We start from the raw sequence: 57,671 nt of genomic DNA, 5'->3' as shown, positions 1-57,671 counted from the left end.
CCGTCATATTCTCTTCCCATAAACTTTTTTGGTCCCCAAACGCCAAATGCTTCAATAACGGTTTTGTCTTCATCGGCTAAAAGCGGAAAAGGAAAATCAAATTTTTCTTTAAATTTCAATTGTGCTTTAGCAGCATCTGCACTTACACCTAAAATCGCATAATTATTGGCAGTAAAACGAGAATAATTGTTACTTAAATCACAAGCTTCAGCTGTACAACCTGGCGTATTTGCTTTTGGATAAAAAAACACTACTAATTTTTTTCCTGAATAATCCGATAATTTATGTGAATTCCCATCTTGATCTAATGCTGAAAAATTTGGTGCTTTATCTCCTTTTTTTAATGTTGTCATAACTGTATATTTGTTTTCAATAAAAGTAACAAAATGAACAAAGAACAAAAAATAACATTTGTTATAAATACGTTAAAAGAATTATATCCTACGATTCCTATTCCGCTCGACCACAAAGACCCGTATACTTTGCTAATTGCGGTTTTGCTTTCTGCACAATGTACTGATGTTCGTGTGAACCAAATTACACCAATACTTTTTGCAAAAGCCGATAATCCGTACGATATGGTAAAACTTTCGATCGAAGAAATTAAAGAAATCATACGTCCATGTGGACTTTCACCAATGAAATCGAAAGGAATTTTTGGTTTGTCACAAATGATTATCGAACTACATGATGGGAAAGTTCCTCAAAGTTTTGAAGCTTTAGAAGCCATGCCGGCCGTGGGGCATAAAACTGCCAGTGTGGTAATGAGTCAAGCTTTTGGCGTTCCTGCTTTTCCTGTAGATACTCATATTCACCGATTAATGTATCGTTGGAATTTGACTAATGGCAAAAATGTAACCCAAACCGAAAAAGATGCCAAACGCATTTTTCCTGAAGAAATCTGGAATGATTTACACTTACAAATTATTTGGTACGGACGAGAATATTCGCCAGCTCGTGGTTGGGATTTAGATAAAGATATTATTACAAAAACTATTGGAAGACAATCCGTTCTGAAAGATTATCACAAAAAAAACGCTCAATAATTTGAGCGTTTTATAGTTAATTCAAGATTGTTTCGAAAATTCCCTCACCAATTTTGTCTATTCTTAATACTTTAGAATAGTTCAATATAAAATTGACTGTTTCTTTTTTTGGTAACATTTTAGGGGTTGCATTTTTCTTTTTAGAGTAAATTTTTGCCATACTATTTTTAATTTTATAGTATAACGCAAACTAGAAAAAAATATTGCTTAATTGGTCAAAATAATTTGATTTTTATCTATTATTCTTCTCAAATTTATTAAAGCATAACGCATTCTTCCCAATGCTGTATTGATGCTCACTCCTGTTGATTCAGAAATTTCTTTGAAACTTAAATCTTGATAAATTCTCATTTCGACCACTTCTCTTTGGTCATCTGGCAATTCTTTCAAGAGCTTAATTAAGTCTTTTTCAACTTGATCAGTAATGATTCTGTTTTCAATATTCGGAGAATTATCACTCATAATCGAAAAAATAGAAAACTCTTCTGTTTCTCGATACATGGGCATTTTTTTTGTTTTTCTAAAATGATCTATAATCAAATTGTGAGCAATTCGCATCACCCAAGGCAAAAATTTCCCTTCTTCGTTATACGAATTACTCTTAAGTGTTTTAATAACTTTTATAAATGTGTCTTGAAATATATCGTCCGAGATATCTCTGTCTAAAACTTTTGAATATATAAAACCAAAGATTTTAGACTCATGTCTTTTTACTAATGTAGATAATGCTGTTTCATCACCATCGATGTAACGCCTTACCAATAAAGCATCTGGGAGTTGAGTAATAGCCATAACAATACTTTTAGATTTTGGGTTTATCTTAAGAGTTTATCTCTTTTTTAAAAGTATTTCTTTGTTATAAGCTTTTGTTTTATATTAATAGACTTCAAATTTAGCACAATTTATTTTATATTAACAACATTTACACAAAAAAATTAACATAATCTTTAAAATAATACTTCAAAATTCAAGTTGCAACCAATCAAAACCAAAAGAGAGTACACACAAATTATAATAAAAAAGCAGAATTGATTATCTTTGTAAAAATTGACTTTTCAAATGATTCATCAAGATATTTCCAAGCTAGAACCTAAAAAAAATATTATTATAAAAGGTGCTCAAATTCACAATTTGAAAAACCTTGACGTTGCTATTCCTCGTAACAAATTAGTAGTAATTACTGGTCTTTCCGGCTCTGGAAAATCTTCTTTGGCTTTCGATACTTTGTATGCCGAAGGACAGCGCCGTTATGTAGAAAGTTTGTCTAGTTATGCCCGTCAATTTTTAGGAAGATTAGACAAACCAAAAGTCGAATACATAAAAGGAATTGCTCCCGCGATTGCTATCGAACAAAAAGTAAACACGACAAATGCACGTTCTACAGTTGGAACTTCGACCGAAATTTATGATTATCTAAAATTATTATATGCAAGAATTGGTAAAACTATTTCGCCTGTTTCTGGTCTTGAAGTCAAAAAAAATACGGTTACCGATGTTATAAATGACGTAAAAACTTTCGAAATTGACTCTAAATGGTTGCTCCTCGCCCCCATTCACCTAGAAGAAGGACGAAAATTAGAAGACAAACTAAAAGTGCTTTTGCAACAAGGTTTTGCGCGTATTTTGGTTAAAAATGAAATGATTCGTTTAGATGAAATAGCCGAACATACATTAGATAATAAAGACATTTTACTTATTATTGATAGAATTGTTCTTAAAGATGATGAGGATTTCTTCAATAGATTGGCAGATTCTGTGCAAACAGCTTTCTATGAAGGCAAAGGAATTTGTTATTTACAAGAAGTGAATTCTGATAAAAAATACAGTTATAGTGCTAATTTCGAGTTAGATGGATTGTCATTTTTAGAACCAAATGTACATTTATTTAGTTTTAACAATCCATACGGTGCTTGTCCAGTTTGTGATGGTTATGGTAATATTATTGGTATCGATGAAGAATTAGTTATCCCAAACACCGCTTTGTCTGTATACGAAAATGCTATTTTTCCTTGGCGTGGCGAAAGCATGAGTTGGTTTCGTGACGAATTAGTAAACCACAGTCATAAGTTCGATTTTCCTGTTCACAAGCCTTATTTCGAGTTATCAGATGATCAAAAAGATGTGATCTGGAAAGGAAATAAATACTTTCAAGGTTTGAATGATTTCTTCAAAGAATTGGAAGAAAAAAATTATAAAATTCAAAATCGAGTGATGCTTTCTCGTTATCGAGGGAAAACAAAATGTCATTCTTGCAAAGGAAAGCGACTTCGTCAAGAAGTTTATAATATAAAAGTAGGTGCGAAAACATTACCTGATCTGGTCGATTTATCTATAAAAAATACCGTTTTATTTTTCAAAGATTTAAAACTATCAGATTATGATGCCAAAGTTGCCAAACGATTACTAATAGAAATCAACAATAGATTGTCTTTTCTACAAGAAGTTGGATTAGATTATTTGACTTTAAATAGAAATTCGGCAACGCTATCTGGTGGCGAATCGCAAAGAATAAATCTAGCTACTTCGCTAGGAAGTTCGCTTGTTGGTTCTATGTATATTCTCGACGAACCGAGTATTGGTTTACACCCAAAAGATACCGAAAAACTAATTCAAGTGCTTATTTCTCTTCGTGATTTAGGAAATACTGTAATTGTGGTCGAACACGATGAGGATATTATGAAAGCCGCTGATATGATTATAGATATTGGTCCAGAAGCAGGAACCTTTGGTGGCGAATTAGTGGCTCAAGGAACTTTTGATGAGATTTTGAAATCATCATCATTAACAGCAAAGTATTTAAACGGAGATTTAGAAATTTCGGTACCAAAAACCAGACGAAAATCTTCAACATACATAGAAATATTAGGTGCTCGAGAGAATAATTTACAAAATGTAGATGTTAAGTTTCCGTTAGAAATGCTTACCATAATTACAGGAGTTTCGGGTTCTGGGAAAAGTACTTTGGTTAAGAAAATTCTTTTTCCAGCGATGCAAAAAAAGATTGATGGCGTAGGCGAAAAAGCTGGACAATTTACAGAAATGCGTGGTTTTTATCACAAAATTCACCATATCGAATATGTAGATCAAAACCCAATTGGAAGAAGTTCCCGTTCTAATCCAGTAACTTATATCAAGGCTTACGATGATATTCGAGAATTGTATGCTAAAGAAAAACTTTCTAAAAATCGTGGTTATCAAGCCAAACATTTTTCATTTAATGTAGATGGTGGTCGTTGCGAAACCTGTAAAGGTGAAGGTTCTATAAATGTTGAAATGGTTTTTATGGCCGATGTTTCCTTGCCTTGCGAAACTTGCAACGGGAAACGTTTCAAAAAAGAAGTGCTCGAAGTTACTTTTGAAGGAAAAAATATCGATGATATTTTAACGATGACCATCGATGAGGCACTAACTTTTTTTATTGATACAAAACAAACTAAAATTTCTCAAAAACTACAGCCTTTGCAAGATGTTGGTTTGGGTTATGTACAATTGGGACAATCATCATCGACTCTTTCTGGTGGAGAAGCGCAAAGAATAAAACTCGCTACATTTTTAGTAAAAGGTGCAACTAAAGAAAAAGCTTTGTTTGTTTTTGATGAACCAACAACGGGATTACATTTTCACGATATCCAAAAATTACTCAAATCGTTTAATGCTTTAATCGAAAAAGGACATTCAATTATTGTTATCGAACACAATTTAGACATGATAAAATGTGCCGATTGGGTTATCGATCTTGGTCCTGAAGGTGGCGAAAACGGCGGACAAATCCTTGCTGAAGGAACTCCGGAAGAAATTGCAAAAAACAAAAAATCTATTACAGGAAAATATTTGAAGGAGAAGTTGTAAATAAAAATCGCAAATTGATAAACCAGATTAGACTAGTCTATCAATTTGCGATAAAAATTAATCGAGTTTTGTAATTATTCAATCACTATTTTCTTGCTTATTTTCTTTTTTCCAACATTTAGAGTCGCTAAATAAATTCCTTTAGTAAGACTGCTAATATTTATTCTTTCAATTTGATTGGGATTTGTAATCATTTTTTCTAAAACTACTTTCCCATTTATATCTATTAATGAAAACTGATATTCTTTTTCTGTTAATGTTCCTATGTTAATATTAATAGAATCTTTCGTAGGATTTGGAAAAAAGCTCACTTGAAAATCAGAATTAAATTCTTTGTTAGACAAGGTCGTACTTGCCACTGCATAATGCAACATTGTGCCAGTAGCTGCTTTAGCAACTTTGTAGTTATAAACGGGATCCATATTTACCAACAAATCGGTAGCTGTATGTTTGTGGGTTGTCTCATTGGTTTCAAACATTCCTGTAATTATATTATTATTACTCTGGAAAGACATATAATCTGATGCATAGGCATAAGAAAGTGTAGTACTTAATGGAGAATATAAACCTACGCAAGTAATCATTTCGTTTGTAAATGCTGTAGAAGCAGCATTATTTGTGGTTGGAGAAGCAGTATCTCTTTCGCAAGTTATGTTGTTGTTTGTCATTCCTGCAACGCCTCCTACTTCATCTAAATTAAAAACCAACTTAATATTTAATGGCGTTGATGCATTAACAACATTACTTACATAAGCTTGACTACCTTTTAGTCCGTCTTCTTCTCCCGAGAAATTGACGAATTTTATAGAATATTCAGTTGGCACATTTTGCAACAATCTAGCTATTTCTAAAATAGTAACAACACCACTGCCGTTATCATTTGTCCCTGTCCCCGATATAGAATCGTAGTGACCGCAAACAATCACAAAAATATTTGGATAAACTGTTCCAATTTTATTTACAGTCAAATTTTTGCAAGTGAAGCCTGAATAAGAATAAGTATCTTCAACTATTTGACTAGCTGTGTAACCATAACTCGAATATTTGAGTTTTAACCAATCTAATGTATTTTGTAACTCTGGAGTTCCTCTTCTTTTTACACCTAAATTTTCGTACTCTATTAAGTTATTAGTAACATTAGTTTGAGAAACTTGGTTGGCAATATCTGCATAAGCTTGTACAAAAGTTTGTGCAAAAAGACCATTTATGGTAAATAAAAAAATAATTATAAATTTCTGCGCAGTTGTCTTCATAATAGATAAGTAGGTTTTGGGTTTAGCAAATATATAAAAAATGTAAATAAAATAGGTAATAAATATTTAGATTTAACAATTTAACTGTCAATAGTTTAAAAAATAGTTTAAGAATAATCACCATCCCTTTCTAATTTTTGGCACGCAAATTGAATATATCATTACAACAAGAATATTTCTTTGTTCGAGGAAGCTAAAAATCGTAAGAGTAAGCAAATTATTAAAACACAGTATCATGAAAAAAATTACTCTTTTAGTAGCCAGCATCTTCCTGGTAGGAAGTATGGCAAATGCGTCAGAAAACCCTATTTTTTCTGATAACACAACAATTGCAAGATTCAATTTTGATGAGCCAATAGCCTTTACAGAACGTGGCATCGGGTTTTATGTATTCCCAAATGGTGAATTCGATTTTAACACCAGACCACAAGATTCTCAAGGAGATTATTACTACAAAACTGCGGGAAAAAGAGCGGGAAGCGACATAAACAGAAGACCCGAAAATTACGGAGTTCGTATTGAACATGACGCTTTTGGTAGAGTACGAAGAATTGGAAATACTTTTATCAATTACGATTATAATGATCGTGTGAGTAGAATTGGAACAGTCTATATGAAATATAACCGTTTTGCACTTTCTCAAGTTGGTGGATTAAAAATTATTTACAACCGAAGAGGTCAAATCATAGATATTTTTGGTTCTGTAAAAGGACGTTCTTCTTATTACAACACAAATAATTATGGAAATAGTCAAGGTCATAATGGATATCAAAACAATGATAATGACTATAATGATAATTCAAATAATCCTGATGATTACTACTATTACAAAGCTGATGGCACTAAAGCAAAAATAGAAAATTCAGTTAATGATAGAAAAGAAGAAAAGGATGAAAAATAATTTATATGCTGGTTACATATAAATTTGGTTAGGTTGGTTTGTTTATTAGAAACTCCGCTCATTAGTAATAATGGCGGAGTTTTTTTTATATTTTTTAATATAATTGAAAGTCTAGCCAAAAACCTCAAAATTCACTCCATCATAGCTCGCAAAAACCATACTTGGGTGCGAATCTTGGTGAAATATATTTCCTTTGTTATCTATCGCAATTGCACCAGCAAAACCATCATAAGGCAATAATTCTGCAAAAGTTTTTTCGAATGCTTTGTCTAAAGAAAAACCATCGGTTACACGAGTTACAATCTTGGCAGCAGTCGCGTTACTCACAATATCCTCACCTACTCCTGTTAAACTCACACCACAAAATTCGTTGGCGTAATTTCCTGCTACAGTAGCCGAATCTGATATTCTTCCTACTAGCTCAAAACCTTTTCCGCCAGTAGAAGTAGCAACGGCAAGTTTATTATTATCATCTAAAGCAACGCAACCTACAGTTCCTGTTCCTAAAGATTTTAGTTTAGCTTCATATTCCGTTCTTCGTTGTGGAATTTCGGTCGAAAATTTTTCAAAACCATGTTGTCTAGCGTAATTTGTAGCGCCACTTCCGCCCAAAACTCTATCGTCTTCACTCATTAATACTTGAGCTACTTGAATCGGGTTTTTTACGTCTTCGATATTTATCACGCCGCTCATTTTCTGAGTTTCACCATCCATAATGGCCGCACTCATTCTTATTTTTCCGTCACTTTGTATTTGCGAACCAATTCCAGCATTAAACAATTCGTCGTCTTCCAAAAGAGATACTGCAAAAACAACTGTTTCAACAGCCGAATGTGTTTTCAGAAATTCGTACGAAGACTTCACAATTCGCTCTAAAGCATTTTGTTTTGCTACTTTTGTTTCAGCATTTGTAGAAGATTCCGAGAAAAAACCGCCGTGAATTATTATTTTAGACATCTTATACGTATTGCGAACTCTGAATAGTCATTTTAAAAGTATCCAGACTAAAAGTGTCGTGTTTACTCATTACATGTGTCACTAAATGCGAGATTGAAATAGGCTGACCCAACTCAATTTGCGTCAAATTCGTGTCTTTTATCTCACGCCCATCAACAAGGATTACAAGTCCAGAACCAATCGCTTCCATTTGTTTTCCATCAGTAATAAGCAAACCAGTATCTTCTCCAAGACCAATTCCGAGAACTTTAGGATTTCCTACAACCGATTGAAAAAGTCTTCCAATTCTACCACGTTGCACAAAATGAGTATCAATAATAACACCGTCTATAAGACCTAAACCAGAAGTGATTTTCACTTCACCTTTCAGTAAAGCTTCCGAACTACTTCCTTGATAAATCATATTATTAGAAGCCGCAGCAGCACCTGCCGAAGTTCCTGCATAAATAAAATCTTCATTGTGATATTTCTCCAACAACAAATCGTGAAAAGGAGTTCCACCAAGAATCGATGTCAATCGCAACTGATCACCACCAGTAAACATCACCACATCGGCAGCTTTTAGGCGAGCTACAATTTCAGGATCCATTGCTTCTTCACGACGTTCAATATTTAGAACATCAACGTTATTTGCGCCTAAATAGCTCAACGCTTTCACATATTCAGGGCCTATTTCTTTAGGAATTTTCGAAGCCGTAGTAATAACCTCAATTCTAGATTCTAATTTATGTTTCGATTCGTCAAGAATTCTTTTCAAAATTCCAGTTTCAAAAAAATTCAAATTCTTCGCTGCATTCCTATCAAGATCTGTTTCAGTAAAACTTCCCTTATCAACCGCACCACCTATAATGATTAATTTTCCTTGTATCTTCATTCGGTAAAAATAACCAAAAATTGAAATAATGCAAATCTATTTTCTTTTTTTTGAAGCAAAACTTTACAGTATTTATCAACATATTTCCTGCTGTTCGCTACAATCCATCACGTCCCAAAAGACGAGATGGGATTTCCACTTCCATCAGGGCTAAAATTCATAAAACCAATTCCTATCAACATTTCTAAAAAACTGAAAACCAACAAAAAATAACTATTTTTAATATTTCTATCAAAAACATAACATCTATCAAACAAATATTTCCTATTTTTAACAAATACATTACAAAAAATAATAGATCAAAAATGAAAATCGATAAAATTCAAGCGCTTCGTGGACCAAATATTTGGAGTGTTCAACGCAAAAAATTAATCCAAATGCGTTTGGATTTAGAGGAAATGGAACAATTTCCTACCAATAAAATAGACGGTTTTCGCGAACGAATAGAAGCCATGTTTCCAACCATGATAGAACATCGCTGTTCCGAAGGTTGTCGTGGCGGTTTTTTCTCACGTATAGAACGTGGCACTTGGATGGGACATGTTATTGAGCATATTGCCCTCGAAATACAAACACTCGCCGGAATGGAAACTGGTTTTGGTCGTACTCGCGAAACAAAAACACCAGGAATATATAATGTAGTTTTTAGTTATACCGAAGAAAATGTAGGGATATTTGCTGCCGAAAGTGCCGTTCATATTGCCGAAGCATTAATCGCAGGAACTGAATATGATTTAGAAGCCGATATTCAACAAATGCGTGTCATTCGTGACAAAGTTCGCCTCGGACCAAGTACAGGAAGCATTGTCGAAGAAGCTGTAAACCGAGATATCCCTTGGATTCGCTTAGGAACAAATTCCTTAGTACAATTGGGTTACGGAATAAATCAAATGCGTTTTCAAGCAACAATTACTTGCAAAACAAGTAGTATTGCGGTAGACATTGCTTGTAATAAAGAACAAACCAAAAAAATGCTCGATGCTGCTTCTATTCCAGTTGCTGGCGGAGGAATTTGTGTTGATGAAGAAGATTTGGCTGATGTTATTAAAAAAATTGGCTATCCAATTGTATTAAAACCATTAGACGGAAACCACGGAAAAGGAGCTTCAATAAATGTGACCAATTGGGAAGATGCCGTAGAAGGTTTGGCTTATGCCAAAAAATATAGCCATCGAATTATTGTCGAAAAATTTATTACAGGCTATGATTTTCGTGTCCTTATAATAGATAATAAATTAGTCGCTGCTGCAAAACGTGTTCCAGCTCATGTAGTAGGAAACGGAAAAGATTCTATCGCAATACTAATCGAAGAAACCAATAAAGATCCTCGTCGTGGTTATGGTCATGAAAATGTATTGACAGAAATTGAAGTAGATCGTGATACCGAAGATTTATTAGAAAAACTAAAATATACTGTCGATACTGTTCCTAGAAAAGATGAAGTTGTTTACTTAAAATCGACAGCAAACCTCAGCACTGGAGGAACTTCTGTAGATGTTACTGACATGATGCATCCAGAAAACATTTTCCTTTGCGAGAGAATTTCTAGAGTAATTGGTCTTGATATTTGTGGTGTCGATATTATGGCAGAAAATCTAACACAACCACTTAAAGAAAATGGCGGTTGTATATTAGAAGTGAATGCTGCTCCAGGATTTCGTATGCACTTGGCGCCATCAGAAGGGTTACCAAGAAATGTGGCTTCACCTGTAATAGATATGTTGTATCCTCCAGGAAAACCAAGTCGAATTCCAATTATTGCAGTTACTGGAACCAACGGAAAGACAACTACGACAAGGCTTTTAGCTCATATTGTAAAAAACAATGGTTATAAAGTAGGTTTCACAACATCGGACGGAATTTATGTGCAAAACCATATGATGGAAAAAGGAGATACGACAGGACCCGTTTCTGCCGAATATATTCTTAAAGATCCAACTGTCGAATTTGCAGTTCTAGAAACAGCTCGTGGCGGAATACTTCGCTCAGGACTTGGCTTCAGCCGTTGTGATATTGCTATTGTAACCAATATTCAAGAAGATCATTTAGGATTAAGCGACATTCATACCTTAGACGATTTAGCTCGTGTAAAAGCGACTGTTGTAAAAAGTGTCAAGAAAGATGGTTGGGCAATTTTAAATGCTGAAGATGAATATTGCGTAAAAATCGCTAACGAATTAAGCTGTAATGTAGCTTATTTCAGTTTGAGCGAAGACAATGAACTTATTAAAAAACTGTGTAAAGAAGGAAAAACAGTTGCGGTTTATGAAAATGGATACATTACCATCAAAAAAGGAGAATGGAAAATCCGTGTCGAAAGAGCGACTCACGTTCCGCTTACTCTTGGTGGAAAAGCCAAATTTATGATTGCAAATGTTCTGGCAGCCACTTTAGCTAGTTATTTATATGGTTTCAAAACCGAAGATATTAGTTTATCGTTACAAACATTTATACCAAGTGTAGCGCAAACTCCAGGAAGAATGAACATTTTTGAATTCAAAAAATTTAAAGTTCTTATAGATTTTGCTCATAATCCTGCTGGTTATCGTGGTATTGAAGGTTATTTAGAAAACATTGATGCAACCAAAAAAATTGGAATTATTGCAGGAGTTGGTGACCGTCGCGACGAAGATATTAAAGAATGTGGATTAATTGCTGGTCGAATGTTTGACCATATTATTATTCGTCAAGAAAAATATTTACGTGGACGAACAGAAGAAGAAATCATCGATTTAATCTTAGAAGGTATTGCCGAATCCGGCAGAGAAGTAACCCACGAAATTATTCCTAAAGAAATAGAAGCCATTCAACACGCCATAGACAACGCTCAAGACGGAAGTTTTATCACCGCTTTAAGCGATGTTGTAACCAATGCAATTGAAATTGTTCAGGAATATTTAGATAAGGAAAACGAGGAAGGAAATATTTAATTTTCTCTTTCAATAAATAATAAGGATAGTGTTAAGAGATTCATAAAATCTAAAAACACTATCCTTTTTTTATACATTTACACAATCAAAAAAAATCATTATGAACAAAAGAATACTACTTCTATTAAGTCTATTTATCACTGTTTTGGCAACAGCACAAAGCAAAAAAATTACTCTCGAGGAATCAGTTTTACAACAAAACAGACTTTTTAGAGCAGACAAATTAGCTGGTTTTCAGTGGATTCCTAATACTAATAAATATGTGTACTACACCGAGAATTGGACTAAAATAATTTCAGCTAATGCGGTTGATAATAAAACTTCCGAATTAGTAAATTTAACAGACATCAATTCAGCTTTAAATACAAAACTTAAAAATCTTGCTGGTTTAACTTGGATAGATTTCAATACAATTTTAGTGACCGAAAATGGGAAATATTTCGCTTATTCATTAGCTTCAAAATCAGGAAAAAGTGTTCAAGAAACTCCTGCTACTGCCGAGAATATTACCTTCGACAAATCAAATCAGAATGTAGCTTTCACCGAAAAAAACAATTTATATTTATTAGGTAAAACCAAAGAAAAAATTGCCATAACCAATAACTCTAATGAAGGAATTGTTTCAGGACAATCGATTGCAAGGAATGAATTTGGCATTAACAATGGTATTTTCTGGTCGCCAAAATCAAACTTCATTGCTTTTTATCAAAAAGACCAAATCGAAGTAGCTGATTATCCATTATTAGATATTACTGAAACTCCAGGTAAATTAGAAAGTATTAAATACCCAATGATTGGTCAAAAATCAGAAAAACCAAGAGTAGGAATTTACAATATTGAAAACAACACAACAGTTTACATTTCGCCAAAAGGGAACCAAGACGATTATTTAACTAATGTATCTTGGACTCCAGACGAGAAATACATTTTGATTGCCGAATTAAATCGCGGTCAAAACAACATGAATTTGAATCTATATAATGCAAAAACTGGTGATTTTGTAAGAACATTATTGAATGAAAAAAGCTCAAAATGGGTAGAACCTGAACATGATGCTTATTTCCCAAATAGCAAATTGAATAATTTTGTTTGGATTTCTGAAAAAGACGGTTTCAACAATCTTTATTATTATTCTATCGAAGGAAAAATAGTCAAACAACTAACAGCTAATAAATTTCCATTAAGAGAAATCATTAGTTCAAATGCTGCTGGAAGCGAAATTTATTTCAAAGCTACTGGAGAAAACGGAACTAATATGTTGGCTTATAAAGTAGATTTAAAAGGAAAACAAACCTTAATTACCAAAGATTTAGGTGTACATAATTGTGTTCCGAATTTTGACGGAAGTTACTTTTTCGATGAATATTCGAACCACACAACACCAAGTAAATCATTGTTGTATGACAAAAAGTTAAAAGCAATAACTTTATTAGAAAGCAAAAACAAATACGACGGTTACGAAATAGGAACTTCGGAAGTAAAGACTATCAAATCTGCTGACGGAACTACCGATTTATTTACCCGTTTAATCAAACCAAGTAACTTTGATGCTTCAAAAAAATATCCAGTTTTAGTATATGTTTACGGAGGACCACACGCTCAATTAATTACGAATTCTTATCTAGATGGCGCTAATTTATGGATGCACTGGATGGCCGAACAAGGTTATTTAGTATTTACAGTCGACAATCGTGGTTCAGACAATCGTGGCGTTGCTTTCGAAAGTGTAATTCACGGAAGATTGGGCGTAAACGAAATGGACGACCAACTAAAAGGTGTCGATTACTTGAAATCTTTACCTTATGTAGATGCAAATAGATTAGCAGTTCACGGTTGGAGTTTTGGCGGATTCATGACAACTTCATTAATGCTTCGCAAACCAGACACTTTTAAAGTTGGAGTTGCCGGCGGACCAGTAACCGATTGGAAATGGTACGAAATCATGTACGGTGAGCGTTATATGGACACACCAGCTGAAAACCAAAAAGGCTTCGACGAAGCAAGCACATTAAATTATGTAAAAAACTTGAAAGGAAAATTACTTTTAATTCACGGAACAAGTGATGATACTGTTGTAATGCAACACAATTTTGCTTTAGTTAAAAAGTTTGTAGAAGCTGAGAAACAAGTAGATTTCTTCCCTTATCCAATGCACAAACACAATGTACAAGGCAAAGACAGAGTACATTTAATGAAAAAAGTGTTGGATTATGTAATAGAGAATAACAAGTAATTCAAAAACATAAAAAAAGCCAATCTTAATTGATTGGCTTTTTTTATATTAGAAAATAGACATTCCAGTCTTTGTGGTCAACAATTCTAAAGCGTTCATTCCTAGTTCGGAATTTCCTTTTTCGTTGAGTCGTGGTGACCAAGTGGCAACCACAAAATTTTTAGGAAATAAAGCTGCAATTCCACCACCTATTCCGCTTTTTCCTGGCAAGCCAACTTTATAGGTAAACTCACCAGATTCATCATAAAACCCACAAGTTTGCATGAGAGCATTTAAACGTTTTACTTGGCTTTTAGTTAAAATTTGTTCTCCCGAAATAGATTTTCCTTCATTTGCAAAAAAGAAAAATGAATGCGCTAATTCTTTGCAAGTCATTTCTAAGGAACATTGGTGGAAATAGAAATCGAGAACCGTTTCGACATTGTTATTTATGTTCCCGAAAGATTTGAGAAAGTTAGCTAAAGCAGCGTTTCTAAAACCCGTTTCTTTTTCCGATTTGGCTACTTTTAGATTATAATTGATGGCTTGGCAACCAGAAATTTTTCTGATAAATTTCAAGAAATCTTCTTTTGGATTTTCAAGATTAGAAACCAACATATCTGCAATAACCAAAGCTCCAGCGTTTATAAATGGATTTCGAGGAATACCTTTTTCGTATTCTAATTGAACCAATGAATTGAATGCGCTTCCCGAAGGCTCTACTCCTACTCGTTCCCAAACTTTTTCATCTAAAAACGAAAATGCCAAAGCAACTGTTAATGCTTTTGAAACCGATTGTATAGAAAATTTTTCGCCACTATCACCTATTCCAAAATCTTGATGGTTAATAGTTGTAAGATGAATTCCAAACTTATTTCCATCGATTTTTGCTAATTCAGGTATTGATGTGGAAACATTTCCAAAAGTTGGCAATGATTTTGATTCTTGGTATATTTCTTTTAGAATTTGCTCGTAATTCATACTGATTTTAGTTTTTTTTTTTAAAAATTATGAAAGAAATTCAAAATATTAAATAGTAGCCCCGATAGTAGTGGAAATCCTTTTGCTCGTCAGTTCGAGTTCCTCGCTTTTTTTGCGAGGAGTATCGAGAACAAGAGCAAAAGATTGCAGCGAATAGCGGGAAAAATGTTGAAAGAAACGATAAATATTCTGCTACAAATATTACGTTTTCTGCTTTTTCTTTCTCGCAGCTGGAAACAATATATTATTCAGAATTAGTCGGAAACCTGGCGAATTGGGATGCAAATCTAAAACCGTAGGTTCATCGCCTACTCGATGCTGAAAATCTTCAGGATCATGACCTCCATAAAATGTAAAAAAACCTTTCCCTTTTTGACCATGAATATAACGCGCTTCTTCATTTATTTGGTTTTCGCCTAAAACAAGAATGTTTGTTTTTATTAATTGTCTATCAAAAGAGGTGGTTTGCCCCATAAATCCTTTGACTAACGAAGTATGATTTTGACATAACATACTTGGAATAACGTCCCATTTTGCCGAAAATTCCATGAGCGTAAAATAATCTTTTTCGAAAGGCACTTGTCTTTTTTCGGTCATATCAATATTCGAAAACTCATAATGCTCGGGTTTTCTGTCTAAGATAAAATCTTTGAACGCAAATGCTTTTGAATAATCAATTTTCGATTGGTAATTGGCTTCACTTCCATCACCATCAAACATAGGTTCACAAATATCTACTCCTTCGGCAGCTAATGCTATATCGAAACTATCGGTAGCAGAACACATGGCAAACATAAATCCGCCACCAATAACGAAATCTCGAATTTTTCTGGCAACCGCTCCTTTTTCTTCCGAAACTTTGTTATAACCTAGTTTTTTTGCCAATGCTTCTGCTTCTTGTTTTTGTTGAATGTACCAAGGCGCTGTTCTATAAGCTCCAAAAAATTTACCGTATTGTCCTGTAAAATCTTCGTGATGCAAATGCAACCAATCGTACAAAATTAATTGATCACTTAATACTTCCTCATCATAAATTCTAGTAAACGGAATTTCAGCATAAGTTAAAACCATAGTTACTGCATCGTCCCAAGGTTGCTTGCCTGGAGGCGAATATACCGCAACTTTAGGCGCTTTTTCGAGCACAACAGTTTCCATGTTTTGTGATGGAGAAGAAATATCTGCAAGTATATTATTGGTTTCAGCATCAGAAAGCACTTCGAAACTCACGCCACGTATTTGGCATTCTTTTCTAATTTCTGAAACATCTGGCAACAAAAAAGAACCACCACGATAATTAAGCAACCAACTTGCCTTATATTGTTTATCTAAAGCCCAATAAGTAATTCCGTAGGCTTTGAGATGGTTTTTTTGCGAGATCTCATCCATGGGAAGCAAAATAAAATTTGCTTTCACAGAAAACGAAAGGAAGATTATTAAAATAAAGAATAACTTCTTGAGTTGCATTATAATTTTTAATTTCAAAGATACTAGTTTTAATGAATGAAAGTTATAAAAAATATCGAATCAAATTCGAACCAATAAAATAAAATATTTATTTCGCTATTTTATTTTGAAAACTAAAATTAAACCTTATATTTGCACTCGCTTACACGGGGTGTAGCGTAGCCCGGTTATCGCGCCTGCTTTGGGAGCAGGAGGCCGCAGGTTCGAATCCTGCCACCCCGACAAAAGTCTTTTCATTTATTTGAAAAGACTTTTTTTTTGTTAAAAAAACAACCAAAGTTATTTTACATAGCTAATTACATAAATGTTATTATATTTACAAATCATAATGTTTTATAATTATACTATGGAAATATTCTTACTTGTTCTTGCTCTCGTTTTTTTATTTGTTATTTCTAATACTATAAAATCAAGATTTGACAAAATAGATGAAAAGTTTAAAGAGCTAAACAAACTTGTAAATCAACTAAAAACACAAGATAAAACGCCACAATCTATTACCACACCTATATACGAAAAAGAAAAGCCTATCACTACTTTTGAAGAAGTAAAACAACCAATAGTTGTCCCTGTCATAGAAGAAATCATTTCAGAAGAACATAAAGAAATAGTTTTTACTCCGTTGGAGGACAAAAATATTTCAAAAACAGAAGAACAAAAACCTTACATTCCTGTTCCTCCCAAAAAATCATTCTGGGAAAATTTCAAAGAAAAAAATCCTGATTTAGAAAAATTTATTGGTGAGAATCTAATTAGCAAATTAGGAATTCTGATTCTTGTTCTTGGAATTAGTTATTTTGTAAAATATGCTATCGATAAAAATTGGATAAACGAACCTGCTCGTGTAGGAATCGGTGTTCTTAGCGGTGCTTTGGTCATGGGAATAGCTCATAAATTAAAACAACAATATGCCGCATTTAGTTCGGTTTTTGTAGCTGGAGCAATTGCTATCTTTTATTTTACTATCGGTATTGCTTTTCACGAATACCATTTATTTAGCCAAACAGTTGCCTTCATAATTATGGTAGCTATTACTGGATTTAGTGTGTTTATTTCATATTCATATAATAGAATAGAACTTGCTATACTTTCCTTAATTGGTGGTTTCGCTGTTCCGTTTATGATTAGTACTGGTTCTGGAAACTACGTCGTATTATTTAGTTATATTATCATTTTGAATGTCGGAATTTTAGCATTGGCATATCACAAAAAATGGAGTTTAGTAAACACACTTGCCTTCATTTTCACAGTACTTCTGTATGGCGGTTGGTTATCGGCCGAAATAAATGAACCTAAACCTCATTATCTTGGTGGTTTACTTTTTGGATTTGTCTTCTATTTTATATTTATACTAATAAACATAATTAATAATATAAAAACGAAAGGTGTTTTCACTAAAATACAACTGTCCCTTTTAGCGGCAAACACTTTCTTATTTTATGGTGCTGGAATGGTAATTTTATCTAATTATCACCCCGAATTAAAAGGTTTATTTACTACAATTATTGCACTATTAAACTTAACATACGCTTGGTTCTTATACAAGAAATTTGGATTAGACAAAACGGCTATTTATTTGCTAATTGGTCTTACATTAACATTTGTAACGCTCGCAATTCCTATTCAGTTTAACGGACATTACATTACTTTATTTTGGGCTATTGAAGCTGTTTTACTTATTTGGTTAGCACAAAAATCTGAAACAACCAGTTATCGTTTTGCATCGGTAATTGTGCATTTCTTGATGCTTATTAGCTTAATCATGGATTGGAGTAAAATTTATGGTGGTAATGATATTCTAAACATTATAATTAACCCAATTTTCATAACAGGATTATTTTCAATTGGATCATTGTTTGCTGTTTACCATTTATTAAGAAATGAAACCGAAAGTTATAAGCAGTTTGGACTTACTTTTAACCCAGAAAATTACAGAAAACTTGCTTTCTTAATAGGAATTATTCTTAGCTATTTTGTTGGAATTATCGAAGTTAGCTATCAAGCTGACGATTATATTCAGAATCCGGATTCGGCTATTGCATTTCCAATAGTTTACCACTTATTATTTCTTGCTACATTGTCTTATATTGTATTGAAAAACAAAACCAAATTTGGTTATAATTTTGCAACAATTATTGCCGTTGCAAACATCTTCTTCTTTACATTTTGGTTCTCAAACTATGCTTTTTCCGAACACGAACAATACATTAGCAGCGGAATCCATCAAAGAGTTGCTTTTTATTTACATTACGTTTCGCTAGCAATCATTATTTATTTTGGATACCAATTATACAAAATGGAAAAAGATAAAGTTATTCCAGAATTCTTTAATAAAAATATTTTTACCTGGATTGCAGCTTTCTTTATCATATTTTTAGCCAGTAGCGAAATAATGCTTCACGGATTAGTAATTATGAATTCGCCAGTTACTGTACAAGATATGAAAAGCAGTACTATGTATCCAGATTACAAAACTGATATTGAATATTTGCGTATTCTGATTTCTGATGATTTCATTTCAGATGCAAGAACTCGAATCTGGAAAGCTAGTTTTCCTATTTTATGGGGATTTTTAGCCTTTATTTTCCTAATCGTTGGAATAAAAAAACAAAACAAAACCTTAAGAATAATTGCATTGTCATTACTAGGATTAACAGTCGTAAAATTATTTTTGTATGATATTAGTAATGTTTCCGAAACTGGAAAAATCATTGCATTCATACTATTAGGTGTTTTAATTTTGATAATATCGTTTGTATATCAAAAAATAAAAGTTTTGGTTATTGATGATGTAAAAACAGAAGAATTTAAAGAAGCAAGCAAAATTGATGACAATGAATAAATTTTTCATCCTATTATTTATAGCAAATTTATCGTTTGCTCAAAATAATATTACAACAGCAAAAATAAAATTTGATGGAAAAGATGGTTTACACAAACTAGTTTTACCAACAGAACTTCGTTCCTTATCGAATGATGATTTGAGTGATTTTAGAATTTTTGATAGCAAAAAAAATGAAGTTCCTTATTATTTTGAAACCAAAAGCAATCAATCTGATAAAAATCAATTTATAGCGTATAAAATCATTTCTAAAACAGTTGTTCCAAACAAAAATACAGTTTTGGTTTTCGAAAATCCGAAATCGACTATCAATGAAGTAATATTAGAAATTGCTAACTCAAACATTACAAAACCATATAGCATTAGCGGAAGTATGGATAACGAAAAATGGTTCGGATTAGTAAACAATACCTCTTTATCACCTGTTTATCCAGAAGAATCTCCATCAGGATTCTCTACAATTCCTATTCCAACTTGTTTTTATAAATACCTGAAAATCGATTTCAACGACAAAAAAACACTTCCAATAAACATATTAAATGTTGGTTTTTTTAATAGTAAAACTTCAAAAAACACATTACTTAACGTTCCTTACGAATCAAAATCTGTAACTGAACTTAAATCAGAAAAGAAGACACAAATTCGAATTAATTTCGATAATTCTCAAATCATAAATCAGATTTCATTTAATGTTTCAAATCCAAAACTTTACAAACGAAATGTATCAATTTACAAAAAAGCAACTCGAAAAGTAAAACATAAATTTGAAAACTATCAAGAACAAATTGCTAGTTTCGAATTAAATTCTGAAACAAATAACACATTTGATATTTCACAAATTTTCGAAAAAGAACTTTTTATAGAAATAGAAAACCAAGACAATCAACCACTAACAATTTCTGACATACATTTTTTTCAAATTCCGATTTATATAATTACCGATTTAAAAGCTAACGAAAATTATACTATTACAACAGGAAATAAAGACTTAAATACGCCACAATACGATTTAGAAAACTTTAAAAACAGTATTTCTACAGATTTACCAGAAGCTCAAATTATTGAAACCAAACAAATTAAAAACAATTCTGAAATTGCAGCAAATAAAACATTCTGGCAACAATCATGGTTCATGTGGCTTTGCATTTCGATAGGAGGAATTGCTATTGCCTATTTTGCAACAAGTTTAGCAAAAGATATGAATAACAAATCTTAATTATAAGCACAAATTAAGAATATACTCATACTAACAATAAAAAACAAATATAATCTACACATGAAGCAAGCAACACAATTTGCCATGATTGGCGCAGGAATACTTATACTTATCAGAATATTTTATATTATAATATCATTTGGGTTTTTTCAAAATTTATATAATTTTAGCATAGTAACCAACGTCCTTGATTTAACTGCATCAATAGCAATTTTTAATTTTTTTTATGTTTTACATGAAAAACAAAACGATAAATCTAGTAGTGATGAGTAACAAAATATACGGTTTGTTGGAAATAAATCCTCCTGAAAACTACGCAAACCAAAATAGAGGTCAAAATATTGCAAAACACTTACTAATAAGAATAGGAGCTGCATTATTGGCTATATTATTATTATTTTCATATTCTATTTTTTCAGATTTAGGGACAAATGACAGTTTAGGTTTGCTATTATCAGGTGCTGCTTTTCTGTTAATATGGATGTTTTTTTTATTAATCGAAGCCTTAATACTACATGCAAATAAGAAACCTTTATTACGAAACGCCAACTTCATATTAATACTTATTCCACCATTTTTTATTTTTATATGGTTAAACACATTATATTAACTAAGCCATTTTGACAATATAAATTGCGAATATTTAATCCAAAAAAACTATTTTTGCCCAACAAAACGACACACTTATGCTCATTATAGGAATTGCAGGCGGAACAGGATCAGGAAAAACAACCGTAGTTCATCAAATCATGAACGAGTTACCAGATACCGAAGTAGGAATTATTTCTCAAGACTCTTACTACAAAGAAACTCAAAACCTGAACTACGACGAGCGTTCACAAATAAATTTCGACCATCCAAGAGCTATCGATTTCGAGCTTTTAGTTACACATCTTAAAGATTTAAAAGCAGGAAAAATAATAGACCAACCTGTCTATTCATTTGTCACACATAACCGAACCGACGATACCATTTCTACTCATCCAAGAAAAGTAATGATTGTCGAAGGCATTCTAATCCTTACCAATCCCGAACTTCGCGAAATGTTCGACATAAAAATATTTGTTCATGCCGATTCCGACGAACGACTAATCCGTCGTCTAAAACGTGACATTGCCGAGCGGGGTCGTGATATGGAAGAAGTTTTAAACAGATACCAAACCACACTAAAACCAATGCACCAGCAATTTATCGAACCAACGAAAGCCTTTGCAGATATTATTATTCCAAACGACAAATACAACACCGTCGCTATCGATGTAGTCAGAGCAGTAATAAACCAACGTATTTCATAAATAATTAGTATTTTTAGGAGCTATTTCCTGCTGTACGCTAAATCTTTTCCTTGCTAAAGAAGCAAGAAAAAGGATATCGCTTCCATCAGGGCTAAAAACCAGTAAAAATGAACAATCCATTCAAAGACAAAAGTTTATACAAATTCATACTCAATAAGTATGTCATTGTATCCTTGTTTTTTGTAATTTGGATATTGTTTCTAGACAATTATTCCTATCTAGACCATCGTGTTCTTAACAAAGAAATAAACGAACTCGAAGACAATAAAGTGTATTACCAAGAAGAAATAAGAAAAGACAAAGACCAAATAAAAAAGCTAAAAAATCCTGCCCAAATAGAAAAATATGCTCGCGAAAAATACTATATGAAAAAAGATAGTGAAGACATATACATCATCGAATTTGAAGGAGATACTTTAGATAAAAGATAAAAGACAATCTTACAACCATAAATTACACACATTTTGGAAACCAATTTATTCAACGATTTCGATTCTCTTTCCTCAAAACAATGGAAACAACAAATTCAATTTGAACTAAAAGGTGCAGATTATAACGATACGTTAGTTTGGGAAAGTCCAGAAGGAATTAAAGTAAAACCGTTTTATCACAAAGACGAGGATTACAAAACCACAAATATTATTACCGAAGCTTCAAACTCAAAAATAGTTCAAAATATTTTTGTTTTCGATATCGAAAAATCCATTCGCAAAGCAAATGATTCGATAGCTCGTGGTGCCGAAAGTGTACGTTTCACGATTGAAAACGAAGATTTAGACATCACAAAATTATTATGCGAAATTGCTCTTGATAAAATTCCTGTTTATCTAAACTTAAAATTCCTTTCGACAAATTTTATCAAAAAAGTAAACGAAATTGCATTGTCTAAAAATGTAATTATTCATTGCTTGGTCGATCCAATTCACCAACTCGCTTCCGACGGAAACTGGTTTGAAAGCGAAACTAAAGATAATTTCGAAGTTTTAAATTCCGTTTCAAAAGAATGCAAAAATGTATCATTTATCAATATAAATGCCACATTATATCAAAATGCAGGTGCTAATATGGTGCAACAATTGGCTTATACACTTGCCCATACAAACGAATATTTCAATCACATTCAAAACATAAACCAACCCATAACTATCGAAGTTTCTGTTGGGACAAATTATTTCTTCGAAATAGCAAAATTAAGAGCTTTACGATTGCTTTTTAATACGTTAGCAAAAGAATATAATCACGATTTCGATTGTCATATTATTGCAACACCAACAAAACGCAACAAAACATTATACGATTATAACACGAATATGTTGCGTACTACAACCGAATGTATGAGTGCTATTTTGGGCGGTGCAAATGCCGTTGCAAATTTAGCTTACGATGCTATTTACCACAAGGACAATGAATTTGGCGACAGGATTTCTCGCAATCAATTGTTAATATTAAAAAAGGAAAGTTATTTTGATATTGTAAACAATCCGGCCGACGGAACTTATTATATAGAAAATTTAACAGCACAACTTGCCGAAAAATCATTACTTTTATTCAAAGAAATTGAAGCAAATGGCGGATTCTTAAAACAATTGAAAGAAGGAAATATTCAGAAAAAAATCCAAGAAAGCGCTCAAAAAGAACAAGAATTATTCGATTCTGGTAAAGAAGTTCTTTTGGGGACGAATAAATATCCAAACAAAAATGACAAAATGAGTCATGATTTAGAATTATTTCCTTTTGTAAAAATAAAACCAAGAAAAACATTAATCACACCAATTATTGAAAAACGATTGGCAGAAAAAATGGAACAAGAAAGATTAGAAACCGAAAAATAAAACTCATGAAAACGATCCTATCATTTATCTTACTATTTGTATCACTACATACATTTTCTCAAACAAAAAAATTAGAAGTAACCAATAACCAAACTGGGAAATCTATTCTTTTTGAAGAATCACAACGTGTAAAAGTTACTACTGTAAAAAGACAAAAATTAGTTGGAACTCTAACTTTCGAAAATGCCGAAAGCATTGCTGTAAATGGAGTTCCTGTGCCAATTGATAACATCAACAGTATTAAATATTTTCCTAAAAAAGGAAGAACCCTAAAAAATATTATTTTAGGAACAGGAATAGGATTAGTAGCAGGATCTGGTGTTGCAGCCGCTTTCGGAAACGGAACTGCTTTTTCATTATTTGCCGCAGGAGCCGGAACAACAGTTGTTGGCGGGCTCATTGGTAATGGCAACAAAACCTATATTAAACAACGAAGCACATTCAAAATAATTGAATAAAGTAATGCGTAAAAACGTTCAACATATTTCATTAGAAAAGGTAGAAACCAAAAACCAAGAAGCAAAAGGTAAAAGCTATCTAACAGCCGAAGGAATTGAAGTAAAATCTGATTATTCCGCACAAGACACCAACAATCTCGAACATCTTGATTTTGGAGCTGGCTTTGCGCCAAATTTACGCGGACCATACGCAACCATGTACGTCCGCCGACCTTGGACCATTCGCCAATATGCAGGATTTTCGACCGCCGAAGAAAGCAATGCTTTTTATAGACGAAATTTAGCCGCAGGACAAAAAGGACTTTCAATCGCTTTCGATTTACCAACACACAGAGGTTACGATTCCGATCACGAACGTGTCGTTGGCGATGTAGGAAAAGCAGGCGTTGCCATAGATTCGGTAGAAGATATGAAAGTATTATTCGACCAGATTCCACTCGACGAAATGTCGGTTTCTATGACAATGAACGGAGCCGTTTTACCCATTATGGCTTTTTATATCGTCGCTGCCGAAGAACAAGGTGTAAAACCTGAATTGCTTTCGGGAACGATTCAAAATGATATTCTAAAGGAATTTATGGTGCGAAATACTTACATATATCCACCAACTCCTTCTATGAAAATCATTGCAGATATTTTTGAATTTACGAGCAAAAAAATGCCGAAATTCAACTCAATATCTATTTCAGGTTATCATATGCAAGAAGCGGGAGCTACTGCCGATATTGAATTAGCTTATACACTTGCTGACGGTTTGGAATATATTAGAACTGGACTGGCAACAGGAATGAAAATCGATGAGTTCGCTCCTCGCCTATCTTTTTTCTGGGCTATTGGAATGAACCATTTTATGGAGATTGCAAAAATGCGTGCAGGAAGAATGATTTGGGCAAAATTAGTTAAACAATTTGAACCAAAAGACGATAAATCATTGGCATTAAGAACACATTGCCAAACATCAGGCTGGAGTTTGACTGAGCAAGATCCTTTTAATAATGTGGCGAGAACCACTGTAGAAGCCATGGCGGCAGCCTTTGGCGGAACACAGTCTTTACACACCAACGCACTTGACGAAGCCATTGCTTTACCAACAGATTTTTCGGCACGAATTGCCAGAAATACTCAAATATACATACAAGAAGAAACAAAAATCTGTAAAACTGTCGATCCTTGGGCTGGGAGTTATTATGTAGAAAGTTTAACCAATGAAATTGCCGACAAAGCTTGGGCGCTCATCGAAGAAGTTGAAGAATTAGGTGGAATGACAAAAGCCATCGAAGCTGGAATTCCTAAATTGCGTATCGAAGAAGCCGCAGCCAGAAAACAAGCACGCATCGATTCTAGTCAAGACATCATTGTTGGTGTAAACAAATACCGATTAGAAAAAGAAGACCCGTTGCATATTCTCGATGTAGACAATCAGATGGTTCGCAAGCAACAACTTGAACAATTAGATAGAATAAAAGCAACTCGTGATAACGAAAAAGTTCAGAATTCACTCAAAAAACTAACACTTTGTGCACAAACTGGCGAAGGTAATTTGCTAGAAATAGCGGTAGAAGCTGCTAGAAACAGAACCACTTTAGGCGAAATTTCGGATGCATTAGAAACCGTTTTCGGACGATACAAAGCACAAATTAAAACATTTAGTGGCGTGTATAGTAAAGAAATAAAAGACGACAAAAGTTTTGAAAAAGCAAAACAACTAGCCGACGAATTCGCGAAAAAAGAAGGTCGTCGTCCTAGAATCATGATTGCAAAAATGGGACAAGATGGACACGATCGTGGCGCAAAAGTAGTAGCCACAGGTTATGCCGATGTTGGTTTTGATGTCGATATAGGTCCTTTATTCCAGACTCCTGCCGAAGCTGCCAAACAAGCCGTAGAAAACGATGTACATATTCTTGGAGTTTCCTCACTTGCTGCAGGACACAAAACATTAGTACCACAAGTTATTGAAGAACTAAAAAAATACGGCCGTGAAGACATTATGGTGATTGTAGGTGGTGTAATTCCCGCGCAAGATTACCAATATTTATTTGATGCTGGAGCAGTTGCCGTTTTTGGCCCTGGTACAAAAATTAGTGAAGCTGCAATTAGCATATTAGAAGTTTTATTAGCAGATTAACTATAATCTTGTCATTCTGACGAAGGAAGGCACGAGAGCTTTGCTCGAACTGGCGAAGCAATCTCATTATATTCTAAAACACTGACTGAAAAGTTGGTGTTTTTTTTTATAAAATGAATTTAAAAAAAATTATTATATTTCTATTTTTCTTGTATTAAAGAAAATTTTTATCAATACTTTTGCTAATAAACATTTTTTATGTCGAAAAAATTAACTTACATCGATTTATTTGCTGGCTGTGGTGGACTTTCATTAGGTTTACATCAGTCTGGGTGGAAAGGTCTTTTCGCTATTGAAAAAAGTCCAGATGCATTTAAAACACTTGAATATAATTTAATAAATCAAAAAGACCATTTCAATTGGCCTCAATGGTTACCTCAGAAACCTCATGAAATAAATGAAGTTTTAAAAAAATACGAATTTCAACTTGAAAAACTAAAAGGAAAAGTGACAATGATAGCGGGAGGACCACCTTGTCAAGGTTTTTCTATGGCGGGAAAACGTAATGAATATGATTTAAGAAATGACTTAATTAATTCTTATATTAATTTTGTAAAAATTGTAGAACCAAAAATTATTTTCTTCGAAAATGTAAAAGGTTTTACAATGGAATTTAAAAAAAATAAAGAAAAAGGAGTTGCTTATTCCTCTCAAGTTACTCAAAAACTTGATGAAGCAGGATATTATGTAAAAGGACAATTGGTGAATTTTGGAGATTATGGAGTTCCTCAAAAAAGAACTCGTTTTATTCTTATAGGAATTAAGAAAACTTTAAAAAATGCTACGCAAGAAAAAGCAGAAGCTTTTTTCAATTCCTTAGAAAACAATAAATTTGATTTTCTAAAAGAAAAAGGATTAAACACAAATACGAATCTTCAAGACGCAATTTCTGATTTATTCAAGAAAAACGGATTGGAAGAAACTCCTGAATATCCAAGTTTTCAATCTGGTATTTATGGAAAAGAAAAAGGAAATTACCAAAAATTAATGCGTTTAGGAGTTAAAAACACAATTGCCGACAGTCATCGTTTTCCAAAACATTCTTCAATAATTACCGAAAGATTTAAAAATATACTTGAAGAAACCAAAGACAGACGAAATTTAAACATAAGCAAATCAATTCAAGAGAAATATAGTATTAAAAAACGCACAGTTATTCCTTTGAATAGTATAGATAAAACCCCAACAATTACAACGCTACCAGACGATTATATACATTATTTCGAGCCAAGAATTTTAACCGTTAGAGAATACGCAAGAATTCAATCTTTTCCTGATTGGTACAAATTTCAAGGAAAATATACAACAGGTGGAAAATTAAGAACACAAGAAGTGCCAAGATACACACAAATTGGTAATGCAATACCTCCACTTTTTAGCGAACAAAGTGGATTGATTCTAAAACAACTTCTATAAATGGATAAAGGCTTATTAAGTTTTGATATAAAAACTGGAATGAAAAATATCATCGGTAGAGATTTAATTACTGATGACTTTATTGCTATTTATGAACTTGTTAAAAATTCTTATGATGCTCATGCAGATTATGTAAAGATAATTTTCAATAAAGATGAAATTATTATTGCGGATAATGGGAAAGGAATGTCTAAACAAGATTTAGAAAAAAAATGGTTTGCTGTTGCTTATTCTGCTAAAAAAGATAAAACTGAAGATGACGATTTAAAAAAAGATTCTCATCTAAATAATTTAAAATCTAGAAGGTTTTTTGCAGGTGCTAAAGGCGTAGGTCGTTTTTCTTGTGACAGATTAGGTGGAAAATTAGAACTTATAACAACAAAAGTTGATATAAATGAAACTTACAAAGTAGATGTAGATTGGAATGCGTTTGAGAAAGATGCACAACAAAGTTTTGATTCAATCCAAATTCCATTTGAAAGAATTGAGAATAATGTTTTTTTTTCAAAGAATAAAAAACACGGTACAATTTTAAAAATCCAAGATTTAAATTCTTTGTGGGATTTAAAAAAACTCAGCGAACTAAGAAGATCTTTAGAAAAACTTATAAACCCATTTTCAAAAGAAAATAGTTTTACAGTTGAAATTGAGGCAAAAGATTTTATAGAAATTGACAATAATTCAACTAATAATCTCAAAATAAACGGAGTTGTCGATAACAGTATTTTAAAAGTTCTTGATTTAAAAACAACCCAGATTGATTTAAGATTAAAAAATGAAATAATTACTACCAAAATTATTGATAGAGGTACTCTAATTTATCACATTGAAGAGCCTAACAACTATTCCTCATTAATTGATGATTTAGAAATTAACTTATATTTTTTAAATAGAAGTGCTAAAATAAATTTTGGTAAATTAATGGATATTGAACCTGTAAATTACGGTAATGTCTTTTTATTTAAGAATGGATTTAGAGTTCAACCTTATGGCAATCCAGGAGATGATAGCTGGGAAATAGATAGACGAAAACAACAAGGTTATAATCGTTTTTTAGGAACACGTGAATTATTTGGAAAAGTTGATTTAATCACTGAAGACTTTAATGAATTTAAAGAAGTTTCAAGTAGAGACGGTGGATTAGTCGAATCTGCTGGAAAAAAAATATTATTCGAAATATTTAAAGAGAAAGCTTTTCTTAGACTTGAGAGATATGTTGTTGGAGTTTTATGGGGTGAAGGTTTCATTAGAAAAAATTATTTTTTAGATACAAATATTGCTTCTGATTTCAGAGAAAAACTTTCAAGTGATAAAGACAAAGACCTATTTGAAGACGCTCTAAATAATTTAGGAAGTAAAATTGATTTTGTCAATTTAATTAGAGCTTTAACTGATGATAAGAATATTAAAATAATTGGTTACAATACAGATTTAGTTAATCTTGTTAACGAAAAACTTGATATTATTCAACCTAAATTTATATCAGATTTAGAAAAAATAGCTGAAAAAACAAATGATAGTGATCTATTTAATCAAATCAGATTAACAGAAGATAATTTCAATAAGATTCTTAAAGAAAAAGAAGATGCAGAAAAGCGTGAAGAGGAAGAAAGAAAAAAGCGAGTTGAAGCTGAAAAACAAGCTGAAATAGAAAAATATAAAAGAGAAGAAGCTGAACAAAAACAAAAAGAAGAAGAAGAAAAGAGAATAAAAGCCGAATTTGAAGCAAAGGAAAATGATTTAAAAAGACGTGAAGAAGAAATAAAACGTAAAGAAGCCGAGCAAAAAGCTGAAAACAGAAAAATACAGTTAGACAGATTTAGATCGTCTGAAACTATTACATATAAAGATTTGCGAGATTCTAATCATATTATAGGTGTATATTCTGATGATATTTCAAAAAAAATTCAACTTATTAAAAGAAAAACTGACAAAAAAGGTTCAATTGATAAAAAGGAATTTTTTCAGTTCATACAAGAAATTAGTCTAGTTAACGAAAAAATAAATACCTTAACAAAGTTTACTACTAAATCTGGGTTTCTTCAAGCTAGGTTATCAACTACAGAAAATGTAGTTGATTATATTGAAAATTATGTGAAAAATATTTATGGCTCATTGCATAAAGAAATGAAATACGAGTTTTCTGACAATAAATTAAAATTTGAGAAAGAATTCCAACCAATAGAATTATCTGTCGTTCTAGACAATATTTTAAATAATTCAAAGAAGAAAGGTGCTTCAAAAGTAATATTTGGTTTTGAAAAAGTAAATGAAAATCTTCTCTTATCTATTAAAGATTTAGGAAAACAATTAGATAATTCAATTGCAAAAGAACTAATTTTTGAGGAAGGAATAACATCAACAAAAGGAGCTGGTCTTGGATTAAGCCATGTAAAAAGAATATTAGAGAATGACCTTAATGCAACAATAGAATATAATCCTGATTATTCAAATGGATTTGAATTAATAATAACTTTCAAAAAATGAAATTAAATTACTACGTTTTATGGGTTGAAGATGACGACTCCTGGTTTAAAACTACCTCGGAATTATTTAGCGAAACAATAATTGATTATGGTTTTAATCCAATTATTGAAAGAAGAAAAAGCCTAGATGGAGTAGTAAATCAAATAGTTGATTCTGGTCTAAAAAAATTTGATATATTTCTAATTGATTTCAAATTAAGAAATTCAGCAGATGGTGATAATATTATTGACCATGTACGTAATAGCAACATTTTTACTGATATTATTTTTTATTCAAGTGACAAACAATCAATTGTTGATTCAATTAGAGAACATCTATTTGAAGGAGTTTACCATTCAGATAGAAAAGAACTTGAAGATAAATTTGAAAAGGTTTTTAAAACAACAATAAAGAAAATTGAAGAAATTAATTCAATGCGTGGTCTTATTGTAGGTGAAACTTCGGAACTTGATGCTTTAATTGAAGAACATTTAATAACTTACACACAATCTCCATTTATTGAAAAATTTGATTTAAAGAAATTTATTGAAAAAGAAATTGTAAATAACCTTGAAAAAAGAAAAGATAAAATTGATGAATTATATAAATCTGATGGATTAACTTCAATTCTACCACATATTGATGCTGCAAAAAAGTGGCAAATGTTAAGAGGAATTTTAAAGAAAAACACTGATTATAAAATTTTTATACCAGAATTTATTGAAAAGAATTCAACATATTTTGATGAAGTAATTGATGTAAGAAACAAATTTGCCCATTCACAAGTTCTAGTCAAAGACGGTGGCAAAGAAGTTTTAAAAGCATTAATTGGGGAAGAACATTTCGAATTTGACGAGGATTCATTTAAAAAAATTAGAGAGGATTTGATTAAACATAGAAATGCGTTAGTAAAACTCAAAGGATAAGATTCAAAAAATTATTAGATGCCAACCCAAAACCTCTCGGACATCTGTAGATTCAATTTTTCGATTACCAACCATATTTTTTTTACTTACTATGCATGCATAATAAATATTATTACTACATTTGAAAATCAAAAATAAAAAACTATGAATTTTTCAGCAAAAATGCTTCGTGATAATGCGCTTTCAGACAAAGTAATTGTAGTAACTGGTGGCGGAAGTGGCTTGGGTAAAGCCATGACAAAATATTTTCTAGAATTGGGTGCAAAAGTAGCTATTACTTCTCGTGACTTAGAAAAACTGCAAAATACAGCCAAAGAATTAGAAACTGAAACAGGTGGAACATGTTTGCCGTTGCAATGTGATGTGCGTAATTATGACCAAGTAGAAGCTATGTTGGCGGAAGTTCTAAAAACTTTTGGTCGAGTAGATGTGTTATTAAACAATGCTGCAGGAAACTTTATTTCTCCTACCGAAAGATTATCAGCAAATGCTTTTGATACCGTAATAGATATCGTGCTAAAAGGTTCAAAAAATTGTACATTGGCTTTTGGAAAACATTGGATAGATACCAAACAAACAAATTGTAATGTTTTAAATATTGTGACTACTTATGCTTGGACAGGTTCTGCTTATGTAGTACCAAGTGCTACGGCAAAAGCTGGTGTTCTTGCCATGACTAGAAGTTTAGCTGTAGAATGGGCAAAATACGGAATCCGTATGAACGCTATTGCGCCTGGACCATTTCCTACAAAAGGTGCTTGGGACAGATTATTGCCTGGAGATCTTGCCGAAAAGTTTGATACTTCGAAGAGAGTTCCGTTGCGACGCAATGGTGAACATCAAGAATTAGCTAATTTAGCGGCTTATTTAGTTTCTGATTTTTCAGCCTACATAAATGGTGAAGTAGTAACTATAGATGGTGGTGAATGGTTGCAAGGTGCTGGACAATTTAACGATTTATCTGCAATTCCGAAGGAAATGTGGGATATGTTAGAAATGATGATTAAAGCAAAGAAAAAATAAATAATATCATAAATTAAAAAAAGAGATCCCAAAAAGGTCTCTTTTTTTTAGCCCAGATTGCAACGGAAATCCTTTTGCTTTTTTCTTTAGAAAGCAAAAGATTGAAGTGGAAAGCTGGAAAAAGCTCCTAAAAACAACAATCCACAAACTTTGCAATTTTGTTAACAAATAAGATTTCCTAAACTCATAAAAAATTGTATTTTTACGACTCAAAATTTTAAAAATAAAATGGGTAAAATCATTGCAATTGCTAATCAAAAAGGTGGTGTTGGAAAAACCACAACATCTATAAACTTAGCAGCATCTCTAGGTGTTTTAGAACAAAAAGTCTTATTAATTGACGCTGATCCGCAGGCAAATGCTAGTTCCGGGTTGGGAATTGATGTAGATAATGTCGAAATTGGGACTTACCAAATCCTAGAACACAGCAATACGCCCGAAGAAGCGATTGTAAAAAGTTCGGCACCAAATGTAGATGTAATTCCTGCTCATATTGACTTAGTTGCCATCGAAATCGAATTGGTCGACAAGGAAAATAGAGAATATATGCTTAAACAAGCCTTGGCTTCGGTTAAAGATAAATACGATTATATTATTATAGATTGTGCGCCATCATTGGGTTTATTAACTTTGAATGCTTTAACATCGGCAGATTCGGTGGTGATTCCTATTCAGTGTGAATATTTTGCTTTGGAAGGTTTGGGTAAATTATTAAACACGATAAAAAGTGTTCAAAAAATACACAATCCGGAATTAGATATTGAAGGTTTGTTACTAACGATGTATGATTCTCGCCTTCGATTATCTAATCAGGTGGTTGAGGAAGTTCAAAAACACTTTAACAACATGGTTTTTGAAACTATAATCCAGAGAAATACCAAGTTGAGTGAAGCACCAAGTTATGGCGAAAGCATTATAAACTATGATGCAACAAGCAAAGGAGCTGCAAATTATTTGAGTTTGGCTCACGAAATTATTAAAAAAAATAGCTAATTAATATGGCACAAGCAGTAAAAAAACAGGCAATGGGAAGAGGATTATCGGCTTTGCTGAAAGATCCAGAAAATGATATTACGTCTGTAAAAGATAAAAACGCAGATAAAGTTGTTGGAAATATAATCGAGTTAGAATTAGAACTTATCGAGATAAATCCGTTTCAACCAAGAACAAATTTTAACGAAGATTCTTTACAAGAATTAGCCACTTCTATTAGAGAATTAGGTGTAATTCAACCTATTACCGTTCGTAAAACTGAGTTTAACAAATACCAATTAATTTCGGGAGAACGTCGTTTGCGTGCTTCAAAAATTGTAGGTTTAACAACTGTTCCCGCATATATCAGATTAGCCGATGATAATGAATCATTGACAATGGCTTTGGTCGAAAATATTCAACGTCATGACTTAGATCCAATCGAAATCGCATTGTCTTACCAAAGATTAATCGACGAAATTCAACTTACACAAGAGCAAATGAGTGATCGTGTTGGAAAAAAACGTTCGACAGTTGCTAATTATTTGCGTTTATTAAAATTAGATCCAATTATTCAATCAGGGATTCGTGACGGATTCATTTCTATGGGACATGGTCGTGCGATTATAAATGTCGAAAATCATGATGTTCAAACTGATATTTACCAAAAAATAGTTAGCCAAAATCTTTCAGTTCGTGAAACGGAAGCTTTGGTAAAAAATTATCATGAAAGTTTAAAACCAAAATCGGCTTCGGCAACAAAATCAACTTCTTTCGACATAAATGAATCTGAAAAAAAATCATTTAATGATTATTTTGGTACTAAAGTAGATGTAAAAGTAGCTGGAAATGGAAAAGGAAAAATTACGATTCCATTTCATTCTGAAGAAGATTTTAACAGAATTATCAAACTAATAAAAGGTTAGTGAAAAACTGGTTTTACATAGTGTTTTTTGTTGCTGTTTTCGGGAATTTTTCTGGATTTAGCCAAGACGATTTAAAACTAATTGCTTTAGACACTACAACAACAAAAATTAACCCGTTAGCACCTGCCAAAGCTGCTTTTTATTCGGCACTTTTACCCGGATTAGGACAAGCATACAACAAAAAATACTGGAAAGTCCCTATTGTTGTTGCTGCTATTGGAACAGGAATTTATGCTTATACTTGGAATAAAAAAAAATACAACGAATATCGCGATGCCTACAAAGAGCGATTACTTTTGGGTACACAAAGCACCGATGCATATAATAATCAAAACACTGGAGGTGTCTATTTAAGCGAAGCTAAACTAATTGATGCGCAGAGACAATTTCAACGTCAAAAAGATTTGTCTTTGCTTGTAACTGTCGCTTTGTATATTTTAAATATTGTTGATGCTAATGTTGACGGTCATTTACGCCAATTTAATGTAAATGGAAAATTGACTGTTAGACCAGATATTTACAAAAGTGACACCGATTATACTCAGAATTTAGGTGTAACTTTAAATTATAATTTTTAGAAGAATGGGAAAAAGAAGACTACCTATCATGGCCATATTACTAATATTATCTATTGGTAATTATTCGAGAATGAAAGGAACGGAAGATATTCGTAGCATCGAATTCCTATCTATTTTTGTAATAGGTCTAACTTCAGGTTTACTTATTTTAGCTATTGCAGAAAAATTTAAAAGTAAAAAATAATGAAAATTGCGCTTTTAGGATATGGGAAAATGGGAAAAGTAATTGAAAAAATTGCTTTAGAACGTGGTCACGAAATCGTGTTAAGAAAATCGAGTACTTCTACCTATGAAGGCCTTGAAAACGCTGATGTTGCCATCGATTTTAGCATTCCAGACAGTGCTGTTTGTAACATAAAACAATGTTTTGATACTAATGTACCAGTAGTATGCGGCACCACAGGTTGGCTAGAACATTATAACGAAATGGTTTCGCTTTGCGAGTCCAAAAATGGAGGTTTTATATACGGTTCAAATTTTAGTTTGGGTGTAAATATCTTCTTTGAATTGAATAATTACTTGGCAAAAATGATGTCAAATTTAAAACAATACAAAGTTTCGATGGAAGAAATTCATCACACACAAAAACTAGATGCGCCAAGCGGAACAGCCATTTCCTTAGCAAAAGGAATTATAGAAAATTCTGATTATACAAGTTGGGCTTTAGAAAATCCTACCGAAAATCAGATTCATATTGATGCTAAACGAATAGAAAATGTACCAGGAACACACAGCGTTTTTTATGATTCGACTGTCGATCAAATAGAAATAAAGCATACCGCTCATAACCGTGAAGGTTTTGCGCTTGGATCAGTTATCGCTGCCGAATGGCTTGTGAATAAAAAAGGAGTTTTTACAATGAAAGATGTCTTGAATCTAGGTCGTTAGATTTTTAGACTTCTTAGATTTCAAATAAACAAATAAACGAATAACCAAATCAACAGATTATGTCAATATTACAATGGTTTATATTTTTCCTAGCACTTCAAATAGTACATTATTTAGGAACATGGAAATTATACGAAAAAGCAGGTAGAAAATCATGGGAAGCAGCAATTCCCGTGTATAACTCTATAGTTTTAATGAAAATTATAAACCGTCCAACATGGTGGACAGCCTTATTATTTGTACCCGTTGTAAACCTAATTATGTTTATTGTGGTTTGGGTAGAAACGTTAAGAAGTTTTGGTAAAAACACGACTAAAGACACTATTCTTGGCGTAGTTACACTTGGTTTTTATATTTATTATATTAACTATTTTGAAGAGGTAACTTACAAACGCGACAGAAGTTTAGTCGCTACTACAAAAACTGGTGATACTGTAAGCTCTTTATTGTTTGCTATTGTAGTTGCAACAATGGTTCACAGTTATGTGTTACAACCGTTTAATATACCAACTTCATCGTTAGAAAAATCTTTATTAGTTGGTGATTTCTTATTTGTAAGTAAATTTCATTACGGAGCAAGAACACCAAAAACAGCTATTGCCTTACCAATGGTTCACGATAGTATTCCGTTAACTGGAATGAAATCTTACCTTAGTTTGCCGCAATTACCATCATTTAGATTCCCAGGATTACAAGCCATCAAACGAAATGATATTGTCGTTTTCAACTGGCCAGTAGATACTGTTTATATGTTTCGAGACCCATCAGGAAGACATATAGACAAACCTCTTGATAAGAGATCAAACTACGTTAAACGATGTGTAGGTTTGCCGGGGGATAATCTATCTATCAAAAATGGTGATGTTTATATTGACAATAAAAAACAAACTTATTCAGAAAGAACCAAACTCCAATATGTTTGTAAACTTTCATTAATTGAAAACCTACAAGAGTCATTTAAAAAAGAGTTTGATATTACCGAGATTTATGGTGATGTATTTAAAATAAAAAAGGAATATTGGGATAGTCCCGATTTTAAAAAGTTCTGCAATGAAAATCCAAACGAGATACAATTAAAAGAATTTAGTAGTAGAGATAATTCAGAATTTGTTACAGTATATGGCGGAGTAACCCAAAATGTTTTTGACAAATTAAAGTTAGAATTATACAATGATAAAATCATAGCTAATATTACTGTTGACAATTTTAACAAATTAAAAAAAGATACAAGAGTAAAAAATGTTGAACGAATTATCAACAAGAATGACAAAGGTATCTTCCCGCACAATCAAAATTGGAGTCAAGATAATTATGGCTCGATTTATATTCCTGAAGCTGGAAAAACAGTAGCTTTAAACAAAGAATCATTACCTTTTTATAGAAGATTAATTACTGTTTATGAAGGAAATAAATTAGAAGAAAAAGGTGGTCAAATATTTATAAATGATAAACCTGCAATAAATTATACTTTCCAACAAGATTATTACTGGATGATGGGAGACAATCGTAATAACTCTGAAGACAGCCGTTATTGGGGATTTGTTCCGTTTGATCACGTAGTTGGAAAACCTGTATTTATATGGTGGAGTATCGATCCTAATTTGCCTTGGTCACAAGCCATCGATAAAATTCGTTGGGACAGATTATTTTGTACTGTTGGCGGAGACGGACAACCAACCTCTTACTTCAAATATTTCTTAATACTTCTTGTAGGCTGGTTTGGTTTTGATTATTTTAGAAAAAAGAAAAAAGGATAATAGTTTAACGAATGAACATTCTTATACACCCAACCTATTTCCCATCAATAAGTCATTTTGTAGCGATGGCAAAAGCTGATACTGTAACGTTTGAAATGGAAGATAATTTCCAGAAACAAACCAACAGAAACAGATTGTATTTGTATAGTCCAAATGGCGTTTTTTTGCTAAATATTCCTGTAAAAAGTTCGAATAGCAAACAAATGACCAAAGATGTGAAGTTAGAAACTACGTTCGATTGGCAAAAACAACATTTTAAAACACTAGAAGCTTCCTACAGAAATTCTCCATTTTTTGAATATTATGAAGATGCACTAATGCCAATTTTTACAAAAAAGCATACTTTCTTAATGGATTTAAATATCGAAACCATCGAAATCGTATCAAAATGTTTAAAGCTTGATTTTGCACCACAAAAAACCATCGAATATTTTCATGAAGTAAATGGTTTAGATGATTTTCGTGTTTTAGCAAACGGAAAAAAAGACACCAATACTTTCAGTTCTTACACACAAGTATTCCAAGAAAAACAGGGTTTTATAAACAATCTAAGTATTCTAGATTTGTTGTTTAACGAAGGACGATTTGCGTTAGATTATTTGAAAAACCAAACACTACATCTTTAATCGATAGATAATCTGGTCATTACCGGAAGGTGGTCTGAGTTTACAAAATCAGGGAAATTTGTAAAACTTTTTACTTGCATTTTACTGTCGGCAAAAATATAATCGATACGTGCGGGATAATATTTAAAACTATAAGTTTGCCCGAAACCACTTCCTGCTTCTTCAAAACAATCTTGCATATTCCCTTTTATACTTCGGTACACGTAAGAAAATGCGCTATTATTCATATCGCTACAAATTACAATTGGATATTTGCATAGCTTTTTATGGTTCATAATAACCTCACCTTGTTGCTGCTGTTTTTTGAAAGCTTCACTGATTCGATTAAAAATAATTTGAGATTTTTCTTGATTTATTCCTTCTACATTTTCATTAATTTCTTTAACATCGGGCGAGATTTTAATCGATTGCAAATGTATATTGTAAAACCTTACTAAGTCCTTCCCTATTTTTATATCGGCAAAAATCGCATTATTATTAGATTCTGGAAAAGCTAATTCGCCTTCGTTTACAATAGGAAATTTAGAAAATATAGCTTGTCCTGTTCTAATTTTTTTACCTTTCATAAAAATAGAACTGTACGGATATATTTTTAAATCGATTTTTGCAGAAGTCGAATATTCCTGAATACACAAAACATCTGGGTTGTTTTCGTTTACAAAACCCAAAATATCTTGTGCCACATTATCTCTTGGAATCCAGTTAAAAAGATTCAATAATCGGACATTATAACTCATTACTACAAAATCTTTATCCGAAGTTTCTAAGTCTTTTGAAGAGAATTTATAAAATTTACTGATAAATGTAATACCCAAAACGAGTACTAATCCTGACAAAACCATTTGCCTCTTGAATTGCAGAAACCAATACACAAAAAACAAACCGTTTAGTATTAAAAATAAAGGTAAAATTAGTGTAAGAACCGATAAAAATGGAAACCAATTGGGTGCTAAAAATGGTAAAACATAAGCAAGAAAAGTTAATACAGTTAAAACTATATTACAAAAAAAAGCTAATTTATTAAACCAAGATAGGTTCTTCATTTTTCTTATTTTATTGAATTTCAATACAAATAAACGATTTTTTTGTCAGAAATTTCGAATCTTACTTTCCTGCTTTAAATAAAAATTCTTTTTCATCGACAGTCAAACTATCATAACCAGATTTACTAATCTTATCTAGAATTTCGTCTATTTGTTGTTGTGTTTTGTCTTTGGTTACAATTTTACTTGCTGTTTTGACAACATTTATAGGTTTCGGATTTCGATATATTTTTTTAAACGATGTTTCTTTTTTTGGTGAAAACAAATTGGCAAACCAATCAATTATTGTATTGAAACCTTTGGTTAAATCAGTTCCGTTTTGCAATAATTTAATATAAATAAACCCAAATAATGCTCCGCCAAGATGTGCAAGATGTCCGCCAGTATTCTCGAGAGGCAATTGAATTAAATCGACAACCAAATACAATGTGGCAATATGCCAAAGTTTGACCGAACCTATTAATGCCAGTCGAATATCCATAAAAGGTTGGTAAGTCATTGTTGCAAAAAGTATTGCCATAACAGATGCCGAAGCTCCAACCAAAAGCGTATTTTGATTAGATAATGATGGTAAAAACGTATAACAAACTAAGTATATAATTCCCGCAAATATACTGCCCAAAACGTACAACCCAAATAATTGTTTTTGTGTAAAAAATGTAACAAACAATCTACTCGAAAAATGAAGCATAATCATATTGAAAAGAAGATGCAAAAATCCTGCGTGAAAAAAAGCATACGAAACGATTGTCCAAGGTTGCCATACTAAATCACTAAAATGATTAGACAATGCTACATAATTAAGATAATTGATATTAATATGAAACAATTGTAAAACAGCAAATACAATTTCGGGAATAGCAAATAACAATAGGTTCCAAAAAATCAATTTGGTAGCCATATCGCCATTTTTATATTGCAGTTTTAAATCGTCTAAAATATTCATTTTACTTTTTTCTATTGATTTTTGATATTGTCATTGAAATTTTTAATATTGAAATTGATTTTTAATATTGTCATTGAAATTATTAATTCCAACGTCTGTTATTGAAAGAGTTTTTCTTCCAATACCACATGATAACAAATCCCATTAATGCTCCTCCAATATGAGCGAAATTTGCAATTCCTGTATTAATTCCGAAAAAAGAATTTCCAAAAATCCCAAATAATCCATCATATAATAACATGTAAATTGGAACGAAATATTTTGCTTTTACTGGTACAGGAATAAACATCAAACTTAATTCTGCGTTAGGAAACATAAATGCAAATGCAATTAACAATCCATAAATTGCACCCGAAGCTCCAACTGCTGATGTTACAATATCTCCAAAATAATATTGATTAACTAAATTATTCATAATTGCAGCAGCCAATCCACATGAAAAATAGAAAAATAAAAATTTCTTACTTCCCCACAAACTCTCTAAAATCGAGCCAAATGAAACCAAAGCAAACATATTGAAAATAATATGTGATAAACTTGGATAAGGAGCATGCATAAACATATGCGTTATAAGTTGCCAAATTCTAAAGTTAGGGCTTCCAAACGAATAGAGCGAAAATGAAGTATATGCTAATTCTTTAATATTTGGAATCTGTGATCCAAGAAAAAAGATAATATTAATTATCAGTAACTGCTTAACAGTTGGTGTCATATTGTTCATCATATACTAAATTTTTTGTCTAAATCTTCTACACTTAGCGTGATAAAAGTTGTTTTATTAAAAGGCGAAACAGTCGCTTCTTTGCATGCAAATAAATTATTCACAAGATTTACTTGTGCTTCTTCCGTAAGATAAGTTCCTGTTTTTACTGCTAAACTTCGCGCCATACTTTTTGCCATACTATCCATTTGGCTAAAACTACTATCGGGAACTTCATCTTGCAAATCGCTTACTAATTGTTCTAAAACTATCGAAGCTTCACTTTCTGAAACCGTGACTGGCAATCCGGAAATAACAATCGAATCTTTATTTATTGCTTCAAAAACAAATCCCGTACTTTCTAACGATTGTTGTATAACTTGTATTAATGCGATTTCGTTTCCTGAAAAATATAAAGTTATTGGAAATAATAATTGTTGACTATTGGCCTGATGAATCGTGATATTGGTTAAAAACTGCTCATACAAAATGCGTTGGTGCGCTCTTTGTTGATCTATAATTAACATGCCTGATTTTATAGGATTTACAATGTATTTTTTATGAATTTGATACGTTTTCGTTGGTGCTTTTTCTACTTCCGAATCAGAAAACAAAGAACTTGTAACCGTCTCCGATTCGAAACTCATTTCGCCAATATCCATCGATTTTGTATCTAAACCAACATATAAACTTTCCCAATGTGGCAAGTTTTCTGTCTTTGGTTTGTAACTAAAATTAGATTGTTTTTTTTCTTCTTGAAATGGATTAAAATTACTATCTACTTGAATTGTTGGCGTTTCCGCTTCTTTATTTTGATAACTATATGGTGTATCGAGATTAAAATCTCTTTCGAAATCTAAAACTGGAGCGACATTAAATTGTCCCAAACTATGTTTCGCTGCCGAACGCAAAATGGCGTATAAAGCCTGTTCGTCATCAAACTTAATTTCTGTTTTTGTGGGATGAATGTTGATATCGATAGTATGTGGTGGCACATTCAAATACAAAAAGTAACTTGGTTGCGAACCATCGCGAAGTAAACCTTCGTAAGCATTCATAATCGCGTGATGCAGATAACCACTTTTTATAAATCTGTCATTCACAAAAAAGAATTGTTCTCCTTTGTTTTTCTTGGCAAATTCTGGTTTTCCAATAAATCCTTGTATCGATACAATATCTGTAGTTTCCTGAATAGGAACGAGTTTCTCATTGGTTTTACCCGAAAATATATTGACGATTCTTTGTCTCGCATTCGATTGTGGCAAATTAAATAATTCGCTTCCGTTGTGATAAAAAGTAAAATGTATGTTGTGATGCGCCAAAGCTACACGTTGAAATTCATCAATAATATGACGTAATTCAACAATATCTGATTTTAAGAAATTTCGACGAGCTGGAATATTAAAAAATAAATTTTTGACTAAAAATGACGTTCCTTTAGGTAAAACAGCAACATCTTGCGACACAAATTTACTACCTTCAATGATGATATGAGTACCTAATTCTTCTTGGTCTTGCTTGGTTTTCATTTCTACATGAGCAATGGCCGCAATAGATGCCAAAGCTTCACCACGAAAACCTTTGGTATGCAAATCGAATAAATCTTCTGCTTGGCGGATTTTTGAAGTAGCGTGACGTTCGAAACACAAACGAGCATCGGTAACTGACATTCCTTTACCATTATCGATGACTTGAACCAATACTTTTCCTGCTTCTTTACAAATCAGTTTAATATCGGAAGCTCCTGCATCGATAGCATTTTCTAACAATTCTTTGACTACTGATGCTGGTCGCTGAACGACTTCGCCAGCAGCAATCTGATTAGCAACATGATCAGGAAGTAATTGTATAATGCTTGACACTATTGGATATTGGTTTTGGGTTATTAGGCGTCGGATTAGAAACCATCGCTTACAAATTTAAGAAAAAGGTTTTGTATTTTGTTGCTAAAGGTTTCTTAAAAAAAGAAAAACCTACTAAAATTATCTAGCAGGTTTTTCTTTTTTATATGATATAGTTCTTTATTCTTCAATCTTCAAAGGCAAACCTTCTATTTGCAGTTGGTTTGCACTTAATAATTTGTCACTTTGGTGAAAACCCAAATTAGCTTGTTGTCGTAAATAAGCCATTTTTATTGCGGCAATTGCCGCTTCAGTTCCTTTATTTCCGTGTTTTCCGCCACTTCTATCGATAGATTGTTGCTCGGTATTATCGGTTAACAAACAAAAAATAGTAGGCACATCGGAGAGAACATTCAAATCTTTTACACCTTGTGTTACTCCTTCGCAAACAAACTCAAAATGCATGGTTTCTCCTTTTATCACACAACCTATTGTAATTACTACATCAGGTTTTTGTGTTTCGATCATTTTTTTTGCGCCGTAAACGAGCTCAAAACTTCCGGGAACATTCCAACGGATAATGTTTTTGTGCAACGCACCACAATCGGTTAACGCTTCAATTACACCCGAATATAATCCTTCGGTAACATGATCGTTCCATTCTGAAACAACAATCCCAAACCGAAAGTCTTTCGCGTTTGGGATTGTGTTTTTATCGTAATTAGATAAATTTTTATTTGCTGTAGCCATGATTTAATCAGAAATTTAAAATACGAATTTATGAATTTTAAATCCTTAATCCTAATTCTTAAATCTTAAATTATTATTGTGCCATTCCTATTAAAGCATCTATATTTTGAACTTCTGGAGTTGCATCAAAATTGTCTTTAATATCTGTAAAATATTTTAACGCATCAGCCTTTTTACCTAAAGACATTGCTGTTTGACCTGCTTTTAGTAAAAAACGTGGTGTTGTAACCTCATTTTTATTGCTTTCTGCTGCTTTTACATAAAATTCTAAAGCTTGTTCTGGCTTTTTCAATTCTGAATAAGCATCACCTATTGCTCCAATTGCCATAGCTTGTGTAATAACCTCATCTGTATTGAATTTCATCAAATGGTCAATAGCTTTTTGATATTGTTTTGTGTTTAAAAAAGCCATTCCTGCGTAGTATTCTGCTAAGTTTCCAGCATCACTTCCTGAATGAGATTTGATAATATCAAGAAAACCTTGTTTTCCGTCTCCTCCGTTTAGCGCTAAGTTATATAATGAATCGCTCGCAGTTCCTTCTACAGCTTTCTTAAAATATTGTTGTGCTTGGAACATATCGCTTGCTGCTTCACTTTCTTTTGGTCCAGAAACAAATTTATTATACAATAAATATCCTGCTGTAAGCAACGCAATTCCACCTACAATAGATAAAATGATATTTTGATTTTTTGCTACAAATTCTTCTGTTTTAGAAGCTGTATCGTCTAATGTATTTAAAACACTAGCAACATTACTGTCTTTTTCATCAACATTGATTGTGTTTTCAATATCATTTACGTCAGTATCTACTTTTTCGTCTTCAGGTTTTGGAGCTTTATATCCTCTTTTATTATAAGTTGCCATTTATATTTTAATTTAATGAGTTGCAAAAATAAAATTTTTATTCATAAATAAAAGATGTTTTACGGTTATTTTTAATAATTTGCAATCCTAATTGAAATGTCCCACAATATATAGTCTAAAACGGACTTTTCTACCTATTATATGTATCTAAAAAAAATTTCTTTATTTAATTTTAAAAACTTTAACGACGCTAGTTTCGATTTTGAACACAAAATAAATTGTTTTGTCGGAAAAAATGGTGTTGGAAAAACAAATGTGCTCGATGCAATTTATCATTTATCGTTCGGAAAAAGCTATTTTAACACATTAGCAGTTCAAAATATAAAACATGACGAAGATTTTTTTGTGATTGATGGTGAATTCGAAAAACAAGAAAGAGCCGAAAATATTCTTTGCAGTTTAAAGAAAGGACAAAAGAAAATCCTGAAACGCAACGGAAAAATATATGAGAAATTTTCTGATCATTTGGGTTTTATTCCGCTAGTAATTATCTCACCAACTGATGCGGATTTAATTCGAGAAGGAAGCGAAACCCGAAGAAAATTCATTGATAGCGTAATTTCTCAATTAGACAATCAATATTTACAAGAATTAATTTTGTACCAAAAAGTATTAAGTCAACGCAATGCATTGCTTAAATATTTTGCAGTAAATCGTGTTTTTGAAACTGGAACTTTAGACATTTATAACGAACAATTGAATGATTTCGGAAAAAATATTTTCGAAAAAAGAAAACAATTTTTAACCGATTTTATTCCCATTTTTAATTCATTTTATCAAAATATTTCAAATTCGGCCGAAACCGTACAATTGGAATACGAAAGTCAGTTAGAAAATCAGGATTTATTATCGCTTTTACAAGAAAATATTGGTAAAGACAGAGCATTACAATATACAAGTGTTGGAATTCATAAGGACGATTTGTCTTTTAATATTCAGCATTATCCAATCAAGAAATTTGGTTCGCAAGGACAACAAAAATCTTTTCTGATTGCTTTAAAACTCGCTCAATTTGAATTTGTAAAAAAACAAAGTGGTGAAAAACCTATTTTACTTTTCGATGATATTTTTGACAAACTAGACGAAACTCGTGTCGAAAAAATTGTAGCTATGGTAAATAATGACGATTTTGGTCAGTTATTTATTTCCGATACACATTCCGAACGAACAGAAAATATTGTAAAATCGACACATCAGAGTTATAAAATATTTAATCTTTAATTGTTATATTAGCTAAAAAAATGAAAAAAATAATTTCTATTCTACTTATCAGTTTACTTTTTATAAGTTGCAAAGGACAAACATCAAAAGCCATACAAACTATTGATGTAAAAACTTTTGCAGAAAAACTACAAACGACCGAAAAACCTCAATTGCTTGATGTTAGAACACCCGAAGAATATACTGTCGAGCATATTACAAATGCAACAAATGTAAACTGGAACGGAAGCGATTTTATAACTAAAGTCAGTAATTACGACAAAGCAAAACCCATTTTTGTGTATTGTAAAGTGGGCGGAAGAAGTGGTCAAGCAGCCGAAAAACTAGCCGAATTGGGTTTTACAACCATATACAATCTTGATGGTGGTATTATGAAATGGAACGCTAGTGGAATGGCGCAACCAAGCAACAAAATCATAGGAATATGCGATCAAGAATTTAATGAATTACTAAAATCCGACAAAAAAGTAATGATTAATTTTTATGCAGAATGGTGTGCTCCTTGCAAAAAAATGGGACCATACATCATCAAAATGCAAGAAGAAATGAAAGGCAAAATAAATATCGTAAGATTAGATGCCGACAAAAACAAAACGATGGTTGACAAATTAAAATTAGATACTTTACCCGTAATTATACTTTATGAAAACGGGAAAGAAGTCTGGCGAAATATTGGGTATATCACTGAAGAAGATTTAAAAAAACATTTGTAAAATGATTACCAAAGAAGCAATTCAGTTTATTGACGATCTAAAAGCCAATAACAATACCGAGTGGATGCATGCCAACAAAAAACGATACGAAAGTTACAAAAAAGACTATCATCAGTTTATTGCATCGGTTTTGGAAGAAATGAAACCTTTAGACAAATCATTAGATTTATTAGAAATTAAGAATTGTACTTTCCGAATCAATCGTGATATTCGATTTTCTAAAGACAAGCAACCTTACAAAACCAATATTGCACTTTGGCTAACCACTAATAAAAACAGAAAAAACAGTCCTGGTTATTACATTCATTTCGAAAAAGGAAGCTCGTTTATCGCTGGTGGCGTTTGGTGTCCCGAAGCCAATGAGCTAAAAAGCATCAGAAAAGAAATTGCTTTTTTTTACGATGATTTAGAGAAAATTGTGAATAATCCAACTTTCAAAAAAGAGTTCAAGGAAATTACTCGTGAAGAAAGCAATTTATTAAAAAAAGCTCCAAAAGGCTACGAACCAAATCATGAAGCTATCGAATTTCTAAAATTAAAAAGCTTCACTTGTTCGCAAAAAATTGATGATAAATTATTTTTAGACAAAGATTTTTCAAAAAAAATAGCACAAAAATTAATAGCTTTAAAACCACTCAATGAGTTTTTAAACCGAGCTTTAGAAACCGAAGAATAAAATATTATAATGCAAAAAAAACGAATTCTTTTCCTTGGAGAAACTTACCGTGCCGACGCCATTACTTGGATGAATGGTTTGAAGGAATTTGGTGATTTCGAAATCGTAACTTGGGAATTACAAACCCAAAGCACGGGTATTTCTAGACTAAAAAGACTGGTAGAATTATCTAAATCCTTTCTAACCATAAGAAGTATTGCAAAAAAATTTAATGCCGATATGGTTATTGCCGAAAGAACCACCAGTTACGGATTTCTTGCAGCACTTTCAGGAATAAAACCAATAGCCATCGCACAACAAGGTATAACCGACTTATGGCCAGAAAATTCTTTGCTTTATCCTTTTAAGAAAATTATTCAAAATTACGCTTTCAAAAAATCAGATTTAATACACGCTTGGGGACCAGTTATGGCAACTCACATGCAAAATAGTGGTGTAAATATGAATAAGGTTATGATTTTGCCAAAAGGCATAAATCTAGATTTTTTCGAATACCGAGACAATAGTAACGAATTAATTATCAAAGCCATTGTGACTCGTTCTTTACTCCCCGAATACAAACACGATGTTATTTTGAAAGCTTTTGCAATACTAAAAATGCAGAATATCCCATTCGAATTAACAGTTGTTGGAGACGGAATCATGCAAAAATCACTTAAATTACTTTCAAAAGAATTACAAATTGAAAATAATGTAATATTTACAGGAAGAATTAACAACAACGATTTGCCTAAACTACTTCAAAAATCAAACATTTATATAAGTATGCCCACAACCGAAGGCGTTTCGGCATCATTATTTGAAGCCATGGCTTGTGGTTGTTTTCCTGTTGTGACCAATTTACCTGGAAACAAAAGCTGGATTACACAAAAAAAGAACGGTATTTTAATTGAATCTGAAAATACTAAAAAACTAGCCGAAGAAATTATTTGGGCTTTCAGAAATTCTGAAGTTAGACAAAAAGCAGTTTTAGAAAACAGAAAATTTGTAGAAGAAAATGCCAATTATGCTATTAACATGAAAAAAATAGCAGACAAATACCATCAATTAATTAACCAAAAATCTGATTAATCTATGTGTGGTATAAACGGAATATTGCATCTTAATGACAAATTAGTCGATAAAAATCAGCTCGTAAAAATGCGAGATGTTCTCGAACATCGTGGTCCAGACGACGCTGGTATTTTTATTGAAAATAATATTGGTTTGGGTCACAGACGTTTGTCTATTATAGATACTTCTTCCGCAGGACACCAACCTTTTTATTCAGAAAATGGACGATATATCATTGTTTTTAATGGAGAAATATACAATTACAAATCTTTTTACCCTGAACTAAAAGACAAAGGAATCACACTAAAATCTGGTTCCGATACTGAAGTTTTACTCAAACTATATGAAATATATGGTTTAGAAATGTTATCTCGCCTAAACGGAATGTTTGCCTTTGCAATTTGGGACAAAGAAGAGAAAAAACTCGTTTTGGTAAGAGACAGAATGGGTGTAAAACCTTTATATTACGCATTATATCAAAATACTTTATACTTTGCATCGGAACAAAAAGCGCTTTTTGCAGCTGGAATTCCTATAGAAATATCAGAAAGCGGATTAGAAGAATATTTCTTTAATCGATTTGTAGCTGGCGAAAACACGTTGTACAATCACATAAACAAGCTTTTGCCTGGACATTACATGATTATCGACGAAAATGGAAATTCAAAAACTACAAAATGGTGGAATCTTAAAGAAACAATTCAAAATCACAACCACATTCTTAATCCAAAAAAATGGTTTGAAGAAATCTTTTTCGAATCGGTAAATCTTCGAATGGTAAGCGATGTTCCTGTTGGTATTTTACTTAGTGGCGGATTAGATTCTTGCTCTATTTTATCTTCATTATACCATCAGGATTATAAAAAAATTCAGACATTTAATATTGGATTTTCGGAAGAACAACACAACGAGTCCTATTTAGCAAAAAATATTACCGAAGAATATGATTATGAGTTTAATTCTATAACAGTTGAAGGCGATTCGCTTTTCGATAATTTATTAGAATCTACCTATTTTCAGGACGAGCCAATCATGCATCTAAATGAGCCGCATTTACTTGCCGTCTCTAAATTAGCTAATCCTAAAGTAAAAGTTTTACTTTCTGGCGAAGGTGCCGACGAGCTTATGGGCGGCTATGTTCGTTACAAAGCTTTAAGAAACCCTTCGTTACTCAAAATTATTGCTCAAGTCAGTAATCTTGACTACTTTAACAATAATCCGAGGTATAATAAGTTAATTCGGTATTCAAAAATTAACAATGAATCAGATTTAGTCTTGTTTAATGGAACCAGTATTTATCCTAATGATATTAATTCGTTTTATGGACCAAGAATAAAACCGCAAAACGAATATCGTTATCAAATCCTAAAAGAAGCACAAGAATTATATCCTGATAATCTAAGAAGACAAGCTTTATATTTTGACCAACATACTTATATGTGCTCACTTTTAGACCGAAACGATCGTTGCACTATGGGCGCATCTATCGAATGTCGCCAACCATATTTAGACCAAAGATTAATCGCTGGTTTGGGAACACTCGATGACAAATGGTTATTTTCTGGTAAAAAAGGAAAATACATTTTAAAAGCAGCGATGGAAAACAAACTCTCGCAAGAAATTCTTAATTTCAGAAAAATTGGACTTAGTGCGCCTTGGGATAATTATTTGTTATCCAATAATAAATTTAGAGAAGAGTTGCAAAATTTTGCAAAAAGTGAGATTTTCAACATGCCTTTTTTAGAAAACTTGAATGGCAGAAAACTTGTCGAACAAATAGAAAAAGGAGACAAAAAAATAATTCCTTACATCATGCCATTATTTATGTTACATATTTGGCAAAAAAATTACTTTGAGAAGTTTGTTTAAAATTCTTTATCCTATTTTTGCATATAAAATTGATTTTTGATGACTATAATTCCTAATTTTTCTTTAAAAAAACACAACACTTTTGGTATCGAAGCCAAAGCAAAACAATTTGTAGCAGTTCATTCTGTCGCTGATTTGAAAACTATTTTACAAGAAAATTCAACAGAAAAAAAGTTTGTTTTAGGTGGCGGAAGTAATATGTTGCTTACCCAAGATATTGATGCATTAGTTATTCATATCGACTTAAAAGGAAAAAAAATCATTAATGAAGATGAAAATTTTGTTTGGATAGAAAGTCAAGCTGGCGAAAACTGGCACGAATTTGTACTCTGGACCATCAACCAAGATTTTGGCGGATTAGAAAATATGTCACTTATTCCAGGAAATGTTGGCACAACTCCAGTACAAAATATTGGTGCTTACGGAACCGAAATAAAAGACACTTTTGTTTCCTGCGAAGCGATGAATATTGCAACTCAAGAAATGAAAACTTTCACAAACACCGAATGTCATTTTGGCTATCGCGAAAGTATTTTTAAACATGAAGTAAAAGACCAATATATAATCACATCGGTAGTTTTTAAATTAACGAAAAAAGACCACAAGATAAATATTTCTTATGGCGACATCAAATTAGAATTAGCCAATAAGAATATCGAAACTCCAGGTTTAATTGATGTTTCCAATGCTGTAATAGCCATTCGTAAGAGCAAATTACCCGATCCAAAAGAATTAGGAAACAGCGGAAGTTTTTTTAAAAATCCTATTGTATTAAAATCGGAATTCGAGCCTATTCATAAAAAATTTCCAGAAATGAAATTTTACGAAATTTCAGAAACCGAAGTAAAAGTTCCAGCTGGTTGGCTCATTGAACAAGCAGGTTTCAAAGGGAAACGTTTTGGCGATGCGGGAATTCACAAAAACCAAGCCTTAGTTTTAGTTAATTATGGCAATGCGACCGGACAAGAAATTTTGAATGTATCCAAAGATGTACAAAAAACAGTTTTTGAAATGTTTGGTATTCATATCGAAGCCGAAGTCAATGTGATTTAATTATGTACATTCCAGATATTTATAAAAACGAGAACCAAGAAGAAGTAATCAATTTTCTTCAAAAAAATAGTTTCGGAATTTTGATAAATCAAAATAGCGGAAATATTCTAGCAACTCATATTCCATTAGAATTTGAATTGAAAGAAGATGGAAAACAATTTCTAGAAGGACATATTTCTAAAGAAAATCCGCAATGGAAAACTTTTGAAAACGACGACAGAGTTTTAGCCATTTTCTCAGGCCCAAATTCCTATATTTCTCCGTCTTGGTATGATCACGAAAATGTTCCCACTTGGAATTATATTGCAGTTCACGTTTACGGGAAAGTGAAAGTTTTAAATTATGAAGAAACCCTATTTTCATTAAAAAAATTAGTCGATAAGTACGAAGCTAATTCTGAAAACCCAATTAGAATTGAAAATTTATCAGAAAAAACGATGCGACAAGCAAGAGGAATTGTAGCTTTTCAAATCGAAATCACTTCGATAGAAGCAGTTAAAAAAATATCTCAAAATCGAGATGAAAAAAATTACCAAAACATCATTTCTGAATTAGAAAAAACCGAAGATTATAATGCTTGTCAAATAGCGCAAGAAATGGCGAAGAATAAAACACATCATGACTAATAAAAATATCCTTTCTACTTCAAATTTAAGTATTGGTTACAAAACCAAGAACGAGACGATTACTATTACTCAAAATCTTAACTTAAATTTTCAGGAAGGAAAACTCATTACGTTAATTGGCGCTAACGGAATAGGAAAATCGACATTATTACGAACATTAACCGGAATTCAGAAACCTATTTCTGGCGATGTTTTTTTAAATGACAAATCGATTGAAAGTTATGACAACCAGACATTAGCTCAAAATTTAAGTGTGGTTCTTACCGAAAAATTGCCTCCCAGCAATTTGACCGTTTACGAATTAGTTGCACTCGGAAGACAACCATATACTAACTGGATTGGGAAACTTTCTGATGTTGATATTCAAAAAATAACCGAAGCCATACAACTCACAAATATCGAGCATTTGTCAGATAAAAAACATTTCGAAATTAGCGATGGTCAATTACAAAAAGTATTAGTAGCAAGAGCTTTAGCCCAAGATACGCCACTTATTATTCTTGACGAACCAACTACTCATTTAGATTTATTACACAAAGTTTCGTTATTCAAACTCCTGAAAAAACTCACACACGAAACTGGGAAATGCATCCTTTTTTCGACTCATGATATCGATTTAGCAATTCAATTGAGTGATGAAATGGTGGTTATGACAAGTGAAATAGTTGTACAAGACGAACCATGCAATTTGATTGGCAAAGGGATTTTTAATACCTTATTTAAAGACGAAAATATTGTTTTTGATGACCAAAAAGGGAAATTTATTTTTAAATAATTAAGATTTATTTCACATCTGTTCATTATAAATAATTGTAATTTTATAAAAATTAAAACCTTTTTAAAATGAAAAACTTATTTCTTATTTTATCCTTCATAACAGTTATCTCTTCTCAAGCACAATTAAAATCTGTTTCTTACACTGATGGAAATCAAAAATTAGAAGGACAGTTAGCGCAACCTAAGAAAGTTTTAAAAAATAAAGCTGGAGTTTTGGTTTTACCAGCTTGGATGGGAATTGAAACCAACGCAAAAACCAATGCTGCTGAATTAGCAAAATTAGGATACATAACTTTTGTTGCTGACATTTATGGTAAAAGACCAACAAACTCAAAAGAAGCAGGTCAACTGGCAGGTTATTTTAAAACCAATTATTTAGAATATCAGAAAAGGATTCAATTAGCTTTAGACCAATTGATAAAAGCTGGTGCAAATCCTGATAAAATCGCAGTTATTGGATACTGCTTTGGTGGAACTGGAGTATTAGAAGCTGCTCGAACTAATTTTAAAGTTAATGGTGTAGTCTCTTTTCATGGTGGTTTAAGCAGAGATGCTTCAAGGAAAATCGAAACTATTAATCCTAAAGTTTTAGTACTTCATGGTGCTGATGATTTTTTCGAATCGGATGCAGAAATAAAAGCTTTTCAAGACGAAATGCGCACTGCAAAAGCCGATTGGCAAATGGTTTATTATGCTGATGCTGTTCATGCTTTTACCCACAAAGACGCTGGAAATAACAAAAGTACTGGTGTGGCTTATAACGAAAAAGCAGACAAACGTTCTTGGCGTGCGATGTTAGATTTTTTTGATGAGATTTTTAAATAGACCTAACTTTATTTTCCTTTTCATAACGAACTCGGTAAACTTGGAGTAAATGTTTTAATCTAATATGATTAACATTCAACTCATTTATTGGAACGTTTACAACATTCCCGTTTACAACAAAACTGAAATAGTGCTGAATATGAGATCCATGATGGTTAAAATTAGGATCAAAATCCATATTCGCCTCTTGGATATATTTCCAAGAAATTAATTCCTCATTTTTTAATTTTATTCCTTCCGAATTTATTAAAATTTGATAATTTTTATCTCTAATTATTTTGATGCCTTTTTTAAAAGGAAAAATTGAGCCTATAATAGGTAATAAACCAAATATTGACTTTTCTTTTCCAAATAACAAATAAAAACCAGTTGCTAAAAAAAACATACCTACAAACAAACCTCCTATTCCTAAATGTTTAGCATAAAATATCTTAGTTTCTTTAGGAACAGAAATATCATCTCTGAAAATATCTTTTACATTAATTCTTTTTTCTAAAATTTTTAATTTTTCATTCTGATATTGACTTCTTATCTCAATACGTTCAAAAAAATTTCCATCTCTGCCAATTAATTTATGTAATCTTGCTTTTTGTTTCAATTCATTAATATTCCTTACATTCTCGTATGCCCAAATCCTCCATTTTGTGATAGCAAAATTTCTATAAATTAATAGAAATAGAATTCCGAAAATCAATCCAAAAGGAGTAAACCAAGGTTCTACATAGTTATTTAAAATTAAATAAGAAAGCAGAAAAACTGTAGTCAAAAAAATCATTAATATTGGAATATGAATCATTAATAAACCTCTATTAATCGCTTTTTCAACACTAATTAAAACTTTCATATTTTTACTTAAAATTAATCTGTCTTCTCGCCTCTCCTACTACAAATGCTACCGAATTCGCAATATTATAACTTCTAATCTTGTCAGACATAGGAATTGTAAGATGATTTTCGAATAAATTCAGAATTTCTTGGCTTAATCCTTTACTTTCTTTACCAAAAACCAACCAATCTCCTTCTTGAAAATCCGCTTCATAATACGATTTTTGGGCATGAGAAGATAGGAGAAAAACTCTCGATTTATCTGGGATTTGGTCTATCCATTCTTGCAAATTTTGATATTGATTCCAATCTAAATGAACCCAATAATCCAATCCAGAACGTTTTAGATTTTTGTCATTAATCTCAAAACCAAACGGATGAATAAGGTGTAAACGATTTCCTGTTCCTACACACAAACGCCCTATATTCCCTGTATTGTTGGGGATTTCTGGCTCTACTAGTACAATGTTTAACATTAATTATTGGTTTTGATATTGTCTTTGATTTTTGAAAAATCGCTTGTTTCTAAAACTTCTCCTGCTTGCAAATTGTTCAAATGCACATTCCCTATACGAACTCTTACCAATCGCAATGTAGGAAATCCGACTGCTGCAGTCATTTTTCTTACTTGTCTAAATTTCCCTTCGGTTACAACAATCGAAGCCCAAGAAGTTGGCCCATGACGTTCATCACGAATTTTCTTACCTCGTTCGCCAAAATTAGGAACTTCATTTACAATAAAAGCTTTACAAGGTTTGGTCATATATTTTGTACCATCGAAACCTATTTCTACTCCGTTTTGCAATTTTTCGATAGCTTCCTCCGTAATAATGCCATCAACTTGCACATAATATTCTTTTTCGACTTTTTTACTACGAACTATTTCGCTCATTTTTCCATCGGTTGTCAATAAAAGTAAGCCTTCCGAATCTTCATCTAACCGACCAATAGCCATAATTCCTTCAGGAAAATCATGTAATTCTCCTAAAAGTTTTTTCTTGCGTTTTAATTCGTATTTAAACTGAGATAAATATCCGTAAGGTTTGTGAATGATAAAATGTCGATGCATATTAATTTTTTTTCGGGCTTCTTTTACTTAATAATTTACTACTAAATATTAATAAAAATCCAACACTAAGAAAAGCAATTAACATATAAAATGAATTTACAAAAACGGGAGTATATCCTAAAACTGATACATTTAAAAATGGATATGGGTAAAAATCAGAAAAATATCCACGAACCAAAGTGTATATTAAGTATAGGAAAGGAAATAGTAGCCAAGGAAAAACATTCTTATATTCTAAAGATTTTTTAGAAACAAATTGAAACCAATATATCAAAACTAAAATAGGAATAACTAGATGCAAAATTTCATCGGTAATTCTTTGCATTCCAGTTGGCATCCATAAAAATCTTAAAATTAAATTGTAAACTATCCCTACAATTGTTATATACATTGTAATTGCTGTTAGACTTTTATTATCTAAAAAAAATAATTCCAATTTATTTTTTGGTTTAAACCAAAGAACCGTAAAGCAAATTGCTACCAAAATATTAGATTGTATTGTGAAAAAACTAAAAAACCGAACAATTGTTTCTAGAATAGAAGCAACTCGATTTACAATTATTAGGTATAATTGTAGTAAAACAGCTAACCAGCTAGCTAAAGAAATTACAGCTAAAAAAACAGTGTTAGAATTTTGAGATTGCTTTTCCATCTATTTGAAATTATGTTAAATATTGAACCTAAAACTCGAAAACTTTTGTTTAATTTTACAAACTTACAAAAAGTATTTTTATGACAGATTTGTTTATTTTCTTATCCATTTTTATTGTTGCATTTGCTATTGGAATTTTTATTGGTAAAATTATTTTTTCGGCAAAATCTCAATCAGAAAAAAATATTTTAGAAGAAAAATTAAATGCATTAAAAGAACAATCTCAAATTGAGAAGATTTCTTTCGAGAAAAATTTGCTTCAAATTAATACCGAAAAAGAACAAATTCGCACCGAAAAAGAAGTTGCAAATATTCAACTAGCAAAAAAAGAAGCCGATTTCGATTCTCTTTTAGAAAAAAATAGAGATCAGAAACAAGAAGTCGAGCAATTACAAGAAAAATTTACCAAAGAGTTTGAGAATCTTGCCAATAAAATCCTAGAAGAAAAAACAAATAAATTTACCGAGCAAAATAAGGAGAATATGAAAAATATTCTTTCGCCATTACAAGACAAAATTCTTCATTTTGAGAAAAAAGTAGAAGATACACACAAAGAAAGCATCGACTATCATGCAGCTTTACGTCAGCAAATATTGGGGTTAAGCGAAATGAATGCGCAAATGAGCAAGGAAACATTAAACCTTACCAAAGCATTAAAAGGTGATAGCAAAATGCAAGGGAATTGGGGCGAATTAGTGTTGGAACGTGTACTAGAAAAATCAGGATTAGAAAAAGGCCGCGAATACGAGGTACAACAAAGTTTTACAACGACTGAAGGTAATCGAGTTTTTCCAGATGTGGTGATTAATTTACCTGATGGTAAAAAGATGATTGTCGATTCGAAAGTGACTTTAACCGCTTACGAACGTTATATAAATGAAGACGATGAGGATTTAAAATCGCAACATCTAAAAGAACATGTACAAGCTATAAAACGTCATGTAGAGCAATTGGGCGACAAGAATTACCAAGATTTATATCAGATAGAAAGCCCCGATTTTGTGCTTTTATTTATCCCAATGGAACCTGCTTTTGCATTGGCACTAAACGAAGACACTACTTTGTATAATAAAGCTTTCGAGAAAAATATTGTGATTGTTACACCATCAACATTATTAGCTACATTGCGTACTATTGACAGTATGTGGGCAAATCAAAAACAACAAGAAAACGCATTAGAAATTGCACGTCAAGCTGGTGCTTTGTATGATAAATTTGAAGGTTTTGTCTCCGATTTAATAAAAATTGGAAAGAAAATTGACGAAAGCAAAGTCGAATATTCTGGCGCTATGAATAAACTAGTAGAAGGAAAAGGAAACTTAATTACAAGTGTCGAAAAATTGAAAAAAATGGGTGCAAAAGCAAAAAAAGCCTTACCCGAAAATATTATAAATAGAGCCGAAACAAACGAAAACAATCTTTTAAACTAAAATATTATGTTACGAAAAATTTTCTTTATCTTAATTACAACCATTATTTTAGGAATTACTGGTTACTTCACTTTTTTATATTATGCAACTTACAGCGAAGGTGTTCGTTCTGGCGAATTAATAAAAATAAGCAGTAAAGGAATGATTTTTAAAACCTATGAAGGCGAATTGAGTCAAGGGATTTCAGGTGCTAAAATTTTTACTTTTTCGGTATTAGATAAAGATACCAAAGTAATTGAAGCAATGAAGAATATGCAAGGTCAGTATGTAAAAGTGACTTATATAGAACGATACAAAACTTTTCCTTGGTGGGGGGATACAAAATATTTTGTAACCGAAGTACAAAAAGAAAAATCACCACATCTTAATAGATAAATATGAATACTGTTTTTAAAACCGTAAAAGCATCCAAAGTTACCATTTCGGAATTAATGTTGCCTTCGCACACTAATTTTTCGGGCAAAATACATGGTGGTTATATTTTGTCTTTATTGGATCAAATTGCTTTTGCTTGTGCATCTAAATTTTCAGGAAATTATTGTGTAACTGCTTCGGTAGATACGGTCGATTTTCTGAATCCTATTGAAGTTGGTGAATTAGTAACTATGAAAGCCAGCGTAAATTATGTAGGAAAAAGCTCGATGATTATTGGTATTCGTGTAGAAGCCGAAAATATTAGAACTGGCGTTGTAAAACACTGTAATTCTAGTTATTTTACAATGGTTTCTAAAAATATTGATGGAAGTAACGCATTGGTTCCAGGACTCATTTTATCAAATCTTGATGAAGTGCGTCGTTTTTATAATTGTATAAAAATGATTGCTGTTAGAAAAGAGAAACAAAAACACGAAGAAATTTTCGATTTTAAATCTGATGAAGCATTATCAAATTTGAATAATTACAATGTTCAGGTTGCTATTT

55 protein-coding genes and 1 tRNA gene (2 of these 56 only partly in view) are annotated in these 57,671 nt (G+C 32.0%); 38 read left to right on the top strand and 18 right to left on the bottom strand.

The window, feature by feature from the left end:
- A protein-coding gene (bcp, locus tag BM053_RS10545) for a thioredoxin-dependent thiol peroxidase (RefSeq protein WP_091477188.1) crosses the window boundary here: on the bottom strand, positions 1–353 show its 5' portion. It extends 100 nt beyond the left edge of the window; only the first 353 of its 453 coding nucleotides appear in the window; it begins with the start codon at positions 351–353; its stop codon lies off the left edge, out of view.
- Positions 354–386: 33 nt separating this feature from the next.
- Here bcp and BM053_RS10540 point away from each other — a divergent pair, with 33 nt between their 5' ends.
- Entirely contained in the window at positions 387–1,046 is a 660-nt protein-coding gene (locus BM053_RS10540) for an endonuclease III domain-containing protein (RefSeq protein WP_091477186.1), read from the top strand.
- Positions 1,047–1,062: 16 nt separating this feature from the next.
- Here BM053_RS10540 and BM053_RS12180 read toward each other — a convergent pair whose 3' ends face one another.
- Together BM053_RS12180 and BM053_RS10535 are read right to left on the bottom strand one after the other, a co-directional pair.
- The gene (locus tag BM053_RS12180; RefSeq protein ID WP_167357342.1) at positions 1,063–1,206 is read right to left on the bottom strand and encodes a hypothetical protein; all 144 of its coding nucleotides are present in this window, start codon (positions 1,204–1,206) and stop codon (positions 1,063–1,065) included.
- 47 nt (positions 1,207–1,253) lie between these two features.
- The gene (locus BM053_RS10535; RefSeq protein WP_091477185.1) at positions 1,254–1,838 is read right to left on the bottom strand and encodes an RNA polymerase sigma factor; all 585 of its coding nucleotides are present in this window, start codon (positions 1,836–1,838) and stop codon (positions 1,254–1,256) included.
- A gap of 267 nt (positions 1,839–2,105) precedes the next feature.
- Between BM053_RS10535 and uvrA the strand changes: the two genes are divergently transcribed.
- The gene (uvrA, locus tag BM053_RS10530; protein WP_091477183.1) at positions 2,106–4,895 is read left to right on the top strand and encodes an excinuclease ABC subunit UvrA; all 2,790 of its coding nucleotides are present in this window, start codon (positions 2,106–2,108) and stop codon (positions 4,893–4,895) included.
- A 74-nt stretch (positions 4,896–4,969) separates the two neighbouring features.
- On the opposite strand, the gene BM053_RS10525 is transcribed toward uvrA, so the two are convergent.
- A complete protein-coding gene (locus BM053_RS10525) occupies positions 4,970–6,148 on the bottom strand; it encodes a M28 family peptidase (protein WP_091477181.1) in 1,179 nt (392 codons plus the stop codon).
- 235 nt (positions 6,149–6,383) lie between these two features.
- Between BM053_RS10525 and BM053_RS10520 the strand changes: the two genes are divergently transcribed.
- Positions 6,384–7,049 (top strand): hypothetical protein, encoded by a 666-nt coding sequence (locus BM053_RS10520; RefSeq protein WP_091477179.1) that lies wholly within the window; start codon positions 6,384–6,386, stop codon positions 7,047–7,049.
- A 111-nt stretch (positions 7,050–7,160) separates the two neighbouring features.
- On the opposite strand, the gene BM053_RS10515 is transcribed toward BM053_RS10520, so the two are convergent.
- Together BM053_RS10515 and BM053_RS10510 are read right to left on the bottom strand one after the other, a co-directional pair.
- Positions 7,161–8,006, bottom strand: a complete 846-nt coding sequence (locus BM053_RS10515; RefSeq protein WP_091477177.1) for an isoaspartyl peptidase/L-asparaginase — start codon at positions 8,004–8,006, stop codon at positions 7,161–7,163.
- A gap of 1 nt (position 8,007) precedes the next feature.
- Positions 8,008–8,880, bottom strand: coding sequence for a cyanophycinase (locus BM053_RS10510; RefSeq protein WP_091477175.1), 873 nt, complete (start codon positions 8,878–8,880; stop codon positions 8,008–8,010).
- Between the two features lie 305 nt (positions 8,881–9,185).
- Between BM053_RS10510 and cphA the strand changes: the two genes are divergently transcribed.
- Entirely contained in the window at positions 9,186–11,810 is a 2,625-nt protein-coding gene (cphA, locus tag BM053_RS10505) for a cyanophycin synthetase (protein WP_091477173.1), read from the top strand.
- Between the two features lie 100 nt (positions 11,811–11,910).
- Positions 11,911–14,043 carry a S9 family peptidase gene (locus BM053_RS10500; protein WP_091477171.1) on the top strand — a complete coding sequence of 711 codons (2,133 nt, stop codon included), beginning with the start codon at positions 11,911–11,913 and terminating at the stop codon, positions 14,041–14,043.
- 48 nt (positions 14,044–14,091) lie between these two features.
- Here BM053_RS10500 and BM053_RS10495 read toward each other — a convergent pair whose 3' ends face one another.
- Together BM053_RS10495 and BM053_RS10490 are read right to left on the bottom strand one after the other, a co-directional pair.
- Positions 14,092–15,003: a glutaminase gene (locus BM053_RS10495; RefSeq protein WP_091477170.1), complete on the bottom strand. Its 912-nt coding sequence runs from the start codon at positions 15,001–15,003 to the stop codon at positions 14,092–14,094.
- Positions 15,004–15,204: 201 nt separating this feature from the next.
- Positions 15,205–16,467, bottom strand: coding sequence for an asparagine synthetase B (locus BM053_RS10490; protein WP_091477168.1), 1,263 nt, complete (start codon positions 16,465–16,467; stop codon positions 15,205–15,207).
- A 147-nt stretch (positions 16,468–16,614) separates the two neighbouring features.
- Between BM053_RS10490 and BM053_RS10485 the strand changes: the two genes are divergently transcribed.
- The 21 genes from BM053_RS10485 to BM053_RS10385 all read left to right on the top strand — a co-directional run bounded on the left by BM053_RS10485 (position 16,615) and on the right by BM053_RS10385 (position 37,816).
- Positions 16,615–16,689 (top strand) — tRNA-Pro (locus BM053_RS10485).
- 124 nt (positions 16,690–16,813) lie between these two features.
- Positions 16,814–19,309 (top strand): DUF2339 domain-containing protein, encoded by a 2,496-nt coding sequence (locus BM053_RS10480; RefSeq protein WP_091477167.1) that lies wholly within the window; start codon positions 16,814–16,816, stop codon positions 19,307–19,309.
- A complete protein-coding gene (locus BM053_RS10475; protein ID WP_091477270.1) occupies positions 19,302–20,525 on the top strand; it encodes a hypothetical protein in 1,224 nt (407 codons plus the stop codon). The genes BM053_RS10480 and BM053_RS10475 overlap by 8 nt, the downstream gene beginning before the upstream one ends.
- 60 nt (positions 20,526–20,585) lie before the next feature.
- Complete coding sequence (locus tag BM053_RS10470) at positions 20,586–20,798, top strand: hypothetical protein (protein WP_091477165.1); 213 nt, start codon at positions 20,586–20,588, stop codon at positions 20,796–20,798.
- Positions 20,791–21,135, top strand: a complete 345-nt coding sequence (locus BM053_RS10465; RefSeq protein WP_091477163.1) for a hypothetical protein — start codon at positions 20,791–20,793, stop codon at positions 21,133–21,135. Before BM053_RS10470 ends, BM053_RS10465 begins: the two co-directional genes overlap by 8 nt.
- Before the next feature lie 76 nt (positions 21,136–21,211).
- Positions 21,212–21,820: a uridine kinase gene (udk, locus tag BM053_RS10460; protein ID WP_091477162.1), complete on the top strand. Its 609-nt coding sequence runs from the start codon at positions 21,212–21,214 to the stop codon at positions 21,818–21,820.
- A 107-nt stretch (positions 21,821–21,927) separates the two neighbouring features.
- Complete coding sequence (locus BM053_RS10455) at positions 21,928–22,251, top strand: FtsB family cell division protein (RefSeq protein WP_091477160.1); 324 nt, start codon at positions 21,928–21,930, stop codon at positions 22,249–22,251.
- Positions 22,252–22,284: 33 nt separating this feature from the next.
- A complete protein-coding gene (locus BM053_RS10450) occupies positions 22,285–23,652 on the top strand; it encodes a methylmalonyl-CoA mutase subunit beta (protein WP_091477158.1) in 1,368 nt (455 codons plus the stop codon).
- 5 nt (positions 23,653–23,657) lie between these two features.
- Complete coding sequence (locus tag BM053_RS10445) at positions 23,658–24,110, top strand: hypothetical protein (protein WP_091477156.1); 453 nt, start codon at positions 23,658–23,660, stop codon at positions 24,108–24,110.
- Positions 24,111–24,114: 4 nt separating this feature from the next.
- Positions 24,115–26,238: a methylmalonyl-CoA mutase gene (gene scpA, locus BM053_RS10440; protein ID WP_091477268.1), complete on the top strand. Its 2,124-nt coding sequence runs from the start codon at positions 24,115–24,117 to the stop codon at positions 26,236–26,238.
- Between the two features lie 198 nt (positions 26,239–26,436).
- Positions 26,437–27,654 (top strand): DNA cytosine methyltransferase, encoded by a 1,218-nt coding sequence (locus BM053_RS10435; protein ID WP_091477154.1) that lies wholly within the window; start codon positions 26,437–26,439, stop codon positions 27,652–27,654.
- Positions 27,655–30,141, top strand: a complete 2,487-nt coding sequence (locus BM053_RS10430; RefSeq protein WP_091477152.1) for an ATP-binding protein — start codon at positions 27,655–27,657, stop codon at positions 30,139–30,141.
- A complete protein-coding gene (locus tag BM053_RS10425; RefSeq protein WP_091477150.1) occupies positions 30,138–31,046 on the top strand; it encodes a hypothetical protein in 909 nt (302 codons plus the stop codon). Before BM053_RS10430 ends, BM053_RS10425 begins: the two co-directional genes overlap by 4 nt.
- Before the next feature lie 144 nt (positions 31,047–31,190).
- Entirely contained in the window at positions 31,191–32,069 is an 879-nt protein-coding gene (locus BM053_RS10420; RefSeq protein WP_167357341.1) for an SDR family oxidoreductase, read from the top strand.
- Positions 32,070–32,297: 228 nt separating this feature from the next.
- Positions 32,298–33,062, top strand: coding sequence for a ParA family protein (locus BM053_RS10415; protein ID WP_091477148.1), 765 nt, complete (start codon positions 32,298–32,300; stop codon positions 33,060–33,062).
- Positions 33,063–33,067: 5 nt separating this feature from the next.
- Positions 33,068–33,967: a ParB/RepB/Spo0J family partition protein gene (locus BM053_RS10410; RefSeq protein WP_091477146.1), complete on the top strand. Its 900-nt coding sequence runs from the start codon at positions 33,068–33,070 to the stop codon at positions 33,965–33,967.
- Positions 33,967–34,545 carry a DUF5683 domain-containing protein gene (locus BM053_RS10405; protein WP_091477144.1) on the top strand — a complete coding sequence of 193 codons (579 nt, stop codon included), beginning with the start codon at positions 33,967–33,969 and terminating at the stop codon, positions 34,543–34,545. The genes BM053_RS10410 and BM053_RS10405 overlap by 1 nt, the downstream gene beginning before the upstream one ends.
- A gap of 4 nt (positions 34,546–34,549) precedes the next feature.
- Positions 34,550–34,729 carry a hypothetical protein gene (locus BM053_RS10400; RefSeq protein ID WP_091477142.1) on the top strand — a complete coding sequence of 60 codons (180 nt, stop codon included), beginning with the start codon at positions 34,550–34,552 and terminating at the stop codon, positions 34,727–34,729.
- Positions 34,729–35,433 (top strand): 4-hydroxy-tetrahydrodipicolinate reductase, encoded by a 705-nt coding sequence (gene dapB / locus BM053_RS10395; RefSeq protein ID WP_091477141.1) that lies wholly within the window; start codon positions 34,729–34,731, stop codon positions 35,431–35,433. The genes BM053_RS10400 and dapB overlap by 1 nt, the downstream gene beginning before the upstream one ends.
- Positions 35,434–35,492: 59 nt before the next feature.
- On the top strand, positions 35,493–37,190 hold the full coding sequence (gene lepB / locus BM053_RS10390) for a signal peptidase I (protein ID WP_091477139.1): 1,698 nt from the start codon (positions 35,493–35,495) through the stop codon (positions 37,188–37,190).
- Positions 37,191–37,201: 11 nt separating this feature from the next.
- The gene (locus tag BM053_RS10385) at positions 37,202–37,816 is read left to right on the top strand and encodes a WbqC family protein (protein ID WP_091477137.1); all 615 of its coding nucleotides are present in this window, start codon (positions 37,202–37,204) and stop codon (positions 37,814–37,816) included.
- On the opposite strand, the gene BM053_RS10380 is transcribed toward BM053_RS10385, so the two are convergent.
- The 6 genes from BM053_RS10380 to BM053_RS10355 form a co-directional block, all read right to left on the bottom strand.
- Positions 37,813–38,859 carry an endonuclease/exonuclease/phosphatase family protein gene (locus BM053_RS10380; RefSeq protein WP_091477135.1) on the bottom strand — a complete coding sequence of 349 codons (1,047 nt, stop codon included), beginning with the start codon at positions 38,857–38,859 and terminating at the stop codon, positions 37,813–37,815. The genes BM053_RS10385 and BM053_RS10380 overlap by 4 nt on opposite strands.
- 61 nt (positions 38,860–38,920) lie before the next feature.
- The gene (locus BM053_RS10375; protein ID WP_091477132.1) at positions 38,921–39,805 is read right to left on the bottom strand and encodes a rhomboid family intramembrane serine protease; all 885 of its coding nucleotides are present in this window, start codon (positions 39,803–39,805) and stop codon (positions 38,921–38,923) included.
- Positions 39,806–39,887: 82 nt separating this feature from the next.
- Entirely contained in the window at positions 39,888–40,526 is a 639-nt protein-coding gene (locus BM053_RS10370) for a rhomboid family intramembrane serine protease (RefSeq protein ID WP_091477130.1), read from the bottom strand.
- A complete protein-coding gene (gene mutL, locus BM053_RS10365) occupies positions 40,526–42,367 on the bottom strand; it encodes a DNA mismatch repair endonuclease MutL (RefSeq protein ID WP_091477128.1) in 1,842 nt (613 codons plus the stop codon). Before mutL ends, BM053_RS10370 begins: the two co-directional genes overlap by 1 nt.
- 159 nt (positions 42,368–42,526) lie before the next feature.
- The gene (gene ribH, locus BM053_RS10360; RefSeq protein ID WP_091477126.1) at positions 42,527–43,096 is read right to left on the bottom strand and encodes a 6,7-dimethyl-8-ribityllumazine synthase; all 570 of its coding nucleotides are present in this window, start codon (positions 43,094–43,096) and stop codon (positions 42,527–42,529) included.
- A gap of 73 nt (positions 43,097–43,169) precedes the next feature.
- On the bottom strand, positions 43,170–43,961 hold the full coding sequence (locus BM053_RS10355) for a tetratricopeptide repeat protein (RefSeq protein WP_091477124.1): 792 nt from the start codon (positions 43,959–43,961) through the stop codon (positions 43,170–43,172).
- A 141-nt stretch (positions 43,962–44,102) separates the two neighbouring features.
- Between BM053_RS10355 and recF the strand changes: the two genes are divergently transcribed.
- From recF to BM053_RS10310, 9 genes are all read left to right on the top strand, one after another.
- On the top strand, positions 44,103–45,182 hold the full coding sequence (recF, locus tag BM053_RS10350) for a DNA replication/repair protein RecF (protein ID WP_091477122.1): 1,080 nt from the start codon (positions 44,103–44,105) through the stop codon (positions 45,180–45,182).
- A gap of 20 nt (positions 45,183–45,202) precedes the next feature.
- Positions 45,203–45,895, top strand: a complete 693-nt coding sequence (locus BM053_RS10345; protein WP_091477120.1) for a thioredoxin domain-containing protein — start codon at positions 45,203–45,205, stop codon at positions 45,893–45,895.
- Position 45,896: 1 nt separating this feature from the next.
- Complete coding sequence (locus BM053_RS10340; protein WP_091477118.1) at positions 45,897–46,571, top strand: DUF2461 domain-containing protein; 675 nt, start codon at positions 45,897–45,899, stop codon at positions 46,569–46,571.
- Positions 46,572–46,580: 9 nt separating this feature from the next.
- Complete coding sequence (locus BM053_RS10335; protein ID WP_091477117.1) at positions 46,581–47,642, top strand: glycosyltransferase; 1,062 nt, start codon at positions 46,581–46,583, stop codon at positions 47,640–47,642.
- A gap of 3 nt (positions 47,643–47,645) precedes the next feature.
- Complete coding sequence (gene asnB, locus BM053_RS10330) at positions 47,646–49,493, top strand: asparagine synthase (glutamine-hydrolyzing) (RefSeq protein ID WP_091477115.1); 1,848 nt, start codon at positions 47,646–47,648, stop codon at positions 49,491–49,493.
- Between the two features lie 39 nt (positions 49,494–49,532).
- Complete coding sequence (gene murB, locus BM053_RS10325) at positions 49,533–50,546, top strand: UDP-N-acetylmuramate dehydrogenase (protein WP_091477113.1); 1,014 nt, start codon at positions 49,533–49,535, stop codon at positions 50,544–50,546.
- A gap of 2 nt (positions 50,547–50,548) precedes the next feature.
- Positions 50,549–51,172 carry an FMN-binding negative transcriptional regulator gene (locus tag BM053_RS10320; RefSeq protein ID WP_091477111.1) on the top strand — a complete coding sequence of 208 codons (624 nt, stop codon included), beginning with the start codon at positions 50,549–50,551 and terminating at the stop codon, positions 51,170–51,172.
- Positions 51,165–51,947 (top strand): ABC transporter ATP-binding protein, encoded by a 783-nt coding sequence (locus BM053_RS10315; protein WP_091477109.1) that lies wholly within the window; start codon positions 51,165–51,167, stop codon positions 51,945–51,947. Before BM053_RS10320 ends, BM053_RS10315 begins: the two co-directional genes overlap by 8 nt.
- Before the next feature lie 68 nt (positions 51,948–52,015).
- Complete coding sequence (locus BM053_RS10310) at positions 52,016–52,774, top strand: dienelactone hydrolase family protein (RefSeq protein ID WP_091477108.1); 759 nt, start codon at positions 52,016–52,018, stop codon at positions 52,772–52,774.
- Here BM053_RS10310 and BM053_RS10305 read toward each other — a convergent pair.
- Genes BM053_RS10305 through BM053_RS10290 form a run of 4 tightly spaced genes read right to left on the bottom strand, consistent with a single transcriptional unit; the run spans position 52,767 to position 55,320 of the window.
- Positions 52,767–53,618, bottom strand: a complete 852-nt coding sequence (locus BM053_RS10305; protein ID WP_091477106.1) for a hypothetical protein — start codon at positions 53,616–53,618, stop codon at positions 52,767–52,769. The two genes, BM053_RS10310 and BM053_RS10305, sit on opposite strands and share 8 nt — an antisense overlap.
- Positions 53,619–53,622: 4 nt before the next feature.
- Positions 53,623–54,075 carry a tRNA (cytidine(34)-2'-O)-methyltransferase gene (locus BM053_RS10300; RefSeq protein ID WP_091477104.1) on the bottom strand — a complete coding sequence of 151 codons (453 nt, stop codon included), beginning with the start codon at positions 54,073–54,075 and terminating at the stop codon, positions 53,623–53,625.
- Positions 54,075–54,668, bottom strand: a complete 594-nt coding sequence (locus BM053_RS10295) for a pseudouridine synthase (RefSeq protein ID WP_091477103.1) — start codon at positions 54,666–54,668, stop codon at positions 54,075–54,077. Before BM053_RS10295 ends, BM053_RS10300 begins: the two co-directional genes overlap by 1 nt.
- Before the next feature lies 1 nt (position 54,669).
- A complete protein-coding gene (locus tag BM053_RS10290; RefSeq protein WP_167357340.1) occupies positions 54,670–55,320 on the bottom strand; it encodes a Pr6Pr family membrane protein in 651 nt (216 codons plus the stop codon).
- An 80-nt stretch (positions 55,321–55,400) separates the two neighbouring features.
- Between BM053_RS10290 and rmuC the strand changes: the two genes are divergently transcribed.
- The 3 genes in view from rmuC to BM053_RS10275 are tightly spaced (at most 6 nt apart) and all read left to right on the top strand, a layout consistent with a single transcriptional unit that may run on beyond the window.
- Entirely contained in the window at positions 55,401–56,750 is a 1,350-nt protein-coding gene (gene rmuC / locus BM053_RS10285; protein WP_091477101.1) for a DNA recombination protein RmuC, read from the top strand.
- A 6-nt stretch (positions 56,751–56,756) separates the two neighbouring features.
- The gene (locus BM053_RS10280) at positions 56,757–57,125 is read left to right on the top strand and encodes a 6-phosphogluconate dehydrogenase (protein ID WP_091477100.1); all 369 of its coding nucleotides are present in this window, start codon (positions 56,757–56,759) and stop codon (positions 57,123–57,125) included.
- 2 nt (positions 57,126–57,127) lie between these two features.
- Positions 57,128–57,671 carry the 5' portion of an acyl-CoA thioesterase gene (locus tag BM053_RS10275; protein WP_091477098.1) on the top strand. It continues 5 nt past the right edge of the window, so only the first 544 of its 549 coding nucleotides appear in the window; the start codon lies at positions 57,128–57,130; the stop codon falls past the right edge of the window.

The sequence above is a fragment of the Flavobacterium swingsii genome (assembly GCF_900111965.1).
GTDB lineage: Bacteria > Bacteroidota > Bacteroidia > Flavobacteriales > Flavobacteriaceae > Flavobacterium > Flavobacterium swingsii.
The sequence above is the reverse complement of the archived record's forward strand: the minus strand, read 5'-3'. Positions and strand labels throughout refer to the sequence as shown.

Bases quoted from the DNA above. Each gene is read 5' to 3' on its own strand.
- BM053_RS10540 (WP_091477186.1), top strand. From the start codon at position 387: ATGAACAAAGAACAAAAAATAACATTTGTTATAAATACGTTAAAAGAA.
- BM053_RS12180 (WP_167357342.1), bottom strand. From the start codon at position 1,206: ATGGCAAAAATTTACTCTAAAAAGAAAAATGCAACCCCTAAAATGTTA.
- BM053_RS10535 (WP_091477185.1), bottom strand. From the start codon at position 1,838: ATGGCTATTACTCAACTCCCAGATGCTTTATTGGTAAGGCGTTACATC.
- uvrA (WP_091477183.1), top strand. From the start codon at position 2,106: ATGATTCATCAAGATATTTCCAAGCTAGAACCTAAAAAAAATATTATT.
- BM053_RS10525 (WP_091477181.1), bottom strand. From the start codon at position 6,148: ATGAAGACAACTGCGCAGAAATTTATAATTATTTTTTTATTTACCATA.
- BM053_RS10520 (WP_091477179.1), top strand. From the start codon at position 6,384: ATGAAAAAAATTACTCTTTTAGTAGCCAGCATCTTCCTGGTAGGAAGT.
- BM053_RS10515 (WP_091477177.1), bottom strand. From the start codon at position 8,006: ATGTCTAAAATAATAATTCACGGCGGTTTTTTCTCGGAATCTTCTACA.
- BM053_RS10510 (WP_091477175.1), bottom strand. From the start codon at position 8,880: ATGAAGATACAAGGAAAATTAATCATTATAGGTGGTGCGGTTGATAAG.
- cphA (WP_091477173.1), top strand. From the start codon at position 9,186: ATGAAAATCGATAAAATTCAAGCGCTTCGTGGACCAAATATTTGGAGT.
- BM053_RS10500 (WP_091477171.1), top strand. From the start codon at position 11,911: ATGAACAAAAGAATACTACTTCTATTAAGTCTATTTATCACTGTTTTG.
- BM053_RS10495 (WP_091477170.1), bottom strand. From the start codon at position 15,003: ATGAATTACGAGCAAATTCTAAAAGAAATATACCAAGAATCAAAATCA.
- BM053_RS10490 (WP_091477168.1), bottom strand. From the start codon at position 16,467: ATGCAACTCAAGAAGTTATTCTTTATTTTAATAATCTTCCTTTCGTTT.
- BM053_RS10480 (WP_091477167.1), top strand. From the start codon at position 16,814: ATGGAAATATTCTTACTTGTTCTTGCTCTCGTTTTTTTATTTGTTATT.
- BM053_RS10475 (WP_091477270.1), top strand. From the start codon at position 19,302: ATGAATAAATTTTTCATCCTATTATTTATAGCAAATTTATCGTTTGCT.
- BM053_RS10470 (WP_091477165.1), top strand. From the start codon at position 20,586: ATGAAGCAAGCAACACAATTTGCCATGATTGGCGCAGGAATACTTATA.
- BM053_RS10465 (WP_091477163.1), top strand. From the start codon at position 20,791: ATGAGTAACAAAATATACGGTTTGTTGGAAATAAATCCTCCTGAAAAC.
- udk (WP_091477162.1), top strand. From the start codon at position 21,212: ATGCTCATTATAGGAATTGCAGGCGGAACAGGATCAGGAAAAACAACC.
- BM053_RS10455 (WP_091477160.1), top strand. From the start codon at position 21,928: ATGAACAATCCATTCAAAGACAAAAGTTTATACAAATTCATACTCAAT.
- BM053_RS10445 (WP_091477156.1), top strand. From the start codon at position 23,658: ATGAAAACGATCCTATCATTTATCTTACTATTTGTATCACTACATACA.
- scpA (WP_091477268.1), top strand. From the start codon at position 24,115: ATGCGTAAAAACGTTCAACATATTTCATTAGAAAAGGTAGAAACCAAA.
- BM053_RS10435 (WP_091477154.1), top strand. From the start codon at position 26,437: ATGTCGAAAAAATTAACTTACATCGATTTATTTGCTGGCTGTGGTGGA.
- BM053_RS10430 (WP_091477152.1), top strand. From the start codon at position 27,655: ATGGATAAAGGCTTATTAAGTTTTGATATAAAAACTGGAATGAAAAAT.
- BM053_RS10425 (WP_091477150.1), top strand. From the start codon at position 30,138: ATGAAATTAAATTACTACGTTTTATGGGTTGAAGATGACGACTCCTGG.
- BM053_RS10420 (WP_167357341.1), top strand. From the start codon at position 31,191: ATGAATTTTTCAGCAAAAATGCTTCGTGATAATGCGCTTTCAGACAAA.
- BM053_RS10415 (WP_091477148.1), top strand. From the start codon at position 32,298: ATGGGTAAAATCATTGCAATTGCTAATCAAAAAGGTGGTGTTGGAAAA.
- BM053_RS10410 (WP_091477146.1), top strand. From the start codon at position 33,068: ATGGCACAAGCAGTAAAAAAACAGGCAATGGGAAGAGGATTATCGGCT.
- BM053_RS10400 (WP_091477142.1), top strand. From the start codon at position 34,550: ATGGGAAAAAGAAGACTACCTATCATGGCCATATTACTAATATTATCT.
- dapB (WP_091477141.1), top strand. From the start codon at position 34,729: ATGAAAATTGCGCTTTTAGGATATGGGAAAATGGGAAAAGTAATTGAA.
- lepB (WP_091477139.1), top strand. From the start codon at position 35,493: ATGTCAATATTACAATGGTTTATATTTTTCCTAGCACTTCAAATAGTA.
- BM053_RS10385 (WP_091477137.1), top strand. From the start codon at position 37,202: ATGAACATTCTTATACACCCAACCTATTTCCCATCAATAAGTCATTTT.
- BM053_RS10380 (WP_091477135.1), bottom strand. From the start codon at position 38,859: ATGAAGAACCTATCTTGGTTTAATAAATTAGCTTTTTTTTGTAATATA.
- BM053_RS10375 (WP_091477132.1), bottom strand. From the start codon at position 39,805: ATGAATATTTTAGACGATTTAAAACTGCAATATAAAAATGGCGATATG.
- BM053_RS10370 (WP_091477130.1), bottom strand. From the start codon at position 40,526: ATGAACAATATGACACCAACTGTTAAGCAGTTACTGATAATTAATATT.
- ribH (WP_091477126.1), bottom strand. From the start codon at position 43,096: ATGGCTACAGCAAATAAAAATTTATCTAATTACGATAAAAACACAATC.
- BM053_RS10355 (WP_091477124.1), bottom strand. From the start codon at position 43,961: ATGGCAACTTATAATAAAAGAGGATATAAAGCTCCAAAACCTGAAGAC.
- recF (WP_091477122.1), top strand. From the start codon at position 44,103: ATGTATCTAAAAAAAATTTCTTTATTTAATTTTAAAAACTTTAACGAC.
- BM053_RS10345 (WP_091477120.1), top strand. From the start codon at position 45,203: ATGAAAAAAATAATTTCTATTCTACTTATCAGTTTACTTTTTATAAGT.
- BM053_RS10340 (WP_091477118.1), top strand. From the start codon at position 45,897: ATGATTACCAAAGAAGCAATTCAGTTTATTGACGATCTAAAAGCCAAT.
- BM053_RS10335 (WP_091477117.1), top strand. From the start codon at position 46,581: ATGCAAAAAAAACGAATTCTTTTCCTTGGAGAAACTTACCGTGCCGAC.
- asnB (WP_091477115.1), top strand. From the start codon at position 47,646: ATGTGTGGTATAAACGGAATATTGCATCTTAATGACAAATTAGTCGAT.
- murB (WP_091477113.1), top strand. From the start codon at position 49,533: ATGACTATAATTCCTAATTTTTCTTTAAAAAAACACAACACTTTTGGT.
- BM053_RS10320 (WP_091477111.1), top strand. From the start codon at position 50,549: ATGTACATTCCAGATATTTATAAAAACGAGAACCAAGAAGAAGTAATC.
- BM053_RS10315 (WP_091477109.1), top strand. From the start codon at position 51,165: ATGACTAATAAAAATATCCTTTCTACTTCAAATTTAAGTATTGGTTAC.
- BM053_RS10310 (WP_091477108.1), top strand. From the start codon at position 52,016: ATGAAAAACTTATTTCTTATTTTATCCTTCATAACAGTTATCTCTTCT.
- BM053_RS10305 (WP_091477106.1), bottom strand. From the start codon at position 53,618: ATGAAAGTTTTAATTAGTGTTGAAAAAGCGATTAATAGAGGTTTATTA.
- BM053_RS10300 (WP_091477104.1), bottom strand. From the start codon at position 54,075: ATGTTAAACATTGTACTAGTAGAGCCAGAAATCCCCAACAATACAGGG.
- BM053_RS10295 (WP_091477103.1), bottom strand. From the start codon at position 54,668: ATGCATCGACATTTTATCATTCACAAACCTTACGGATATTTATCTCAG.
- BM053_RS10290 (WP_167357340.1), bottom strand. From the start codon at position 55,320: ATGGAAAAGCAATCTCAAAATTCTAACACTGTTTTTTTAGCTGTAATT.
- rmuC (WP_091477101.1), top strand. From the start codon at position 55,401: ATGACAGATTTGTTTATTTTCTTATCCATTTTTATTGTTGCATTTGCT.
- BM053_RS10280 (WP_091477100.1), top strand. From the start codon at position 56,757: ATGTTACGAAAAATTTTCTTTATCTTAATTACAACCATTATTTTAGGA.